Consider the following 57,671-nt stretch of genomic DNA (forward strand, 5'->3'; position numbering starts at 1 on the left):
CAAGCCACCTGAGTCTACTTGATAATTGGTAAGAAAGTTAACTTTTTTGTGTCCAAAATATTGACCTAGATCCATTAGAGTAAGTCCTGTTAAATCTTAACAGGACTTACTCTAATGTTTAATACTAGTTAAAGTTTAATTTCGCCTATTCAACTATTTGTTAAAAAATTAAATAGGCATTTAAATTGTGAGTTAATATTAGATATTCAGAATTATAAGTAAAGAGAGTATCACTTTACTATATATATATCCACGTAAGCTTGAAAAGGGGTATAAAATAAAAATCTATTTCCGAAAACGTGGAGGCAATTGGTCCTTCACTATCGACATCGGTAGTTCGGAGAAGACCTTTTCTTTTCTTGTTTAGTCCTTTTCACTTGTATGAACGAGTTTAAGCATCTTTTCTTTCAATTTTCCTTTTTGGATTTTCCCACTCGCTGTAACTGGAAACTCCTCCACAAACACCACTTTAGAAGGTACTTTGTACGTTGCAATAAATGTTTTGACGTATTCCTTTATTTCATCAGGAGTACAGCTTTCCCCTTTTTTCAGTTTAATAACGGCACAAACTAATTCACCTAATACTTCATTTGGATAACTAACAACAGCACATTCAAGTACTTTTGGATGTTTTGCTAATACCCCTTCAATTTCCTGTGGATAAATATTGTATCCACCACGGATAATCATTTCTTTTTTTCGTCCTACGAAACGAAGATAGCCTTTTTCATCTAAAGAGCCAAGGTCACCAGTATAGTACCATCCATCTTCATCAAATACTTTCTTCGTTTGTTCTTCCATTTTATAATATCCCTTCATCGTACCAAGACTTTTACAAGCAATTTCCCCAACTTCTCCTACTGGCAACATTTCTCGATGTTCATTCACGATTTTCAACTTAACCCCGTCAATGGCCTTGCCTACTGTTTCCAAATAATTGATCTCTTCCTCATCGTAATCAGTAATCGTTACTGTTCCCGTTTCAGAGATTCCAAATGAGATTAACAGATTCAGTCCCATCTTCTCCCGTATGGCTCTTATTGTATCAGGTGGACAAGGAGCTGCCCCTACCATTCCTGTTCGCAGTGTCGATAGATTATATTGATCAAAATCAGGTAGATTTAATTCCATAACAAACATCGTTGGAACGCCTTGATGAATTGTCACTTTCTCTTCTTCAATTAATTGTAGTGTTTGCTCTGGTTGGAATTTTTCTTGAAGGATAAGTTTTGATTGTGCTGCAACCGATGCCATTAAATTACATGCAATGCCAAAAATATGAAACAATGGTGCAGGTACAATAAATACATCATCTGTTGTACAACGTAAACTAGCAGCTAATGTATTACCAGATTGAACGATACTCCGATGTGGCAACATGACTCCTTTTGGAGCACCTGTTGTGCCGGATGTATAGAGAATACAAAAAATATCATTATCTATATCGATTTCAGGTAGAGTAATACTAGTATTGTTTCCGTTTGTTATGAGCAAGGAATTAAATGACATGGTACGTTCATGTTCAAAACGAACCGATATGATTCTTTCAACGCTTGACGCTAGTTTCTCTAACCTAACATTTTTCTTTACTTTTTCACAAACAAACAATAGTTTCGGTTTTGAATTCCCAATAATATAATCGATTTCGTTCTGACGGTAGTTTGGATTAAAAGGGACAACAATTCCACCAACTTTTGCAACTGCAAAGAAAATAATTGGTGTTTCATTCCAATTCGGTAAGCAAACACCCACTCTGTCTCCTTTTTTTACCCCAAGCTCTATCAACTTTCCAACAAGTTTCTCAACTCTTTCATGTAACTGTTTGTAAGTAATCCTTTCTTGTAAATCATAAAGAGCTTCACGATCAGGTTTTAATTCAACGGCTCGAGTTAACAGTTCTGATACGGACAATTTATTGTCTTTTACAATCATTCAAACCGTTCCTCCCTTTTACCATTCTTTTAACTGCTTAGTAAGTTCTACCATTAGTTCCATCTTATTAATTTTTCCACTTGCTGTTTTGGGGAGATCTTCAAGAAACACTAACTGGTCTGGGATTTTATAGTTTACTAGTTTTCCTTCCATATAACTTTTCAAACAATATTCATCTTCTACTCGATCTGGCTTTAACTTAATCACTGCACAGATCATTTCTCCTAATATAGAATCTTCCATCCCAATTACTGCTACCTCTAAAATACTTGGATGTTTGTATAAAACATTTTCTACTTCCTCTGGAGAAATATTGTAACCTCCACGAATAATCATCTCTTCTTGTCTACCAATGATCGTAATATAATCGTGATCATCCATCTTTGCTAAATCTCCAGTATATAGCCACCCCTCTTCATCAATTCTCATGATTGTTTCTGGTAAATGAAAGTATCCTTTCATAACCCCAAAACTTCTTACTGCCAACTCACCAGTTACACCTCTTGACACTTCATTTCTAAATAAATCAACTATTTTTACCTCCGTCCCAGGAAGTGGTTTTCCGACAGTAGCCGAACGCAAAAGATCATCATCATATAAACTCGTTGCTGTAACACCGGCTGATGTTTCAGTTAAACCATATGAAACGATAATATTGCACCCCATTAAGGTTCGAATTTTTCTAACAACCTCTTCTGGACATGGAGCTGCAGCTACAATCCCTGTTCGTAACGTTGATAAATCAAATGATCCGAGCATCGGATCATTTAATTCAAGGATGAACATCGTTGGCACTCCATGATGCACGGTAACCTGCTCCTGTTCAATTAGGTTAAGTGCCTCTCTCGCCTGAAACTTTTCTTGTAAAACCATTTTTGCTGAAATAATTGTTGCCGTTATCATACTTGGAATTAATCCGAATACATGAAACAGCGGGACCGATACAAGGAACACATCTTTGCTATTACACTCCATTGCTTCTGCTGTTACATTTGCTGTATAAATGGCATTTTTATGAGTGAGCATAACACCTTTTGGTTTATCAGTCGTTCCAGACGTATATAAAATAGTAAACAAATCTTTGTCTGGATCTATTTTCACGTTAAGAGTTTCTTTGGAGTCTTCTTTTTCTACTAACTCCTCAAATAAATAGAAGCTTTTGTTTTGACCACGAACCATGATTATCCGTTCAAGAGTGACGTAATTGTATTGTCCCTTAACATAATGTTTAAATAATTCTGTATGAGTAAAGCAATCGGAAAGAAAGACCGTACTAGCTTGACTATTTTCAAGGATATAAATAAATTCCTCACGACTAGAACGTGGGTTACATGGAACCAAAACTGCCCCAAGCATTGCTAAACTAAAATAAATGACAACCGTCTCGTTCCAATTTGGTAAGCAAACCATCACTCGATCGCCTTTTGTCACACCTAGCTGAGACAATGATGAAGCTAGTCGTAGACTCTCTTCATAGAGAGTCCGATATGACTTTCTTTCAAAGCCGTCAAATAATGCCTCCTTGTTAGGATGTTTATTTACGGCTTGCTCTAACACTTGATGTAAAGAAAGACTTCCATTCATAAATGTCCTCCTCGCTTATACTCTCTCCCAAATGGCTGCAATTCCTTGACCGCCACCAATACAAAGAGATGAAACTCCGTATTTTTTCCCACGACGCTTTAACTCTTTTAACAATGATAATGTAATTCTTGTTCCTGATGCGGCCAATGGGTGACCTAATGCAACAGCACCGCCATTTACATTTCCAATTTCCGGATCAAACCCTAACTCTTTTTGACAAGCAATGTATTGTGCAGAAAAAGCTTCATTAATTTCGATTAAATCAAGATCTTCTAATTTCATCCCAGCATTTTTCAATGCTTGTTGAATAGCCGGAACCGGTCCGATGCCCATAACTTTGGGATCAACTCCAACTACTGCATAAGAAACGAGGCGCGCTAAAGGCTTTAACCCTCTTTTCTCAGCGTAGTGACTAGACGTAAGTATGGCTGCTGCTGCACCATCATTTATACCGCTAGCATTTCCCGCCGTAACAACACCACTTTCGACGAATCTTGCATCTAATTTTGCTAATTCTTCTAGAGTTGTGTTCCTAGGGTGTTCGTCAGTGTCAACCGTTACATTTCCTTTTCTCTTCTTCACGGTAACAGGTACAATTTCTTCTTTGAAATATCCTTTTTCCATTGCAGCTAGTGCACGCCCATGACTTAGGCATGCATGTTGATCTACTTCTTCACGAGATAGCTCATATTGTTTTGCTAAATTCTCAGCAGTGACAGCCATCGTGCAATCTCCGTACGAATCATAAAAAGAATCCCATAGCCAATCTTCGGCGCCCGTTTGTCCTAAACCTAATCCCCATCTTGCACCACGAATGACATGTGGTACTTGACTTAAATTTTCCGCTCCTCCGGCTAACGCAACTTGTGATTCACCTATTTGAATCAACCTTGCAGCTTGCACTATAGACTCTAAACCAGATCCACACAAACGGTTGATCGTTAAGCATGGAGTTGGAATGGACACCCCAGCCTTTAGCCCGACGTGACGAGCTAATACATGTGCATCTGTACTAGATTGCATAACATTGCCGAAAAAGACTTGATCAACTTCATCTGCATTTATTTCCGAACGCTTTATTGCTTCTTTGGCTGTTAATGCTCCTAAATCTGTTGCCGTAATTTCTCTAAACGAACCACAAAATCTTGTAAAGGCGGTACGTGCCCCTTCAACTAGTACAACATCATTTTGTTTCATCTCATCATCTCCTGTTTTTAAATTTTATTAATCTGTGAACGGCGCCAATAATACTTCTTCAAACAATACACTCAACAAGCTCTTTTCTCACACATGATAACGCTTTTAATTAATAGACTAAGACTATCCGATTAATTGTTGACATAGTTATACAAACTGTTTATTTAATAGATTTACTGGTTGTTAGCTTTTTCCGATATGCTAATTATAAATTGTTAACTTTCAGAAAAATACCTTCATGATGTAGGAATTGACATTTCTTATTCCAACTTCTTGTAGGAGTAAAAAGCAAGGAGAAATCTTCCCCCTGCTTTTTAACTGCTGCTTAACATGATTTATTTACAAATTCGCATAATATAAATCATATAACTTATAGGCCATCATTAAATCGAATCGATGTTCTGCGAAGGCTAAAGAAACTTCTAGTAAGTTCTCAATTTTCTCTAATCGATATAACAAAGAACTTCGATGTATAAAAAGTTCCTCAGACGTATCTTTAATGCTGCCATTATTATTTAAAAAAACTCGCAAAGTATGAAACAAATCCATACTCTTTCCTTCCGAATATTTAAGCAATGGTTCTAAATGCTTTTTTATAAATAACATCGCAATTGATGAATCTTTTAAATGATGGAGGAGAGTGTACGAGCCTAAATCCTCAAACATTGCAAAACCAACATTTGAAAAATGATGAGAAACAACGCTCAATGCCTGAACTGCTTGTTGATACATCGTGAAGTAATCTTGGATGAATTCCGTTTTGCCACCTATTCCAACCAAGATCGTACTTTTATCTCCTTGTAGCAACAACCACTTCTTAAGTTCCTCATGCAATTTTGCCCAAAATACTTTAGGATTTTCCTTCTCTTTTTCAATGGGAACAATTAAGATCAAATCTCCATCTTTATTTGCCAACAATATATCTTGATCGTAAAACAAAATTCTTGTTTTTAACTGGTCCCAAAGCAGAGCTTTTTTTGCTTGCTGTTCTAGGATATTGTCGTTTGATACTTCATCCCCAAGGTCAAGTGATACTACAGCGACCCTATGCTTGTTAAACAAATTCCATTGAAATAAGTTTGCATATTGGATGATACTTTCCTTATCCTCCACCTTCTCTACAAGCAACTTATGAATAAAACTATCCTTTACTTGTTCCTTTGCATCCAATACAATCTTTTGTTTAATAAATTGAATCGATGCTATATTTCTTGCTAAATCTATACTTAATTTATAAAAATCATCAATTTCTTCCCCTGTAATATCAATGGCTAAATACCCTAGCAAATCTCCTCCTCCATCAACAGGCCAAACACCCATCTTCCGATCATCGTCTATAGAAAACCATAAATCTCGATTTTTCTTTTGATATACTTCAAACGTTGCTAATTCAGTAAGAGTATGTAAGTGATCATTTGTTAAGCCGTATAATTCATAGGCGACCGGCCTCATAAACCGGTCGAAAATCAAAACCGATTTTGAGAAAAGTTTACTGAGTGTTAAAACAATGCCATCAAAATTATCTTTCTCAACCGTTTCTTTAACAAGCGCTTGCTGATAATCCAATAAGTAATGAAGTCTTTGTTTATGATCTTTCTCATTATGGTAAAGACGTGCATTTTCTAACATCGCAGCAACATGGTTGGAAAGAAGCTCAAGAATTTCTAAATCTTCATTTGTAAATACATTGCTGCTATGTTCAACATGTATCACACCAATTGTTTTTAAATCAATGAGCAGAGGAACTGTAAGTTGGTTACCACCGAGTGTTTCTAAGTACGGAAAATATTCTTTTAAGACATAATTTTCTTCAATCTGAATAATATTCGCTCGGGTTTGACTTCCATAGGAAGGTGATTGCAATACAAAAGAATTTTCTTTTTCATTGAATAAATAAATACAAGCAAATTGAGCATTTGTGGATTTCCCTGCCCTTTCCACCAGTCTTTCAACAACTTGATCAATTTCGACATCTAATGTAAGGTTTTGACTCATCCACTCAATGTCACTAATTTTGCTTTTTTGGATTTCCTTTCTTCTAGATAGCGAAATAGCGACTGCTACATCTTTACCAAACTCAACAAATACTTTATCCATTTCATGTAAGAGTGGAACATATTTGTTGAAACCAAATACACAAAACCCATAATTATTAGGTTCATCTTTTAAAGGAACTGTAAACCAAGTTGCTACTTTTTCTTGTAATAATAGTCTTGTAAAATTACACTCAGTCTCCCTGTCTACCTTTTCAAATGTGATGCTCTTACTCAATAGTGTTGGCAAACACTGATTTACCCGTAATGGAAATGCATCTGAAATAGACGTGGTACATCCGCTCCAAACTTTTGATGTTAACCACTCTCCTTCTTTTAGAACAATTCCAACAAAATCACATTTAATTTCAGAACGAGAGGAGTCAATTAAATACTGCAACGTTTCTTCTTCCGTGTCGAATTTCACAAGTTGACGAGCTGTCATTCGTAAATGATTTTCTAACCGATTTAGTAACTTTTCACGTTTTGTCAGTATCATTATTAGCTCTCCTTTCTTTTAAATAGGCTCTTTTCGCATACTTTGTTGTTTTATGGGTTAGGCGTTCTTCACATGTTCTATCTTTTGCGCTCCAGGTACTCGCCCTTTAAATAAAACGCTTACATTTTTTGGTTACTCTTTTGCTGTTTATAGTTATCTCTATATAATATTCTTTGTTTTTCTACAAATTCCTTCTATTCCATAACAGCGAAAAGATAATTATAAATGAATAGAAAGCTTTCAAGTCCCTGGACAAAAAGACCAGGGACTTGAAAGCTTTCATTTTCTTTCTTGCCATTCTTTTAAACTTTTCTATGTTCATAGACACGATCGGTCATTCTGTTTCCTCTAATCCTATTTTTAGTGTTTCAACAACTCTTTTGCAATTACATCCCTTTGAATTTGGTTAGTCCCTTCGTAAATTTGCATAAAGATAAGTGGACTTATGCACGAGTAATCTCGACCCTTCAATGGTCATCGCAATGTCCCTTTATCCTATTGCATTTTCACGAAGTTTTGCAGGAACAGGGATCGCTTTTGGTTTCCCTTCAAAACTAGTCCACGCTCGAACTTCCTTGCCTATTGCAACGATCGTATCGACTCTTTTAAAGATATGTTCTAGAATTACAACCTTATTTCGAATCTCAGTAATAGTTGAATAGACTGTAACAATATCTTCAAACAACAATGGAGTCCTAAATTGACAATTCGCTTCTAATAAAGGCATACCAACCTTTTCCTCAGCAAATAGTTTTGAAGGTTTAAAACCAATTTGACCAAAATAATGATGAGATGCTTCATTCATCCATTTATAAAAATTAGGATAGAAAACGATCGCAGCTGCATCCGTATCTCCCCACTTCACTTCAAATGTATACTCTATTGTTTTCATCCAAATCCCCTCCGTTTTTTCTTTATCTTTGTTAACTGACTAGCGGCAGTTAACAAAAAAATTGACCGCAGTACATGATGTACTGCTGGTCAGGAACCAAGCAATTGACTACCCCACTTTGACAATGATAGCTGCACCATTGTCTCCTGCGGCACACCCTGTTGCTAATGCATATCCTCCACCTTTAAGTACAGTTTCCTCAATTGCTTCGATCAGCAGTCTTCCCACTGTCGGTGCTTGCGGATGACCAAAAACCAAAGAGCTTCCATAATTATTGATATTCATTGGGTCAATTCCTAGCTCTTGAGCAAGATATATATCATTCACAATAAATGGATTGTGATTTTTAATCGCTTTCATATCATGAATAGATAAACCTGCTCTCTCTAATGCCATTTTAACAGCTGGTACAGGTGCTGCCGGCATTGTGGCTTTCTCTGCTCTTGCATAGCCATAGGAAATGATTTGAATTGGAATTGCAGAATCGGTGCTTAAGTTGGCAGCATTTTCTTGAGAAGTGACAATTATTCCTGCATTTCCATCCGCTGGATGTGTTTGACTGCCAAACGTCAGGATGCCATCTTCGGTCGTTGGCTTTAGTTTATTTAAAGCTTCTTTCGATGTTTCATTAACACCTTCATCCGCTTCAAGAAGTATCGTTTTTCGCTTAGAAATCCTAACTTCAACTGGCTTCAAATATTTTTTTTGAAATGCCCGATCGTCTTTTAACGAATCGGCATACTGCTCGTAGCGACGAAAAGTTAGTTCATCCGCTTGTTCCTTAGTAAACCCATTTTCTTTCGCAACTCTCTCTGCTGTATAAATCATCCCTATTCCGGTTGATGGGTCACCAGCCATATTGTCCATATTCCAATTTTCCGAAATGACCTCACCACCAGGCCCTTGCGGATTTGGCCAAACGGTATGAGGCCCATTGGAGCAGCGGTCGACTAACATACAATACGCTGTATTTGCGTTTCCTAATTGAATTGCAGCAGCTGCATTATAGAGAGTGGTTGTCGATGTTGCGCAAGCATGCATTAACGTTTGTCCTGGAATATCCGGAGCTCCCATTAATGTGGAAGCCCAGGAAGCACCGTAAAATACACCTTTTTGTCCTATTGTAATCCCTAAATAAAGATAATCCAATTCTTCATTAGGATCTAAATTTCTTGACTCAAACCATGCTTTACTACTTTTGGCACCTAGTTCTATAGAATGTTCATTTTGCAAAGTGCCTTGCCATTTACTAAACGGTGTTGAGTAATAACCTCCATATGGAATAAAGGCCTTATCAAACATACTCATGAGTACTTATGCCCTCCCTACTAGTTTGGTTTTAAACACTGGATGCTTGCCTTTTGTTACAGCAATTAATCCAGTTAGAGCATCTTCCGTTTTAAAAATCGGTACTAAACCGTCTAGTTCAAGCTCAATCCCTTCATCAATTGAAAGATCTGCTTGTTTATTAATCAGTTCATTCATCGTCTCAAGTGCGATTAACCCTTTATTCGAAAGAACTTTTAACACTTTCTCTGCTAATTCATTCCTAACCCCCTCTGGTTTTTCACCATTTAACATACGCTCCACATTTTCATCAGAAAAAGCCTTTTTGAATTCTTCAAATGATGATGGAATTTCTCGCTCTCCATATTTATTAAACTTTCCATTCGCCACGATCTTTTCAATTGCTGCTTCAGTATCTTTCATATCTACTAACTCCGTAACAATCCCCAATTCTTTTAGCACTTTTGCTGGAATCGTCTTACCTGTAAAGGTATAATATTTCGTTAGCTCTTTCCCAATATGATGATTCGTTCGAAGCATTCCACCTAAACCAGGATAGATCCCTAATCCACTTTCAGGGAAGCCCATTGATCCTTGATGTGTTGCGACAATTGCTTGACATGCTAGCGCAAGTTCACTTCCTCCACCAAGAGATAGTCCGTCTAGTACAGCAATGGTTAGCTTCTCTGACATTTCGAATCTTCTAAATAACTCATGACCCTTTCTAGTAAACGCTACATTTTTCTCGATTTGATTCGTTTGAATGCATTCAATAAAATGCTTTATATCAGCACCTGCTACAAATGCTTTTCCAGCGCCTTGAATCGCAATTCCTTTTACTTTTGGATCTTTCTCCGCCTCTTCAAATGCTTTTTCAAGTTGATTTACAACTACTGGATTTAATGCATTCATAGCTTCAGGCCGGTTAATCGTAATATAGGCAATGTCATTTTTCACTTCTAAATCAACATATTTAAATTCAAATGGCAGCCCCTTTTCAGCCTGTTTTTTTAACACCTCAGGGAAGTGGAAGCCTGAACGTGATGTATATAGTTCTTTTACCATTTGACACGCTTCTTGAACACCAACTTTATTTATTAATTCAAACGGTCCTAAGCTCCATCTTAAACCTATTTTTGCCCCTCTATCCGTATCCTCAATTGAAGCTACACCTTCGTCAACCTGTGCACCTGCCACACCAAAAATGGTTGCGTATAGATGGCGATTAATGGTCTGAAATTTGGTTTCATCTATTTCACCACTAAGATCCCAATCTTGTTTTAACTCCACTTGTCTTCTAAGGATATCCGCTGGAGAATAAAATTCACTTACTTCCTGCCCCATATATTCTGAGACATGTAATGCAATTGGGATTCCTGTTACATTCATTAATTCAAAAGGACCCATTCCAATTTCAAAACCTTGGTTTGCTGCAGCATCAATCGTTGCCGTATTAGCTACCCCTTGATCCAATAAATAAATAGATTCTGTCAGAAACGTCGAAAAGTAGCGATTGACAGCAAAGCCTGGTGAGTCTTTTACGACAATACATGTTTTATTATGAAGTTTTCCTATAAAAAGCGTCGTCTCGATCGTCTCTTGAGATGTTCCTTCGTGCGGGATTACCTCTACCAATCTATTTTTTGCAGGATGATAGAAATAGTGCATGCCAATGAATTTCTCTGGTCGGTTTGTATATTTAGCTAGATCTCTTATATATATACCTGAAGTATTAGTCGCAAAAATCGTTTTCTCATCACATATTTTATCTAACTTGGCAAAAAGATCCCCTTTCACTTTTTCATCTTCAAAAACTGCCTCAACGATTAAGTCTGCATCTTTTAAAGCTTCATAGTCCGATGTTGCATGAACTCGAGCCAATGTGTCAGACACTTCCTTCTCACTAAATATCCCTCTTTCTATGCCCTCATTAAGCATTTTCTCTATAATGGAGATACCTCTTTGAACTTGCTCTTCTGTTACATCAACTAATGTTACATGCAAACCTTCTTGCGCCATTTTTTGCGCAATTCCAGATCCCATATTTCCTGCGCCAACTACCCCAACTTTTAATGAATTTGCCATTTTTATCTTCCTCTCCTATATTTTTTTCATTTCTATTATTATCGCAATTGTATATGTTCCATTAATTGATTCTGTAATTCTACCTTTCTAATTTTCCCTGATGGTGTCATCGGAAAATCTTGCACTATAATCAATTTATCTGGAACTTTATAATCAGCTACTTTCTCTTTAATAAACTGAAGCAACTCTTCCTCTGTTCCTTCAACACCAGTTTTCAGCTGAATGCAAGCACATGAGATTTCACCAAGAACTGTATCTGGCAATCCTATAATAGCGACATCATTAACCTTAGGATGGGTATAGAAATACTCCTCTACTTCCCGAGGGTAAATATTATAACCACCACGGATAATCATTTCTTTTTTACGACCGACAATGCGAATATAACCCTTTTCATCGATAGTGACTAAATCACCAGTATAATACCAGCCTTCTTCATCAATGACTTCATGAGTCTTTTCAGGCATATTATAGTAGCCTTTCATCAATCCAAAGCTTTTACATGCTAACTCTCCAACTTCCCCTGCAGGCAATTCATTTTTATCTTTATCTACTACCTTTACCTCTACACCAGGTAGTGCTTTCCCAACTGTTTCAGCTCGTAATTTATCATCATCATCAAAGCTAGTTAAAGATAACGTTGGCGATGTTTCCGTCATACCATACCCGATAAGTACATTACACCCCATCTGTTCTCTTATACGTCTAATGATTTCAACAGGCGCAGGAGCTCCCCCCATTTCTCCTGTTCGTAACGATGAAAGATCATATTTATCGAAATTCAGATGGTTCAATTCTAAAATAAACATCGTTGGAACACCTGGTTTGATCGTGACTTTTTCTTGTTCAATCAGTAATAGTGCTTTCTCTGGCTTAAAGACTTCCATCAGAACCATTCGACCAGCTGAGGCGACCGCACGTAACACAAACATAAGGCCCATCACATGAAATACTGGAGTTGGGAGTAAAAGTACATCTCGTGGTGAACATTTCATACATTCAGCACCAGCAACAGCTGTATGTACCAAATTTTTATGTGTAAGCATTGCTCCCTTTGGTCTACCCGTGGTCCCAGAAGTATAGAGAATCGCAAAAACGTCCTCAGCTGCGTCTATCTCTACAGCGGGTGCCTTTGTCAGTTTCCCGTTCCTTAGTAGGTTTTCATAGCTTAGTATGTCTTCACTTTCAAAGCGTACTGAAATTAGATACTCTAATTGTGGTACACGTTCTTTTATTTCTTGGTATTGTTGAAAATGATCTATTTTATCAAATTCCTTCGGGAAAAAGACAGCTTTCGCACCTGAATTATTTAAAATATTGGTGACTTCCTCCTTTCTAAAACGTGTATTAAACGGAATTAGTACGGCACCTAATTTAGCTAAGGCAAAGTTAATCACTATAAACTCATGCCAATTTGGTAAACTAACTGCGACACGATCCCCTTTACAAATTCCTAACTGATGTAACCCTGATGCTAAATCTCCGGCTTCCTGATCTAATTCTTTATAAGTGACTCTTCTTTTCCCATCGTATATTACTTCTTCATTTCGTTTTAGCGATAAGGCGGACTCCAATAGTTCAGGCAAAGACATATGATATCGCTCTGTAAACATACTTTTCATACCACTCCTTTAAATAGCTCATTATACGAAACCGCTTACAATAAACCATTCATCATAAACACTATTAACATTTTCACCTCTTCTAGTTTGTTGTTATGCTCTAAATTCTTCCTTCCTCATTTTTAACTTTAATATGTTTTTTTTTCTTGAACCACCTACATCGTGTAGGGAAAAACTTTTTTCTTTCATTCATTTTAACGATAACGTAAAAATAAGAGAAATCGTCAAAAAAAATAACAGGGGTTGATTATTTTTTTATCTCATACGATTCAATCACCCTAACTGTAACAATCAAAGCGGTATAAAAAAACTGCACCCCATTTGTTAGATCTAACAAATGGGGTGCAGTTCACATTTACCACCTTCATTTCAACATTAACTAAGTAAATTTGGTAAAAACGTAGCAATTTCTGGTACAGCCATCAATAAGGCTACGAGAACAATAATCATGATTAAAAACGGCCATATCCCCCGAAAGATTTCCTCAACGGATACGTCTTTGACGACTCCTTTAATAATATACACATTTACCCCAACTGGTGGTGTAATAACTCCCATGGCAGCAACCAGGACTATAATGACACCAAACCAAATAGGATCATAGCCTAGTGTATTTACAACCACCGGGTAAAATATAGGAATAGACAATAAGATTAAAGCCAAAGCATCCATGAAAAACCCTAATATTAAATAAATGAGTAAGATCAGAGCCATAATAATAAATGAAGGGAGCATCAGACTCTCAACCCATCCACCTATTTCAAACGGGATTCGACTCATAGTAATTAGTCGGCCAAACACAACCGCAGACGCAATCAGCAGCATAATCATAGCAGTAGTTCGTAGTGTGTCAAAAAGGGAATTCTTAAGGCCTTCCCAGCTTAACTGTTTTGTTAAAAGGGTTAGGACTAACACTCCCCCTGCCCCTATTGCACCTGCTTCTGTTGGTGTAAACCAACCAGCAAATAACCCTCCCATAGATAAAGCAAAAATAACAATGACTTCCCACAGACCACCTTTAAGAGATTGATACCTTTCACTCCAAGTCGATTTTTCCCCAGCTGGAGCAAGTGTAGGATTTCTCAAAGCAAGAATATAGACCATGACCATAAATAAAATCATTAATATTATTCCAGGTATAATTCCTGCTAAAAATAGTTTTCCAACCGATTGTTCTGAAGCAATTCCGTATATAATAAATAGCGTACTTGGTGGAATCAACACACCTAATATCCCGCCCGCAGCGACACTTGCGGTTGAAAGAGAGTTATTATAATGATGCTTTCTCATTTCTGGGACGGCAAGCGAACCAATTGTTGCCGCTGTAGCTGTGTTCGAACCTGATATCGCCCCAAAAAGACCAGCAGCTCCTTGCGCTGCAATTGCCAATCCACCAGGAAGATGACCTACTGTTCTATAAGCAAAATGAAACAATTTGGCCCCAATTCCGCCATATAAAGCTAGAAATCCCATCCAAACAAACATGGGGATTGCACTTAGAGTATAAGTTGAAAAAGAGGTATATATCTCCGTTGCAGCAACTTTTAATGCTACTGTAGGTGAATTTAAGAAGCTAATCCCTATAATTCCTGTAATTAACATCGTATAAGATACTGGCATACGCAACAATAAAAAAATAAAAAAGATAATGATAGAAATAAGACCTATTGTAACCGGTGTCATCGTTGTTCACCTTCTTCTGTGAATAAAGATAATACTTGCCCAAGCACTACCAAAGCTAGCGCTCCAAATCCAACAGCCAGTAATAAAATAAATGGGTAATGAGGCCATCGGAGAGTAAGTGATACATCCCCTGAAGAGTGAGAAGAAATTGCATATAATACAAGTTGCCTAGATACGAGGACAAGAAAAAGTGCAGAAATCGTACCAATAATGACATTGATTACTTTTTGTACCCCTTTAGGTAAACGATCAACAAAGATACTAATGGATATATGCCCACCTTCTACAGCACAGTATGCAATAGATAGAGCAATAAGAGCAGTAGTGAAAAATAGGACTAAATCTAGTGTACCAGTGATTGGCGTGTTGAAAACTCTTCTAGAGATTACATTAGCTATAACTAACATAGCTGAAAGAAACAGGATGACAGCAGCTATATTTTCCAGACCTTTGCTTGCTTTTTTTACGATGTCCATATATCCTTTGATCACCTTATCAACTCCCTCTTTAAGTAATATGAAGGGGAGCTGTCTCATAAAGATCTGACCCCCATTCCGAGATACAACTACTATGCACATTCAACCATGCGCACTATATTGTATTCTCAGGGTCAAAAACTTAGTTTTGAGATAGCCCCATAAAAGATAGACTACTAGTTATTTCCGAATTCTGCGTTATACTTCTCGGATAATTCTACTATTTTATTCATGATTTCTTGTCCGTTAAGACCTGAGCTGTTTAACTCTTCAACATGGCTTTCTACTAAAGGTTTTAGTGTTTCTTCCCAACGTTGCTCTTCTTCTTTTGACAAATGAATTTCTTCTCCCCCGTGCTCATCAATGGCATACTGTAAGCCACTCTCAACGACATCTGTAAATAATTGAGCAGCATCCTTAAATGTTTGCTCATTTACTTCTCGAATAGCTTCTTGAATATGAGTTGGAAGTGAATTCCATTTATCTTTGTTCATGGTCACAAAATGAACCGTGTTATACATTAAGTTTGAATGAGTCACATAATTTGTTACTTCAGCTAAATTAAAGCTCTTTAGGGTATCTGCTGGTAATAAGCTTCCATCTACAACTCCTCTTGATAAGGCTTCATACGTTTCAGTAACCGGCATTGCAACAGGAGTTGCACCCAACTTTTCTAAAGTAGCTACGTTTGTACCGCTTGCACGAATCTGTTTACCCCTTAAATCGTCCAATGATTCCACAGGTTCAGTTGTCATCAATACCCCAGGAGAAATCCCATAAATAAACATCAGTTCCGTATCTTGTAATTCCTCAGGCTGCAACTCTGCCACAAGATCACGAGCTACATAGCTAGATACTGCACTATTTTCATATTTGATCCCACCTAGATACAAAGCATTCAAAACAGGTAACCTACCCGGATATAATCCAGAAACATCATGCCCGATGTCTGCAATTCCATCAGCCACACCTGAATAAACATCTCCGCTTCCTAACAATGATCCGCCTGGGTAAAGTTCAATTTTAACTAAACCATCAGTAGCTTCTTCTATCGCTTGAACCCACTCTGGAAACAATTTAGCCTGTATTGGATGAGTTGCTGGAGCAAAATCTGCTAGTGATAGTGTAATTGGTTCCATCGTTTCTACTGCTTCATTTTCATTATTCGTGGAACTTTCATCGTTAGTAGTACTAGCGCTTTCGTTAGTCTGACCTCCACACCCTACAACTACAACTGCGCACATCATAGAAATTAATAACAAAACGAAATACTTTTTTTTCAATTTCATTTTTTGACCCTCCTATTTTTAGAATATTCGGTAAACAAATAAGAGCTTAGTATCAATCCTAACTATGACTAAAACTCATTACATTATTTCCCCCCCCCTTTTTTTAAGTGCTTACTTATCCTGCTTGTTTCCACACCTTGAAATACGCCATTTTAATAGGAAAAGAAGTTTCTTTTCCTATTAATCTCTTATCTTAGCTTTACTAACGAAAGTAGCAACTCCTTTCTATAAATTGACTGCGATATTTTTTTAAAACAGTTCATAACACTACAATTATGTTGCCTCTTCTCATCATAAAAAGTTCCACTTGTAACCGTTTTCAATAATTGGTATTTGAGTATTTCAATATTACGTTATGTTGAGATTATTATAAATTTTAAAATGGTGGAAATCTACCTACACCGCATATGAAAACTATTATTTTTTTTCGTTATTTTTGCGGAAGAATCTCCATAATCCCCCCTTTTTGATGTTGCCCACGTAGGAGGTACGTTAAAAGTATACTCGTACGATTGTCAGTAACATCCGAGAAAAAGTGGCTTTAACGAAACGAAAAATTACTACTTATCGGCCTTGATCTAGTTCCTTTGTTATAAGGGATCTCGAAATAGCAGACAAATAGATAAAGGAAGCCTAACTAAAATAGCTGGCTTCCTTGACTTGCTATTTATATTCAATTTTTCTCCATTTAAACATTGTTAGTAAGGCTACAACTGAAGAGATGAGTGCAACGATGGTGTTACGAAATACAAGGTCAAATTCTAAACCTAGATACGCTTCTATGGTCCATTGTAACATCACAACATTTACAGCTAATGCAATGAAGATAATGGTCCAACAAATCGTTTTAGCCATGTCGAATCTTCCTTCCCGCTGCATATACGATACCATTTTGAACTTCAATTTCAATCAATGGCAGCTCTCTTTGTGGAGGTCCAGCTATTGGATGACCATTATTTAAGTCAAAGTATCCTTGGTGGCAAGGGCAAAGCAATACTTCGCTTTCCTTTTCATAAAAAACAGGACACATTAAATGAGTACAAGCACTGTTATATGCCTTTAATTCACCTGCTTTTGTATGAACTAAAAGCGCAGGATCTTTTTCGGTTGGGTAATTAAAGGTAATGGATGAGCCTTTTGGTACGTCATCTAACTTGGCAATTTCAACAAGTTCTCGTTCCTCTTCAAAATCTCCCAAAAACGCTTTTACGGAAAAAGGCAGGGTTGAGAGACCTAGTGCTACCGTTGCTCCGACTGCAGTTTTCAAAAAGGCTCTTCGATTAAATTTTAAGTCATCATAACGACTAACATTATCCTTTAAATTAATCATATCGTCTTTACTTTGGTGTTTTTCTCTTTTACATTGTATTTTATCAGTCATTGTGGACCTCCTCTCTAGTCTGAATACACTCCGAAAAATTCAGGTACATATTTCCATTTGTCATTTTCACTCGGCTTCTTGCCTTCAATTAAATTCATTTGTGTACGACGTCTACGTAATGATTGCATCTCTTCAAAATCAATGAAACGAATCGCTTCACTCGGACAAACAGATGCGCACATTGGTGCAATGTCATATTTTGAGCGGTCGTAACACATATCGCACTTATACATTTTGTTTTCCTCAAAATCAAACTTAGGAATTCCGAATGGACAAGCAAATGTACAGTTACGACAACCAATACATTTCTCATCCATCGCAGAAAGGACCACACCCTCTTCTGTAATTTGGATCGCATTGGCTGGACACACTCTCGCACAAGCGGGATCTTTACATTGCATACACATCATTGGAAATGTTTGTCTGCTTTCAGTAAAGTCAATGTACTCTACATAATTCCGTTCTTTGGCATCGTGATCTCCACACTCTCGGCATGCCGCTTGACATGCGCGGCAGCCGATACATCGTTCAAATTCAAGGTACATAATTTTATTCATTGGAAGTTCCCCCAGTTAGCTTCTGATTTATACTTTTTCTAATTTTACTGCAGCTACTTTGAATTCTGGCATTCTAGAAACAGGGTCTAGGGCCGGATTCGTTAATTGGTTCGCAGCAAGTTCTTTCCCCCAGTGATAAGGAATGAATACTGTATCTTTGCGAATTGCCTTTGTAATTCTAGCTTCAACTGTCATTTTGGAACGTGGGCTTGTGATTAACACGTTATCCTTATTTGAAATGTTGTACTGACTAGCAAGTTCAGGGTGTATTTCAATATATGGCAACGGGCATTGTTCCATTAAAAAGTCAACACGTCTCGTTTGAGTTCCTGATAGGTAGTGAAAGACGACCCGACCCGTTGTTAAAATGTGTGGATACTCTTTCGTCGGTGTTTCACCAGGTTCTGCCCAATCAACAGCCGCTAAGTTTGCTTTTCCGTCTTCTGTTCCAAACTTTTCTTGAAACATCGTTGGTGTACCAGGATGATCTTCGGAAGGGCAAGGCCAAAACACTCCATCTTCTTTATCAATACGCTCCCATGTAATCCCATGGTAATCTGCCTTTCCACCTTTTGATGCAATCCGTAACTCTTCGAAAATTTGTCTAGGATTTTCATAATTAAAGAATTTTCCTTTTCCCATTCTCTTTGCGATATCACGCATAATTTCCCAATCGGTTTTTGCTTCACCTAAAGGCTCCGTAACTTTTCGTACACGAATAACACGGCCTTCTAAATTCGTCGTTGTTCCTTCGTCTTCTGCCCAAGTCGTCGTTGGCAAAATGACATCAGCAAATTCAGCTGTTTCTGATAAGAAGAAATCACTTACAACTAAAAACTCTAGCTTTTTTAAGCCACTCCAAATGTGCTCTAGATTTGGTGCAGATACAGCTGGATTACTGCACATAATATGCATCGCACGAATGTTTTCATTTTGGATTTCATCAAACATCTCGTAAGCAGACACACCCGCTTTTGGCATTTCTTCAGGTTTGATTCCCCATACGCCAGCTACATACTTGACATGTTCAGGGTTATCAATTTTTCTGTATCCAGGTAGTGCATCAGCTTTTTGTCCATGCTCCCGACCGCCTTGCCCATTTCCTTGACCTGTTATTGTTGCTACACCTGAAGCGAATTTCCCAATCTGTCCTCTGAGCAATGCCATAGATGTGTAAAGAGTAACGTTGTCTACTCCTTTATTTTGTTGCTCAATTCCTCGGCAAAACGTTACAATTGAGCGCGGAGATTTTCCGTATATACGAGCGGCTTTAATAATTTTATCTATCGCTACTCCAGTAATTGATTCTGTTAATTCAGGGGTGAACTTTTTCACCATCGCTTTTAATTCTTCATAGTTATTACATCTTTCGTTTACATACTCTTCGTCGACATATCCTTCTTCTATAAGCAAATGCATGATGCCGTTTGCTAGGGCCGAATCAGATCCTGGTTTTAAATCTAAGTGAACGTCAGCTACACGAGCTGTTGGTGTTTCCCTTGGGTCGGCTACAATTAACTTTGCACCTTTATCTTTTGCTTTCCATAACCACTGGATCATTGTCGGATGACATTCAGCTGTATTTGATCCAGCCATAAACAAACAATCTGTATGCTCGAATTCTGGTAACGGCAAGCTCGATCCCCGGTCAACACCTAAAGTTTTCATTAATCCACCAGCCGCTGAAGACATACAGAAGCGACCATTGTAATCTAAAAATCTTGTACCAAGCCCAACACGAGCATACTTTCCAACTAAATAGCATTTTTCGTTTGTCATTGATACTCCGCCGAACACTCCAACTGCATCTTTCCCGTGCTCAGCTTGAAGTCTTTGGAAATTCTTCTCAATTAAGTCATACGCTTCTTCCCAACTTGACTCAACAAACTGACCATTCTTTTTAATAAGTGGCTTTAAAATTCGCTCCTTGTGGTTAACCGTTTGATAAGCGGTTACCCCTTTTGGACACATTTTTCCAAGGGTTACCGGCCAATCATACCTTGGTTCTACCCCTACGACCTTCCCTGACTTTTCATTTACTCGGATATGCATTCCGCACTGCATTCCACAATAACAACAATGAGTTGTGACAAGTTTTTCGCCTGGCTTTTGTAAATTTTTCACACCGTCTTTGACAAGAAATTCACTCATTTATTCGTCCCCCGTTTTCTCATAATAAGAATCATCTCTCTTTTGACCAAACCCTGGAATATGAATGCCATTATTTGTTTGAATCGGTCCATTTGGAGAAGGTAAGTTTGAATTGATATTTAATTGCTTCATCACACGAATCCTTCTACGGCAGCTTGGGCAGTAATCAGCTAAATACGAACCATCAGCAAGCTGCAAGTCAAAACTTTGTACTCCAAGTATTTCTTTTACATCATTAATTTGATCATCATTACTATAAGGTGATTGACATGATTTACACTCTCTCGTATCAACACCTACTACTTCTTGATAGTTCATTGGGACAGCTGTTGCTAACGGTCTTACCGGAAGATGGAACAGCTTACCAAATGGGAAATATACTAAGAAAATCACAACTGTAATTTGGTGTATGAGAGCTAAATAGTTGTGCATCCATCCGCCTAAAAACTTATAAGAGACCGTTAGTATTAGCCCAGATACTGTAACCCATAGAAGGATATATAATGGAAATAAATCGAACTCAACACGTTGCGTCACTTTGACATCTTGATTTTTCGAACGTCTAATAAGCGCCATCGTCACACCAATTAATACCATCATCGCTGTAATGTTCAATCCGTTATACACTAGTTCAGCAAATAGTCCATTTGCAGCCATAGAAATAGTCGGAATTCCCATCACAACGATCTGATAAGTTTCTGGATCAATAAGTTTAAAGTGCATCCATCCAAACGTTAATCCAAATGTAATCGCAAACGATCCAATACAGCCCCATGCAATCAACCAGTGCATAATACCTCTATAAATTCCACGTTTGAAAATAAACTTTTGAAGAATAATGTTGTCAAAGGCTGTTTTTGCTATAGCCTTCCAATTCCTCTTCACTCTTTTTTTCTTCTTCATATTGCTGAAACTTCTTTTTAGAACTTGATGGGTAGCTGGCCTCACAGCCCATGCGCATAAACGAATGGTCATCCCAATAGCAAAAACAAAGGATGAAATTAAATAACCAAACAACATCATATCAACATGAGAAAATTGTCCGGTACCAACCCACATTAAGAAAATTAAGATCATAACTACGACAAATGAATACATACTCGCTTTTGAATAAAATGATTTTTCAATCTCGCTCATGTTGCCACTCCTTATTTGTAACACTTAATTTGATATGTTCATTGTAGATTTTCTGACTACAATTAACTGTGACGTTGATCACATTTCAAAAATTCAAGATGACAAACTTATGAACAACTAGTCAAAAAAAACAAAAAACGAGATACCTTTTTTGATCTCTCCAGGTCTCTCGCTTTCTATCATATTAAATTAATAAGCATGATATTTTCTCAACTGTAAAACCTTTTGATAGTCCTCACAATTTCGAATACGGAAAGAGTAAGACATATGATCTCTAATTGTTTGATCACTTAATCCATCTAGATTCATAACTTTAAATGAAACCTTCTCTAAGATCTTCATTAGCCCGACTTGATTATTCTCTACTAATTCTTTTGTAACATCCAAACACGATCGGTCATAAACTCCATGATACAATTGCAAATTTCCATTCCATTCCGGTGCGATCAATTGAACCCCACTGTTGTTTTTTAGTTCTACCATACTAGTTACAACATCTGACCTAAGAAATGGCATGTCTGATGTTACAAGCCACAAAGACTGATTCTTTGCCAGGGATAACGCAGCATGCATACCACTTAATGTACCAGCTCCTTTAAAGTAATCTGTGATAATCCTGATACTGTTTCCGAACATAGGCAAATATACGTATGGATTATTTGTGACAAGAATCACTTCATTACAAACCTTTTTCATTTCTTTTACTTGTCTCTCAATTAACGTTTCCTCACCCAACTTTAGTAAACTAATTAATTGATCATTATCTATTTTGTAACTTTCACTGTCTAATATGACACCAGTTAGCTCCATAGGGTTTCACCTCCTTGTACATTCACTATAAAACGAATTGAAGATTAAAACTGTTAAGTGTGTCACACTTTATTTTTTGAAAAATAAATGCCTAGTTTTGTTTAAGTGTGATTTTTATCACATTTTTCATTTTCGTTTTCTTCTATAATGAAGCTAACAGTTGTTAGGAGGGGTTTTTTTATGACAAAACTAACGTTAGATCGGACTATTAATCAAAATACATTTCATCTTTCAGATAAAACATTAACAGCACTTACCGAAATTATGTATGAACAACATATTGAAGCAGGTACGTATTTATTTTGGGAAGGTGACACAGCTGATAAGCTGTTTTATATAAAAAAAGGTAATGTAAAATTAACCAAAGCTACTTCAGATGGAAAAGAATATATATTAAATATGTTTGATAATGGTGACTTATTTGGTGAACTAAGTAGTTTCATGTCTATCAATTATAGCTATAATGCAATGGCATTAACGGATTGTGTCATAGGAGTGATCCAACAGAAAGACTTAGAAATCCTTTTATGGCAACATGGGGAAATTGCTGTTGAATTCTTAAAATGGACTTCTTTATTAAACCAGATTACTCAGTCAAAACTTCGTGATCTCACATTTCACGGCAAACTGGGCGCCCTTTGTTCAACATTAATCCGTATGGCCAATTCATATGGAGAATCTTTCAGTGGCGGAATTCGTATTACAAAGAAAGTAAAAAATGGTGAACTAGGCGAATACATTGGTGCAACAAGAGAAAGCGTTAATCGAATGCTTTCAGACTTACGAGGAAAAGAAATTCTTGCTCAAGAAAAAGGGTATCTTATCATTCGGGATCTCGATAAATTAAAAGATATTTGTCACTGCGAAAACTGCCCATTAGAAATTTGCAGAATGTAAGACGAAATGAGGTTGACAATATGTCAGTCTCATTTTTTTGTCTATAAATAATCATAAAAGTGATCATCATCACAGTTTTGTAACTGTATATTCGTTACTCTATTGCTAAAGGAGTGATTATATTGTTAAGCGGAAAAGTTATTGCGATTACAAGTGGAAAAGGTGGCGTAGGCAAATCAACCGTCGCCGTTAACCTTGCATTATCTTTAGCGAACCTTGGAAAAAAAGTAGCACTTATTGACTTAGATATTTATGGATATAGTGTACCTAAAATATTAAATATTGATTCGAAACCAAAGACAATGAATAATAAAATCATTCCAGTTGGACATGAAAATATTACCGTCATGTCGATGGGATTTTTATTAAAAGGCAATGACCCTGTCGTCTGGCGCGGTCCCATGCTTGGCAAAATGATTGATCATTTTTTTGACGATGTCATTTGGGGTAAACAAGATTACGTCATTTTAGATCTCCCTCCAGGTACAGGAGATGTAGCTCTAGACTTACATCATAAATTACCTAAGTGTCAAGAGATTATCGTAACGACTCCTCACCCAAATGCCGTTCATGTAGCTGAACGTGCTGGGATAATGGCTAAACAAACGAATCATACGATCATTGGCGTGATAGAAAATATGTCTTATTTTACGCCGCCTCATTCAAATGAAAAGTATCATTTATTTGGCAAAGGAGGCGGAAGCACTCTCGCCTCAAATTTAGATACGGAATTATTGGCATCTATTCCACTTGCGAATCCGCAGGCTGATGGTGAACCTTCTGTACTAATAACACAAGATCTTACTTTGACTGATGAATACCGCATATTAGCAGAAAGGCTAATTGATAAACTAACTTTAGAAGAAGTTATGAACTAAATTGCTGCCTGTTGAGAACAAACTCAGCAGGCTTTTTTCAAGTTTCTAAATGGATTCAGCAATTTCCATTAGGCCTTCCAAATCATAATCATTAGACTGCTTTATACTACCGGTAAGTATATACCCGCACCCCTTTTTCTTAAACACTAACGTATGAATGTGATCATTGTTTTGAAAATAAGCCTTCGTTCCGTCTTTTAGGGTTACGACCTTATCTTCCGAAGTTATGTGTTTTTCAATTTTACTCTCTGGTGCCAAAACTGAAATGATAAAATCTTGATGTGGTTTATTGAAGACACGTAAATAATGTAATCTTAAATCCCCTTCTATTGTCACCTGACCAAATTTATGAGTCGGGCGAAACGGTAACTTTTTCGGCAGACTTACTTCTTTTCCTTGCTCTTGTTCAAAACGATTAATGGCTTTCTTTGCTGGGAGATAATTATTTCCTTGAATGAATTCATCAATTTGTTTGTCATCTTGTGGTTTTGCTTCCATGGAAGCCTCATTACATATAATAAGAAAGCTTATTACTATAAGTGATAGGATTATTTTAGCTATGGTACGATACATCATTTGAACCTCCAATACGGACTTAATGGTAGTATGTGTTTTTACTTAAATGAGTATTTATCCATATAAGGTAAGTTAAAGATTCTCTTCTAATAGAAAAAAGTAGAAGCTATGCCCTCGTATAAAAGGCATAGCTTCTGCTTTTACATATTTATATTAGCGATAATTAATAAATTGCACATCAATTGATAAGTCTGCTCCTCTTATAGCAGCAATGATAGCTTGTAGGTCATCACGTTTTTTTCCAGTCACTCGGATTTGATCATCTTGTATTTGACTTTTTACTTTCACACCGCTATTTTTAATAATCGTATTAATTTTCTTTGCTTGTTCCTTATCAATTCCTTGAATTAACTTTGCTCGTTGACGTACGGTTCCACCTGATGCTCCCTCTATTTTCCCATAATCTAAATTTTTAATAGAGACATCACGCTTAATCAATTTACTAATCAATACATCTTTTAATTGCTCTAATTTGTATTCATCATCTGAAACTAAAACAAGTTCTTCATTTTCAAGAGCAATACTACTTTTACTACCTTTAAAATCATAACGATTTTGGATTTCTTTCGTTGCCATTGTAACAGCATTTGTTACCTCTGACATGTCAATTTTTGAAACAATATCGAATGAGCTTTCTTTTGACATCATTTACCTCCACATATGTATTTCCTCTATTATAAAGTAAAAGCGGTAAGCGCTTCAACTAAAAGGCAAGCTGACAGTAGGTTTGTTCCTAATCGCCTGTTTCAATTGGGTAATCTTTGTGAGTGATCCAATCACTCCAACTTCCGCTATAAAGCTTTACATTCGAAAATCCAGCTTTTTTTAAAGCTAATACATTCGGGCAAGCCGAAACTCCTGACCCACAATAAACGATGATTTCTTTTGACTTAGGGAGATCAGAAAAATGATTAACTAATTCCTCGCTTTCTTTCCACATTCCGTCATTCGATAAAACATCTTTCCAAAAATAATTTATAGCCCCAGGTATGTGTCCTGCAATAGGATCAATTGGCTCTTCGATACCTTTATACCTATTTAATTCTCTAGAATCTATTAAAATACGCTCTTTATCATTTAATTTTTCCAATATTTCACTAGAATCTACGAATGAAAACTCCTCGTTCAATTGTATATGAAATGCTTTTGGTTCTATTTCTGGGATGTTGGTTGTCACTTCATATCCTTCTTTTACCCAAGCTGAGAATCCTCCATCAAGAAGAGCCACTTCTTTGTGTCCAAGATGCTTCAACAACCACCAAAAGCGTGATGCAACCATTCCACCTTGATCATCGTATACAACGACTTTTGTATCTTTGTCGATTCCTATATTGCCTAATTTTAATACAAAATCCCCTACATTTGGTAACGGATGTCTTCCGCCGTGCTCGCTAATTGGAGATGATAAATCCTGTTCGAGATCTACATAGAAAGCTCCTGGTAAATGCCCTTTTTCATATGCTATTCTTCCTGCTTTTGAATCAGCTAACTGGAAACGAGTATCTACGATTACATAGTTTGCTTGGTTATTTCTCAATTCATTATGTAACCATTTCGCCTGAACGACATCTTCCATCTTGAACACCCTCCTTATTATCCTGTTGTTATATACTATCTCACACTCTTTCGTTCATGACTAGATAATAATGGTAAAAATAGAAAAATCCCTGATTTTCACCGAAGAAGTCGGTAGGATCAGGGATTTTTAAAAAGAAATTAGATCATAATCTTACACACATCATTTGTGAAATCAACAGGATCATTAATTGGTAAACCCTCAATAAGCAGGGCTTGGTTATACAAAAGGTTTGTATAAAGGTTTAGCTTTTCTTTGTCTGTTTCAAATGCTCTCTTTAGTGATTGGAAGACTTCATGATTCATATTAATTTCTAACACTTTGCTCGCTTTAATGTTTTGGTTGTCAGGCATAGCTTGAAGAACTTTTTCCATTTCGATCGATACTTCTCCCTCTGTTGCTAAACAAACAGGGTGGGTTTTCAATCGTTTGGACACTCTGACATCGGTTACTTTCCCAGATAAAATTTCTTTCATGGAATCAAATAGTTCTTTATGCTCATTTTCTTCTGATTTCGTTGTTTCTTGATTTTCATCTTCTTCGATTCCTAAGTCGCCACTTGATACTGATTTAAATTCTTTCTCTTTGTAGCTTGATAACATTCGAATAGCAAATTCATCGATATCCTCTGTAAAGTATAATACTTCATAACCTTTATCTGTAACGATCTCTAACTGTGGTAATTTTTCAATTCGTTCGTGGGTTTCACCAGCAGCATAGTAAATATACTTTTGATCCTCAGGCATTCTAGATACATATTCCTCTAATGTGACCATCTTCTTTTCTTTGGATGAGTAGAACATTAACAGATCCTGCAAAGCATCTTTGCTGCTGAAGTCCGTATATACACCGTATTTCAACTGTCTTCCAAAAGATTTGTAAAATTGCTCATACTTTTCTCGTTCCTCTTTTAACAGGCTTTGCAGTTGATTTTTAATTTTACTTTTAATGTTTTTCGCAATTAGTTTTAACTGACGGTCATGCTGCAGGATCTCACGAGAAATGTTGAGAGATAAATCTTCAGAATCAACCATTCCTTTTACAAAGCTAAAATGATCAGGGAGAAGGTCTGCGCACTTGTCCATAATTAACACGCCATTTGAATAGAGCTCTAATCCTTTTTCAAATTCTTTAGAATAGTAGTCAAATGGAATGTTTTCCGGAATATATAAAATAGCGTTGTATCTTACCGCACCATCTACACTAATATGAATGTGCTTTAACGGTTTATCAAAACCGTAATGTTTTTCTTGGTAAAAATTCTCGTAATCTTCTGTTGTGAGTTCGTTTTTATTTTTTCTCCAGATTGGCACCATGCTGTTAATCGTTTGCTCTTCTGTATACTCTTCCCACTCATCTTCTGTGCCTTCTTTACGATTCTTTTGAGTCACATCCATTTTAATTGGATAACGAATGAAATCAGAGTATTTTTTTATAATGGCTTTCAAACGATAGTCTTCTAGAAATTCATCATAACTTTCATCTTCTGTATTCTCTTTTATTTGAATCGTAATTTCTGTTCCGACTGAATCTTTCGTAGTTTCTTCAAGCGTGTATCCATCAGCTCCATCAGATTCCCACTTATAAGCCTTATCACTGCCAACTGCTTTACTTGTGACTGTTACAGTATCAGCTACCATAAAGGCTGAATAAAACCCAACTCCAAATTGACCAATGATATCATGACCATCTTTAATTTCATTTTCTTTTTTAAATGCAAGAGACCCACTTTTTGCAATTGTTCCTAAATTTGTTTCCAAATCATCCTTCGTCATACCAATCCCAGTGTCAGAAATAGTAAGTGTTCTATTCTCCTTGTCTGCGACCACTTTTATGTAATAATCGTCTTGATTAAAGGTAATTGTCTCATCTGTTAAAGCCTTGTAATACATTTTATCAATCGCATCGCTCGCATTAGAAATCAGTTCTCTTAGAAATATTTCTTTTTGCGTATAAATAGAGTTAATCATCATTTCTAATAATCGCTTTGATTCTGCTTTAAACTGCTTTTTTGCCATAATTCTTCTTTCTCCTTTCATGTACCTAAATATAAATCAATAGAGTGATTCAAGATATTAGCACTCTAACAGTCCGAGTGCTAACCTCTATTTTTATTTATCACACCAGAATTAAGATGTCAATCCATTTCAAAAAAAAAAAGGTTTGATTGAACAACAAAAAACACCTCACCATTATTTGATGAAATGTTAAAAGAGTAATTATGTAATGCCGCATGTGCCGCTTAGCATATTTCTACAGATTGTTCATCATTCATACATTTATTTAGCATGAACTCCCTAATCAAAGAAATATAGTAGCGTACAACGCAGCATAACGTATGTACAACACTCTGTGTTCTAACGTTCGATAAGCCATGTTTTGTACCTTTGTACTGCAAACGGTTTTACCCTCGTACTCCGGCGGTAATCATCTATCTACAGATAACAATTGCTATCTGTCTATCTCTCCGTTACAATTCCTTCGAGATAGTTCCCCTACCAAATTTGGGTTTCTCGCTCGTGGGGTTTACCGCGTTCCACCTCTTTCGTTTCCAAAAGAGCTTCGTCACTGTGGCACTTTCAGGGGTACTCGACCATGGCAATACTGCTGTAGGTGTTTTTCCCCGCCGTCAATCCAGTGTTTACCAAATTGCCCTAGCTTATTTATTCACTAGGCACGAACACTACGATCATTTCAGATCGTGCGAGCATGGACTTTCCTCTACATCAAATGATGCAGCGATTACCTGAACGTTATTTCAGATGTTGTATTTGTAGTATAGCATACCGATTAATTCCGCGCAACTATATTGAGTGATTACCAGGAAAAGGAACGACCTTCTATTATGCGAGCACTTACATCTTCATAAATGCTCGCTTATTTTATAATTCTTCCTGTAGAATTTCTACAATAATTTCCGATAAATAATCCGCCGCCCGTTTTACATCTTCCATAGAATTATCAATTCCACCTATTTCTAGAAGCACAGATTGTTCAAAAAGATCTTGATTGTATGTATTTTGATTAAATGTCTGATTTCCTTGTAACAGAACCCCTCTTGAAAGGTTTGGATATCTTTCATCTAACCGATCATGTAGTTTTTCCACAAAAGCTAAATTTTTTCGTACCCGGAATAGTCACTAACACAATAACCATATTTAGCTTTAAAAAAGTTTTCAGAAGACTTATCCAGCTCTCACTTTACATTTATTTACAAAAACAAACTATTCCCTGTAAAACCTTTGCCAAGAACTTACTATCCACCAAACTATCGATTTAGTTGAACTTTTGTTACTTTCCAGATTTCTTTTTATAAATGCGAATTTGCTTTCCATTTTTTTTAGAAGTGAGAGCTACAAATCCAATTATGAGGAGAAAACGTTCGGTTAAAATTAATGGCTGATTTTTGTTTCTATATATATGGGTAGAACTAAAAAACCCGCTCATTTTGGCAGCAGTTTTTTAGTTCTACAACATTACTCTGATATGTCCAAGGATGCCTGAACTTCCGGACTTATTTCCGTGTGAGGATAGTTAATTTGTTCTCCAAATTCTACCCAGTCAAGATTTGCCATCAGAAGTAGGTAGCGTTTACCGCTGGCCGGGTCACTAATGATGATATGGTCACGGCCAGCCGTTTCAACGCGCCCTTGGTAAACCATTGCGTTCCATCTGTTGTTCCCTTGGTAAGTAAAGTAGAATGTACCAACCTTACCTTTGTTGAAGCGCAGGATATTCTCGATAAACGATTCTTCCACCACTCCTGTCGGTAGCTGCTGCCCAGTCCCCATCGGAACCACAGGCACAGAATATGCGGGTCCAGAAGGCATACCCGCCGGGAAGCCGCTTGGTTGTTGTGCGGCATGGTTCTGCATCATAGTATCTGGATAAAAACCTGGGTAATTGTTCATTGGATAATATCTAGAGTTTCCACAAGTCATGAGAAGATCATCTCCTTATTATTTCATCTATAAAACTCTGGGCAGTAGCCCGGTACAGCGACATAGAAGCAATGATTTTTGTGCGCAAAATCGAACTGTGTCATAGGGGTTCTTGGCATCGTGGGGGTACAAGGATCTCGGTATGCTTGCCCCGGACTTGGATTAAAAAACCACAAATTCATTCTGGCTCGAGGATTCCGATGACCATTCAACAAATTCCTGGCCCTCTGAAGGTCTTCTTCCGTAGGACGCTGTGTATACAAGGATCCATTTAAAACAGGCTCGAAGTGAGGAATTCCAGTTCCTGGTATCTCTTGATAGATAGCATGACGGATATTACGTAAATTTTTGAAGTCCGGCTCACAGTCTGCCTCGACCCGATTGGCCACAACTGTTCCTACCAGATCCATCCCTTCGGCACCTTCACCAATCGCCTCCGCTAGCATGAGCCTTGCTAAAGAATTCACGTCACGTTCAGTATGTTTAATTCGCCTACCCATTTTCTCACTCCCTTCGGCTTATACAAGTAACTTATTACCTGAAGGTAGTTTTGGTAGCTTGCCTATGCGCCCAAACCTTGGAAATTACATCTTAAAAGTAAAGAGCCTTGTCTTTTTCCATAGATTTTCACTACATAAAAATGATTTATTATCTAAAAACGATTATGTTTATGATTCCGTTAGTATAAGTGAAGAGCTTCACAATAAAAATAGAAGAGCATGTGTTGAAAGATGAAGATCAAGCTTTCGAAATAGCGAATTTATTGTATCGTTGGTCTTCGATGTGGTAAATCATTGTTTCTACCTACCGTACAGATAATAAAAGCCTTTCGTAATCTATGTATGTTTACCTATACTAGAAACGGTATATGCCTAATTGACATCTAATAAGAAAATCACCCAGATAAATGGGAAAACGCCCTTTCACCAAAAAGTTTATTGCATAATTTATGGTTGAGTTTTATTTATAAAAAGGAGGAAAAGCATGTACCGGTATATACCCAGTGTTTATCAAAAATTTGGTGCCCCTCATTCCAATTATCGAACTTTTAATAGGTTTGGAATCAAGACATACCATCCACTCATTCAAGAAACAATTTAGAACCGATAAGTGATAATTATTTAACAAACTTTTTCTTTTTGCTGAACGTCAGTTTGTATCTAAGCTTTATATAAAGTGGATGAGAGAAATAATATAGCTAGTCTATTTAGAGAGTCTATTTAGAGAGTATATTTTAGCAGGTATAATTGTTGGTCAGGAATATCCCCCCTCAACAAGCAATGGAAATAATTGAAGAGTGGAAAAGAAGCGGAGAATTAAAATTGTTATAATCTAAAGTAAAAGTGCCTTTAAAATGGATTTCTTATTAAAGTAACTATAAATATATATCTGTCTTTATTATAATATTAGTACTGTTAATCAAGCTGCCCATGTTAAAAGACATCAATATCCACACCGTATTGCCGTGTTCTTTACTTACAAAAGATATTAAAGCAACAATAATATATTTCATACTAATTGTTACATTAAATGTTAAATTTCCAGCAATTGCTCCTAACATAATGGTAGCAATAAAATCATGGTATGTTATTTGAGAAATGGTTTGCTTTCCAAGTAAATGGGCAATAGATATAAGCATTACAAATGCTAATAAACATTGCAATATGATTTCAATTGTTTGTAACATGAAACCTGGCCCTAAATAAATTTTTCAAAATATGCAATTAAGACTTATTTTGAAACAAATCCCCTAAAAGTATCCACTATTGAAAATAATATCCTTTTTTGTTATTAGTTATCAAGGAATAATAAAAAAAATTAAATAATCGTTGAAACTATAAAATTAGTTAGGTTATTTCTTTTGGTTTTTATTGTTATGCGTATACTTGGTAAAACTCTGTTTTCTCAGTGGACAGCCTATGATCTTATAACAATCATTTTTTATCTAATGCAGCATTAGGTGCAGTAACCATTAACAGTTTTTTTCATGCTGTAATTTGTATAATTCTTATTGGCATCATTATTACTAGATAGAGCATGTGTGAATTTCTAACTCATTTAATTATTGGTGAACCCACCATTCTAATAAAGCATGGCAAAATTGTTCAAAAGAATTTAAAACAAATTCGCTATTCTTTAGCAGAACTTTTATCAACCGTTCGAGTATTTGGGTATCCAGATATCAAGATATTGAATATGCCATATTAGAACCAAATGGAATAATAAGTATCATTCCGAGGAAAGAATTACAGCCTTTAACTCTTGAACATTGCAATATTGAAATTGAAAATTCTGGTTTACCATTTGCATTTATTATTGAAGGCAAAATTCAAAAACGAAATATGGCCCTTATTAACAAAGATGAACAATGGCTAAAAAACATGTTAGAACAAAAGGGGATTGAAAATATTAATGATGTCTTCTATACATACATGCAAGATAGCGAGGAATCCTTTACAATTCTTACTTATCAGTACTGATAAAGTACCGTATGTAATAAAAAGTCTACACCAAATGCAGACCTTTTAATTTTTAGTAAAATATTAGTCTATAAACTAGTTCGACCACTATACTTATGTCTATGTGGAATTGCACCATCAACAGAAGTTACTCCACTAAATTCATGATAATGCCCTCCGCCTGGGAGAAATATTGCTGGGCCTGTTCCCCCACGAATAACATGTTTATGCCTATCGTCAACAGTAGTAAATGTAAAATAACGATGTGTATGTTGGATTCCACTAGAAGCTGGTTCTGTAATTCCCGCATAACGATGATCATGTCCTACATCAAATGATGTTACTCCTTTGAATTCATGGGTATGAACAGGTTGACCATCCCAAGTTGTTATATATAGATTATGCGAATGTTCAGAACCACCCTCATCAAAATCATACATAAATCCAGCAGGTTCTATGAAAAAATTGTTAATGGGAATGATTTTGTTAATTCCGCTAATCATGTTTGCTGGGTCAATAAGTACCTACGCAAAAAACCAGGAACAATGCATTAGCCAAACAGAGGTAAAGTTCGAAAATGAATTTAGGAGACTTTGGATTGATCATGTATTGTGGACAAGTAATTATATTACAAGCGCAACAACAGCAGGAGCAGAAGATCAAAAACAGGTGTTGTCAAGGTTGCTGAAAAATCAAGAAGATATTGGTAATGCTGTGAAGCCCATATACGGAGAGGAAGCTGGGAACAAACTTACAGATTTGCTTAAAGAGCATATCGTTATTGCGGGAAAGATTGTAGATGCGGCTAAAAGCGGAAATGAAACCTTGGTGAATCAGCTAAACAAAGAATGGTATAAAAATGCTGAGGAAATAGCCGCTTTCCTTAGTAGCGCGAACCCTTACTTGGAAAATGAAGATCTAAAAAAATTGCTGTTTATGCATTTGGAGTTGGTGGCAAATGATTTATCAGCAAGCTTAGTAAAAGATTGGGATGCAAGAATTGTTGCAATAGATGAAGGGGTTACCCATATAATCCTAATGTCAGATGCTATCTCTGCGGGGATTGTGAAGCAGTTTCCTGAGAAGTTTAATAAATAATCTCAATAAGCGCCAGCAGAATGCTGGAGCTTATTGAAAATTTCCTTAAGGGCATGTAGTTTCCCACGTTTATTTATTTGTTTTAGGAAAATATTAATATTAATAAAAACAGGAAACGGCTATTACTGTTTCCTGTTTTTCACTTAATCTCTCCGTTAGAATAAGCCAAATTAAACCTCTCTATCTTCGAACTGTTATTCAGTAGTTTCTCTTTTATTTGTCATTAACTGTAAAATTCCAATTAACAAATGCCTGTATTACTTCATATAATATTCGAAAAATGTGGAGTTGGTTTTTCATGGCAAAATGGATTGATGTATCTACATCAAAACATCAATTAAAACTTTTTGATGGAAACAGACTTTTCAAAACTTACCCAATTGCAGTTGGAAAAATATTGTCACCAACACCATCTGGCACATATACGATTATTAATAAACAACGTAATCCAGGCGGACCATTTGGAGTGCTTTGGATGGGATTATCAAGACCCCACTATGGTATACACGGAACAAACAATCCAGCTTCAATCGGTAAGAATGTCTCACATGGATGTATTAGGATGTTTAATCATGATGTCCTAGATTTATCTTATAAAGTTCCAATTGGTACTAGGGTTGTTATTCATAAATGACTTTGTTAATCTCCTATACTGCATAATAAGAGTCAACTACGTATAAATGACTCTGTTAAATCTCACCTCCTTTATACATAGTTGATTCAAAAGCAGCATAAAGGAGGCTCCTATTTTCAATGACCTTGATCACGTTCAGTACCTATGAAATCCTATACTATAAATATCCATTCTTGCATGATAAATAGTGCGTTACTCTTGCTTTACCTAGCTAAATAAACTCCCTCTTAACCATGCGCGTGAACGGTATGGTCCGACGGGAATTTGGATCAAGCTGGTTTTTCCTTTCGAATTGATCCTGTAAAGCTTATCACATTGGTTTGCATCGAATCCTAACAATGGATGCCCGCCCATCCCTAAAGCACACGACACCAAGAGCAGCCGTTGTACGAGAATGCCCGCTTCCATCTGTTGTATACGGTATCCTCTATACCCAAATATCTCTTTGAGGTGCTCCTTGTCTCCAACCACATGCATACAGAGTGGGACTTGATATAAATTCACATTGGGCATAGTTAATCCAGATTGTAAAAACTCCCGGTAATCCCCCTTGGCCATTCTCCGAAGTGCATGAGTGCCATTGTCATAAGAATAGGCACCATTATGAATTCCCTCTACATTATAAAAACTCCCATATAAAGAAACACGAGTCTCAATCTGTCCCTGTGTAGCGTCAATGTCATTTTGATACGAAAAAGAAAATGTCTCTTTTAATAAAGTAGCTAATTGTGCTTGGCTCCCTTTTCCTAACATAAAATCGATATCAGGAGAATACCGCTCCCTGCAAATAGATACGAGATCGAATGATAAGCAATCTGTAAATGGCAGCAAGACTATCTCCGTATCTAATGGGAGTTTCTCACAATTATTTTTCTTTATTTTGACAAATGACTTTTTTGTTTCAAACATCGATACTTCATTAAGTTTTCTCAGCAGCGGATAATCAATGACTCTCTTTGAACGATTAAAGGTAATATGATTCAATACTGGAACTTCCCGACACAATTCAGTTGCTGAAACCATTTCTTCTCTTTGTTGAACGTTGTCAACACAAGTAATTGATGGTTTCATACTTAATGGGATAACTGCATATACACTTTCCTCCTGTTCCGGTAGCCCAAGCAAATGATTAATAGACCGATCGAGAAATTGATAACATACCCGTGTAGAAAACCCCATTCGCTTGGCTACTTCTAATGATTGCCCAATTAACACACCTGCATCTAAGCCTTGGAGTCTGTAGGAAAAATTATTGTATTTATAAAAATTTTTCCAAAAAACGGTCGAGACAAAAGCGATGCAAAAACAATCCGAAATAGGAAGACCGTTTTCAAGACTTCTACTTAAGTAGAAATCGTAATTTCCTTTTCGTAACAAAATAAGACGATGATGCGCTACATCATAATGGTAAATTCCTTCGGGAGCGTTATCCAGTTTTAAATACACGTATAATTCGTTAGGGTACAACGCCCCCCCAGAGGGAACAAATCTCCGTAGAGACTGAGTAAATCTTGCATTTTTTTCCTTGCCTCCATTAATTAAAGTAGATTGAGAGTATTGAGTAAGCCCGTATACATTCCATAAAAAATGACCAACCTCTACAAGACTCGGATTTTGATCACCTTCTCTCTTCTTGAGTGATAAAGGTACTTCTGCAGAGAGAGGGATCCTTGGTAAATCGCGGTACAATTTATAGGGAAGTGGCGCATCCTCCCAATCTACCTCCCAATCTGGGGGGAAGATTTTATCCGTTTCAAAATGCAGTTGATGTAGAAAAGCTTCTAGCTCCAAATCGTTTACCCTCCTACTCTTCCATTACGGGAATGGATGGGGAAATGGATTAAGTTGTTCATACAATAACGGTTTCTTCTCATATCCTAGTTGCATGGGGACCGTTAGTACCCTCTCCAACCCTTTCACTCGGGTGAGGTGATGCCCAAATGTCATTGGTAACATACCTGGAATTAATACCTTTACACAGTGTAATCCATTCCGTTTAGTTATAGTTGTTGTTTGATCAACCACTATAACATCTAGGTTTAAACGGCGGAACTTCTGAAGGATATCCTGAAGATCATCTTTTAAATCAGTATTGGCCGGCGTCTCCTTAAATTCCTCAGCAAACGTACGTAAAGGACGGTGATCATCCAATAAAAAATTCAGTCGTTCTTCTGCTTCTTTGAGACCATATAACATACCATGGTCCTCCATGGTACGTACTGCAAACGGATCTTTAAGCATCTTTTTATATTTCTGTCGGTTTTTCTCCAACTTTTCATCATCCCTAAACATCATTCCTGCAAGCTCGTAAATCGAGCTTTTTACAGCACTAACAGGATCAGGGTTAGCACCTGCTGCACAAATAATGTTTACGCCCCTGGATCTTCTGTTTTTTGCGACTGCCCAAACACTTGGAATCTCATGTTCCATTGTTGAATTGTAAAAATAAAGGTCATAACCGGTAACCTCAGTAATACGGTCGACCATCAGCTGTAATTCTATATCGTTAGCTGAGAGAAGATCAAGCCGCGGGAGGGGGAGCCTTGCATACCAGGTTAACAAGAACGAATCTCGCTCGACAACCTCCATAATCGCATGGAAAATGGCTTCTTCTAATGTCCCTCCTATGGCGCATCCGTTTGATGTTTCATATACAAAGCCATTCCCACAGCTCAAACTATAGTAGGCAAGTAACTCTGGAACTAGAATAGGACGTTCTTCTAGTAACGAGTAACCCCAGACCCAACTCATTGGCTCATCAGGCTTAAAAGGTTTAAACGGAAAATCAGGCTTTTTATATTGAGCCGATTCATGTACACCAACACCTGTTGGGTTTAGTGCACTATCTTTTAATTGATGATAACTATCATGAACGACTGTCCTTTTTCCTCGAGGTTCGATTCCGCAATATCGTTCCAAGCCTTCCAATAGGGCAGTCAACTCACTCGCTTCATAAGAATTAGATCTCCCTGCTACTCCCTCGTCTCCTCCAAACAGCGGCATGTTTACTAAAACATCAGCAAAAGGAAGCCTGACATCCTGCATTTTTCCATTCATAAGCCCAGTACGATAATCGAGATAATCTTTGACTAACACTGTTTTTAATTCATCCATCGACCGACTGCGATAACCGCTATCATTGATTTTAGGACTGGATTCTAACCGAATTTGAGCTAATTCTGATGTATCATTGGGTAATGAACTGCACATCGGACAAGTTGGGTTAGGTAAGAAAATGTGCAGTGAATTCGATAACGTTTTCATGTTCGTAATGGACACTTTTTCTTCTAAGTTGCTGGATTCTCCTTGAAGAACCCTTCGCACAGCATTGCTGATCAAAGCTGCCATTTGCGACAGCCCAATTCGTGATGCCCAAGCATCTTGATGTATACCTTCTTCTGCTGGCAATCTCCTTTGAAACTCCCACATTTCTTGACGATCAGGTCCCGCTATAATACGTCGCATATCAGCACAACAAGAACATCCCGATGTATCCGGGCGTACGAATGGACCAATGATTCCCTCTCCAAACGAAATGAAACCTCGAAGCCATGGAATACCTGCCTCCCTGAATCTTTCTTCCGCTTTTTGATGAACAGATGGATGCCAGGAATCGTGGAGCACAAGAGCTAATTCTGTTTCATCTGGAAAGTCTTCTAATATACTTTGACGCTTTATGATATAGGTTTCGGACAATTGATGACAGACAAAATCTGCTAATAAACCTCTTCCATCCATTAGAATTAGGGCTGTCATTAGCATTCCTCCTCTCGAACCTGTACACCAAACACCCCTGCTATTTCATGCTTTAAAAAAGGTTCGAACGATAGGTCATAAATAACTAAACGTTTTCTGTATTGTTTTAAGACCTGAACGGAAGATTGTAATACCTCTAATTGAGTCATTCCATCACAAGAAGGAATTTTGAGTTGGGATTTCTTTTTATCAACAAAGTCGGCTGGCACCATTTCATGCCTTACCAGTGAATTGACCTGGTTTGGAGTATTTAACAGTGCTTGTTCTAACGCATGTCGTAATGCAAACGTTATATTTAAACCTACCCTATTGTACCATCGACCATTCGACCTTATCCGTATAACAGGGAAGCCCAGAATATCCTCTCTTAAATCGATGCTTGGTGGACCATTTAAGGTAGTCAACGCATTTAAATAGTATCTGCATTGCTGATCTTCTATTGATTCTAGCTGAAGTTCAAAGAGCAAGTTGGGTTGATCAACCTTTCTTTCTCTCAACTTTTCATCTAAATATTTTTGCAGTCCTCGACATATAGCCTCTTCTATTGTTTGCCCTGCACCGATGCCTATAAAACCTTCTGGTATAATCGAGTCAATCTGATCATTTTGATGTTTAAATCCCTTAACATTTGGATCGAACAATTGTGAAACATACATTTCAATGCCTGTCAGCCCGGCATGTCTTTTTGCCTCCTCATGTGTAAAACCAGCACAAACAACTTCTGAAAGAAGTGCTGCTGGGCCGTAACTTATTGGGTTAACTGCTTGAACATAACACTGAGCGAGAGGAAGCTGTGGCAAATTTCGTTCCTCCCATGAATGAAAAATTCCTACCTCTTCGGAAGTTAATCGACTAAAATATTCTAATAGTTTACTAGGTGAAGTATTTCTGTTTACTTCATGTTTAATCCTTACATCAAGGTCTTCAATCAGCCTGGGCGTTAAACTACTAGACGTAACCAACGGGTGTGTGAGGTATGATAACCAGTTCCCCTCCAATGTTTCAAGATCAAGTAGGTAAATTTGGTTACTTTGAGTTGAACCTGCAATTCCTACAGCCTTCTTGAAAAATTCAAATACAAGGACATTTGCCAAAATTGATCCAGCAGTTGAAGAGAAATTGGTAGGCTGATGATCATCTTGAACGGCAGATTGGTGAAGGCGACGCCATGCAGACTCCCAGCATCCATCTGATTCTTGATGAACGACTGGACCCGCTAGCCCTACTTGTTCTAAACATATTGCAGGTATAAATACCTTCCTTTCCTCTTTGCAAACGAAGTTAAGATTCCTTAGTTCATTTACATTTCCATCCTGCGAAACATACAGAACCCAATCGTAAGGCTGTACCGCTTGTTTCCAAACACTTCTATACTCCCCTTTTTCAAAAGGGACCTCCTTTATCTCTACCTCGGAATCATCTTTTTGGGCATTCTGCACCAGTTCATGAATCCGGGGCCGATTTATAGGCATTGATTGTGTTAACATAAAGTGGAATTTAGGAAGTCCCGACTCGAGTAGTGCACCTACCAATGAAACTAGCATAGGACCAGATCCTACAGCCAGAATTTTAGCCTGACGATATTCTTGAAAGTGGTACGCGCCAGAATCAACAAAATTTTCAATAAATTCAATTTGTGAAGAATATTTTTCAAGAATCATAAGATTTAATTGGTGTGGTCGATCCTGACTTATATCTCGTACAAAGCCATTCTGGTACAATGTTTCTCCAATCTCATATACTCTCTTCTTATACGGGGCCGTTAGTCCCTCGGTCAATTTTTCCAATGTTTGCTCTCCATTGAACAACGGCATCAGTGTTTCAATCCACTGATAGATAGTACTTCCTTTGAGACGGAAGGAGCTTTCGTTATTTCTAAAATACACACCACCTTCTTGATCTGGGATATAAAATGTATCTTTTTTTACCTTCAGACGTGTGAAAGCGTTAAGTTTTTTCATTCAGCTCCTCCTTAATAATCAATACAAATTAGGCACTACCATTTTATGTAGTTTTATTTGTCCATTATGATTAACTAAAAAAGTGTCCCTGCGATAAGTTATGCAGGGACCACTTTTTTCCATTAAATAACTAAATTTTTCAAAAAAACGTTTACCTTCCCCAACAGCGGAAACAGTTATGACATCTAAAACAGTTATGACATCTAAAACAGTTAAAGCAGTTAAAACAGCTAAAGCAGTTAAAACAATTAAAAAAGCAACTGAAACAACGAAAACCGCCACATCGGTGGAAGCCTCCGCCCCCAAACGTACCAAAACGTGTATTTTCACTATTAGCATCCATTGGAATTAACTCACCAACTTGGTACTGATCCATTTCCAAATTTTGCAGTTGATTTTGATAATTATGCATTTTTCTTCTCCTTTATTTTTATTTTTCAGGTTAATCCGACACCTGATAGGAGAGTTCAAGGAAGTTATAAATCAGTTATGGGCATTTAAAACCATCAGACATTCCGCGTACTCTCTTCAACAAAATATGATTCCTTTTAGGTGATTGTTACTGTTGTCAGTGCCCAAATCTCATTGAAGGTATCGTCTATTTGGCAATGTGGAAATTTATTTTTGATGAATATTCCAGTCTCTCTGGTTACATGTATCATTCAGGTGGATCAGATCCTTATCCTTATCATTCTCATAGCTTAGAGATGATGAACCTGTTGAGTGTTACTCCATATTATGTTAGGCATAACCATAAGTATATTGGGAAAACAACACCTGCAACAAGAACCATCTGCCTATAAAGCGAATTCAATTAAAGCCTACGATGCAGAAGGTGCTGACAATAACCGTATATAAGAATTCTTAAACGATTCAGCTGATCTTTAAAAACCATAGAAAATATAAATAAAGACACGGTTCAATCAAATGTGAAAATAAAAAAGCAGTTAGTGAATATTGAAACAGAGTTAAAAGAAGCCACTCCATGCAAGAAAAATAGGCACTTATTAGAAAAGTATGTACAAGCATTTCAACAATCTACAAGAGAAAAGTAAAAGCAACTCTTTCAACTTTTGCTAAATAAGATAACAATCAATCCAACGGTCGTTCGCGAACTATTGATAAGGTTGAACTTGAATTTGATTTTTCCGAAGTGAATTTTTCAAAGACCTCAGATGAAAATACTGATTCAAAAGATAAAATACCACCTTATCTTCAATGATGTTGGTTATTTATGATCGGTTTTTTAATGTACTACTGCTGTGGATTATATAATTAGGTTCATTTAATTCGTTAAACCTTATTCTTTTGTGAAATTTTAGAAATCACTACAAAGACAATTTAGAGCAAAAAGAAAAAGAATCTAACAGTCAATCTCTATACATACGGTTCGACAATCAATTTCAGTTTTAAAGGATGAAAAGGTTTTGAGGATTTTCCCTGAAGGAACAAGATGCAGAAACGGTAAATAAAAATTGAACCCAAGAAAGGAGTAGGATTTTTTGCAGAAAAATGTAAGGATCCCATCATCCCTATTGCACTAATAGGGATGGATAAAATAAAGGGATTAAGGTGTCCTATTACTGTAGTTATAGGAAAGGTAATTGATATTAAAGAAATAGATAGTTCAAATTATATAATAATCTCACAAAAAGTAATGGATGAAATATCAGCTATGACAAATTCTTTGAACTTGATCATAGTGAGCTAATATTTAGGAATGATTTCAATAGTTAATTAATGATTTGATCAGTACAATTGAAACAATACATACATAATAATGGCAAGCTTAAGGTTCTTATCTAATTTATTATGTAAATAATTACTAAACAACTCCCAAATAATTTACAACAAAATGTATCATTATATATTCGAAGTTAGCACTTCAACAACACTCAAACACCTAGGAGGAAATCAAAATGACAGTAGCAGTAAAAATGAAACAAACGTTGGCGGGCTTAAAAAGTGCTCAAGCAAGTTTAGAAACCTTTGCGCTTGAAACCGAAAACCAGGATGCAAAACAGCTTTTTCAACAAGCAGCTCAACAAGCTCAAGGAATTGTTGATGACATAGAGCCGCGCCTTCAACAAATCGAACAAGAAGAACCTCAATATAAACAACAGTAATACCTAAAGGGTGATGATAAAGGTCTGATCACTATGCTTACAGAGTATAGTTTACGGCTTGTAAACAATGGTCAGACTTTTTAGAATCACCAAAAAATGTCTCAAAAACCTTCATATTAATGTGGTCACCTTATTTTCTCGTTTTCCAGGAGGGAATAACATTGGAATACGTAATTGCATTCTTTAAAGCACTAGGAATGTTTCTAGTTGGGCTTACAGCCTTTCGTATAATGGGGAGTCAGGCTGTCGGTAGATTAACCGATTTCGATTTAGTCATTGTTATTGCAATTGGAGCTCTTATTGCCAAACCACTTGCAGACCCGGAATTAAACCCGTTAATTTCTATAGTTGCTATTAGCGCCCTTGTCATTGCGCAAATCGTTATTAGTTGGTTATCACTTAAAAGTATATTCTTTGAACGAATTGTTACAGGGAAAACGATTAAAGTAATTGAAAATGGTGCAATTATTATGAAAGTCTAACGAAAAGCTAGGCTTAGTAAAAATGAGTTAAACGAAGAACTATGTGTAAAAGGATATACATCTTCATCAGAGATTCAACAGGGGTTTATAGAACCGAATGGTAAAATTAGCTTGTTCGCAAAATCAAGTCACAAACAATCAAAGGATTAGTAATAAAACATTACTCTAGAGGGGGACATATAAGTGCCTAAGGAAGACAAAGTTTTAAAACATAAATTAAGATACAGTATATGGGAAACAAAAACAGATAAAAGACAGTTAAGAAATCTTAAAAATTCGCCAATTATCAAGGACGTACCTACAGATGACTTCAACCCCAATACACATTAAGTTATTACTGATTAATGCTACGGGTTTTGGACTACTTTTTTACTTTATTACGATGAGTAAATAAACGGCTAGAAGGTGTTTTGATTTAATAAACGATTAGAAATATGACATTTGATTTTGTCCTTTTTGTATAATTTTAACTGGTATGAGTAATCTTCCCACCTTCTCCTTGAAATAAGACTAAGCCGTTAGTAGAAGGCTTAACACCTTCTATTAATAGGTAAAAGCCTTCTACATTTATTTATTTTTTTCAATAATCTCTATATTTTTTATTGGTGTTACAACTGCATACGTATCGTAATTAAATTCATCAATAATCACTTCAACCTTCTTTACACCTTTACTAACATTAATAAACGAGTCCTTTGATACCTTCTTCACCTTTTTTCCTCATTTCTTGTTAAATTTCCTACAGGTTCATTTATATTGAACAATGTCATTTTTATTCCAATTTTTCAATGAATAGTATGTTATTTCCATTGTTGTATGATAACGTTGTTGTTTTAATTGAAATCACCTTTAATAATCCTACTCGTTAATTCTTTTCTTTTGGAAAACTCCTTAAAGAGGAACGCTAAAAAAGAAACCTCAGTCAAACGAAACTCGGAGAACTGTTGGGGGTCAGTCAAGCTTCTATTGCATCGTATGAGCGTGATGAAAAAATTCCTCGTCCCAATCGCCTCTAAGAAATCTCATCGCTGTTTAACCTCTCACCAAATGCGCTTTTAGGTCACCATTCTTCAGCTCCAGAAATCCTAAAGATTCATGGAGTGATACGTGTGCCAGTCATTGGAAGAATTTCCGTCGATAATCCGTTCGACGCAGATGAAAACATTATTGAATATACTTACATTCCAGATGACGGCAAATATCGAGAAGGCGATGTTTTCATTCTCGTAGTCAATGGAGACTCAATGGAAGGAAGAAGTCGAATATGTAAAGGCGACCGCGTACTCATTCAACGGCAGGATGATGTAGAGTCCGGGGAAATTGCTGTTGTCGCTATTCATGGAGAAGATGCCACCTTAAGGCGTGTCCAGAAAACAGAAACTGGAGAAGTTATTCTCTATCCAGACGACTCCAAGTACGAGCCAATGCTCGTGCGTAATGGAAATGCTAAGATTTATGGTAAGGTTGTGCAGGTTATTTTTGAACCATTGTAAAATAACCTGTTCATGAAAGGATATTTCCGAAAACGAGGTAACAAATGGTCCTACACCATAGACATTGGAGTAGAGCCAGCAACAGGTAAACGCAAACAAAAAACAGTTAGTGGATTTAAAACTAAGAAAGAAGTGCAGGCTGCTTGTTCAGAAATGCAGCAAGCCATCAATTCGCAAACCTTCGTTGACGAAAGTGCCATTCTTGTTAAAGACTTCGCAATGAAATGGTTGGAACATTATTCAGAGAACTCAAAAGTTAGCTCAGTGAGAATTCGAAAACAAGAATTAAACAGGCTCTTAAAATATCTTGCATATGCAAAATTAAAGGACATAACCGGCCTTACCTATCAAACTGTACTTAGCGATTTAAAGAAAAAAGGCTATTCTGATAACTCTATCCTAGGTACCCACACATCAGCTAGAATGATTTTTAAAAAGCAATGGAATACGAACTTATTAAAAAGAACCCTACGGAATTCGCAAAAATTCCTCGCAGCATAGATTCAGTTGAAGATATTGAAAACAAGAATCAAGAGATAAAATTCATGGAAAAACATGAACTCGTTCTCTTTCTAAATGCAGCAAAAAACAAAGGTTTATATCTAGACAACATATTCTTCCCCGTTCTAGCCTACAGTGGAATGCGGGTAGGAGAATTTTTAGCTCTGAAATGGAAAGATATTAATTTTCAAGAATCGACTATTAATATTACTAAAACACTATTTAATCCTAAAAACAGCTCAAAAAAGCTCAAAAAAGCTCAAAAAAGTTTCAACTCCTCTCCCCTAAAACAAAAGGTTCTATCAGAAAAGTTAAAATGGATGAGTGTATCATGAATCTCTTAAAGCAACATAAACAAGAACAGAACAAATTTAAAATGTAGGTTCGCGACCAATACGAAGATCAGGACTTTGTTCTGACCAAGCGAACTGGTTATCCTGAAATTCATCAAACAGCCCATGTTCGTATGAAACGACTTCTAAAAATAACCGGAACTAACCGACAGCTAGCTAGCTCGCCACTCTCTTAGACATACTCATACTTCTCTTCTTATTGAAGCTGGGGTTGGGTTAAAGGAAATCCAGCAACGCCTCGGCATACAAACATAAATACAACTATGGATATTTATGCTCATTTAACCGCTGATATGGAAGAAAAAGCTTCCCACCAGTTCAGCGAACTCATGAAAAACTTGTTCTAAACTAATTTCTAAAAATGTGGTCAAGCACCTTATCCGTAATAAAAAAAGCTATTTTCGAATACTAAAAATTGTTACTGACAAACAATAACCTCCCTCGAAAACGTTCCTTTTTTCGCAACGCATCGATCAACGATCTCAAAGCCAGCCTCTGTAATCGTTAAATCCATGGGCTCAATCGTAACGATAACCACTTTTTTTGAAAATGTCCGAGCGCTTTGGATCATTTCTAGTTTCTCTTCTGATGTTATTACTGAACAAAGGTTATAAGGCATATCAATAATCGCAACATCATAACTCTCTGTCACATCTTTTATGTCTCCAAGAGTTACTTCTGTATGAAAACCAAAATAAGCGATGTTTTCTCGAGTACCAGGCAGCACAAGTGGATTAATATCTCTTCCAACAATATGAATTCCCATTGAAAGGGCCTCTACTAGTACGGTTCCAACTCCACAGCAAGGATCAATAGCTTTTATCCCAGTTGAACTAGGGACAGCGATATTCACTACAGCTCTTGCGACACGAGTACTTAACGCTGTTGAATACTGATGAGGCTTATTTTGATGCTGTAACCACATAGCTTCACTTTTATAATACCTCCCAAAAATCCACTCTCCGTCTACTTTCATAATCCCAAATAACACAGTTGGATGAATAAGGTCCACTTCACCTTTTATTAAAAGACCGATTTTTCGCTCTATCTCCTTCCTCATTTCAAAGCGAACAGCCTCCTTATTTGGATGAGAAGGATTTTTCACAAAGATGACTTTGAATGACTCGTCTATTTTAAAACCATCTACTTGTTTTGCTAACTCTTCAACTGTTCTCCCTCTATAGATAATATCAAGTCGTTCCTTCATAAATGGACTTCTGCTTGGATCAATTTTCACTTTGCTTATCTTTACCGATTCATTTGTATCAGATCCGAAAAAAGACCTCATTTCCATGTTACATAAGTCCCTTTCATCTTCATGACATGAATAAGTATAAAGGTAGTTCATTGGTTCTATCGAATTCATTTTTCATCTTCATCCTTTACAACTTTACATCTCTATCTCGTACTTATTTATTATAAATGAAAAGACATCTCGTAGCGCGGATAATCCTAAAATAGGTTTTTATAAGACGAATGTACAACCGAGCTATATAGAAAAGGATATGAGATACAATAGACATTGATATAGAGTTTTTTATCTCGTTTAGTATATATGCAAAAGTGTTAATTCTTTTTTCGCGGTTCATTTATTTAATCCTACTGTGCTTTTTTTATATAAATTGTGCATGACTTTAAATCGCAATACATTTAGTTAGTTTTTATAGCAAAAATTAACCCCCTCTATAATAGCATTACGACAATTTGGGCATCTTAAAAGCCTAAACAAAAATTGTTTAGGCTTTTATCTCTATTTCTATTTCAGTGTCCTTATTTCCACTTCCTGTATGTATTTTTCGCAGACCCTGTAAATGGATTTGTTTCGTATGTTAGGTCTTTTCTAGCTTCTTTTTCTTCAAAATGAATACGCTTCCCTAATGATGCGAAAAGCCAAGCAAAACAACCAAAAATGACCAAGCTACCAAGAATGGTAACTGCAAATATTAAGTCATCCACACTAAAACCTCCACTTTTTAATATTTGGTTCATCTTACCATACTCAGAACTAAATTTGTAGAATTTTATGTAATTTATACAGATCAACTAAAATCTGATGTTAGATATATATGATTTCAATGTAAGATCCGAGTAATTGTTCTCTCTCTGGTTATATTACCATTGAAAGGGGTGATATCTTTGTATAAAGCTTTTTTCGTATTCTTAGTCATTATGTTAATAATTCCAATACACATTCTTGCTAAAGAAGACGATGTTGTAGAAGTTTATGACATTGAGCATGATAAAATTATACATACACTTCCAGTTAATACGTCCATTTTATCAATAACAGAAATGTACCTTGAAAATATAAACGATATTTATAAGAAGTTCAAACCTATGCCCCAAAAAGGGAAGTTAGTCCGAGTACCACTTGAACAATCTATATCACTAACAAATGATTGGGTACAAACTTCAGTCAGTGAAGTTATATTTATCATTCCATCTAATGATTCTCCACTTTTGTTGATTTTTGATAAAGATAATACACCGTATTTTTTCACTTTTGATAAAAGTATTGATCATTTATTAGAGGAATTAGATCAAGAAGGAAAAACTGCTGAATAATCCTTTCTAATAGTCAGGTGCCAAATGGTGTCCTGACTATTTAAGTTACTATACAGCCTGTTTCGCCGTAATATGATAATGGATTATATTACCAGAATAAGATTTCTAACTTACAAACATACTATCATTACAAAACAAGAAAGAGGTGTTTTAAACATGGCAAGTAATAATAACAGTTCAAATCAATTATTAGTACCAGGTGTCCAGCAAGCATTGGATCAAATGAAGTATGAGATTGCTTCTGAATTTGGTGTTCAATTAGGGCCAGACACAACTTCCCGCGCAAACGGTTCAGTTGGTGGCGAAATAACAAAACGCCTTGTTCAAATGGCCGAGCAACAATTAGGTGGCTCACGCTAAACACATTAACGCTTACACAATTGTGTAAGCGTTTCCTTTTTGTTAAATTTATCTAGGGAATGCAATGAATATGTAAAACTTATAAAAACAAACCATGTAACTGGAATCAATTGGTCCTTTTCTTTTTTACGATTCTTCCATATAATTTCCTGGTGGAGGGAGGGAAAATTACTATGGCGGAAATAAAACAATATATCTTCTTTGATTTTGAGATGCTCTGTTCTGATAAAGGTATGACATTTGAATCAATGGAAGCTATACGAATTGGCGCAGTTAAATATGATCTTAAAACTGAAAAGGTATCAACATTTGACCAGTATATTAAACCAAAATCAACGAAACCATTAAGTCTCTTTTGTAAAAATTTAACCGGAATAGAAGATAAGCAATTAGCTAAGGCAAATGATTTTAAAACTGTTTTTGAAGACTTTTTAACTTGGGTAGGTGGAATTAAAAAGTCACGGTTTTTCTCATGGTCGCCTAGTGATTTAAACCGTTTAAGAATAGATGCTGCTGAACATGCAATACCCAATTCAACGATTACAAAGATCGAAAAACGATACGTTGATTTCCAAGAAATTTTCACGAAGCGAGTTTCACGAACGAACGCTTCAGTTGAATCGGCACTACATCTATACGGATTACAGTTTATCGGCGAAAAGCATAACCCTATGTATGATTCGTACAATACACTTCGTATCTATATGAATTTCTTGCATGCTCCTGTCGAATCAGATTTACTAATGCTGAAGCACTTTATCTTTGAGGAAGAACCGTATTCGGTAGTTCGAATCAACCTACAACTTAAAGATAAACTAATCTGTGATCTTTCATCATTAATCGATCACCATGACATTTTTCAAATGAAAGATGCTCGTAAGTTACTTAAAAGAACGCGAAATTTAGTGAAGAAATACAATAATATACTAATCAATCGTTCAGGATTATTTGATAAAGAAAATGTGTTACTCGTTGAGAAATTAGTAGTGTTTTATCATGACTTCTTACAAATTTTTGAAGAACACGATACGTGTTCATCAAAAGTATTGATTTTAGATGATTATATAGTTAAGCCAGTCATGCAGTTACAATTGAAGCGAGGATGAGAATCTTCCTTCATACATAGAAATCGTTTTAAAATCTTACTTACTAATCAATAGTGACAAAAAAACGTGCAATGATATCATTACACGTTACATTTTTCATTACTGCGGTAAGACTTTAAAATCAATTTGTGCATTCATCTGAAACCCTTTTTTCTTTTGACCGTCCTCATCAGTTAAAAAGAAGTCAGCAAATCCGTTCACCACATAGTATCCATTTGGGAATTGATTCTCAGCAATTTTTTGCACAAAGTCTACATATACTTTATCATCTTCTGAACTGTAACCACCACTTCCCTTATATTCTTCTTTATAAGGCTCCCCTTTTTTTAGGACTGTATTTACTAATGGCTCATTCATAAAATAATCAACTTTAAAGTTACGTACCTTTTCAACCATTGGAAAGTGGAACGGTGAAGCCGCATGATAAATTGTAACCTCTTCCTTTTCACCTATATACTCTAATTCCGCATAGATCGTTACTCTATCTCCTTGATTATACTCACCTCTTACTGTAACTAGCCGATAAATAAAATTTCCTTCTTCCAATTCAGCATGAGTATTTGTAACTTCATATTCAGCTAACTCACTCTTTCGAACATCATTCTGGACACTACAAGCTGAAATGATCGTTACTAATAGAAGAAATACTAAAATCATTACTTTTCTCAACTTTATCACCCCTATGTACAACGAAATTACTAGGTAAAAAGTTACCGACCCTAAGAAGAAAAGTGAATACATCGCCATTAATATTAAATGGTTTGAAAATTTGCTCATTACATAAAAAAGACTATTTGCGCAAAAAATATATCTTGTATTATACACATATTAAAAAGAGGTGATGACCAAATGAGTAAGCGTTCAAAGTCTAAACGCAATATGATCAAAAGCAAAGATGCTGTACAACCAAGTACAGGAGAAGAGCGTATTACGATCTCAAAAGTAAATAGAGAATTAGAAGATCAAAAAGACTAACAGTAATAAGTCCCTCCTAGTGAGGGCTTTTAATATATCTGGCTGACTAAAAGTGAAAACTTTTTTTCCTTTTCCCATAAATATCCTCTTCGCTCCCTTAAACAAATAACCTTAACTCATTCCCATTAAAGATTAAACTATCTACTTTTAATATTACAAGCTTTATCCTTCATGTTTGATTTATTTATATTTTTCTTTACTCATTTGTGATTATTTTCACATACAGAGTTGCTTTAGTTTATTAAAATGAAATAGAAAGAATATCCGTTGATTAGCTGGATAAGCACACTGAATAAATGAGAGGAGTATTCAACTACTGAAATTGATCGACAAAAAATATCCGGCTATAAAAAGATCAAGTAGAAAGTGAGTGATCATCATTGGAGAAGGAAAAAAATAGATGGCTGATTGCCTTATCAGCTGTCGCAATTCATTTATCGATTGGATCTGCGTATGCCTATAGTGTTTATTCAAACCCAATAGGACAAACTGTCGGATGGAAAAGTACTCAAGTAACACTTGCCTTCACCTTAGCCATTGCCTTCCTAGGAATATCTGCCGCTACTCTTGGTCGCCTAGTTGAAAAAAAGGGTCCACGTACATCAGCGACAGTCGCAGCTATTTTATTTAGTTTAGGTCAGGTTGGGGCTGGATTTGCTGTTTCGATTCAATCATTGCCTTTGTTTCTTTTTATGTATGGTGTCGTTGGAGGAATCGGATTAGGTTTGGGCTACATTTCACCAGTATCGACTTTAGTAAAATGGTTCCCTGACCGAAGAGGATTGGCAACTGGTATAGCTGTATTTGGATTCGGTGCAGGCGCGCTCGTAACTAGCCCTATCGCAGCCAGATTAATTGAAAGTGTTGGTGTTTCAAATACTTTTTACATTTTAGGAACAACATACCTTCTTTTAATGTTAGCTGGTGCATCCTATATTGTTCGGCCACCTAAAGGGTGGGTGCCTAAAGGATCAAATGAAATCAAAGATAATGGCAGAAACGCATTAAAAGAAGATTTATCTCAACTTACTGCAAATGAAGCTGTGAAAACGAAGCGGTTCTGGATGCTTTGGACGATGATTTTCATTAACATTAGTTCAGGGATCATGATTATTTCTGTTGCATCACCACTATCACAAGAAATGGTCGGGTTAAGTGTTGCATCTGCTGCCTCTATGGTCGGCCTTATGGGAATTTTCAACGGTGGAGGAAGGATTGGATGGTCAAGTGTATCCGATTATATTGGACGACCTACTGTTTTTTCTATTTTTTTCGTAATCCAAATCATTGCTTTTTTAACTCTTCCTATCGTTTCAAATGTGATTCTGTTTCAGCTCTTAATTTTCCTTATTATGACAATGTATGGAGGAGGATTTGCTGCTCTTCCAGCTTTTATAGGAGATATATTTGGTACGAAGGAATTGGGAGCAATTCATGGATATATATTAACAGCCTGGTCTTTAGCTGGTGTGGTCGGTCCAATTGCTGTGTCCTATATTCATGAAGCTACAGGTAGCTACACTCCGGCATTCTTTCTCATTACCATCATGTTAATGGTTGCTTTAATCGTTTCTGTTATGATTAAGCTCGATATTAAGAGAATTAAAAAGAATCAAGCAAACAAACTTTTAAAAGCGGTCTAAGGATCAATCAATGAAACGTGCTAATTTGCAGCACGTTTCATTTCTATTTTATAAATAGTTGTATAACGAACATATATTCGTGTATTATATAAATAAAAATGGTGGAGATGGTAATGCATGTTCGATAAGGATGATGAACATTTAGCTAATCAATTTATTTATTTGCCATTAGTGAGAAAAGTACTTGAACGAGATCTACATTTTTTACGAGATTCAAAATTAAAATTCAATGAACCTTACATAGAATTCGTCGAACAAGTCATCATACAAATTGGCAAAGATTTAGGTCGGGTCAAAAAAGAAATGTTTCAGAGGAGACTCAGTGTTTATAACCAAGGAAAAGTTGGAGAGTTATCAGTATATTTATTTGTGTGTAAAGGTTATCGTCGGGAAGTTAGATTGTTTCCCCATTTAATGAAGCAATCAGTTGAAGAATATGTAAGGAAATATTTTAAAGTCATGAAGAAAAATGCGTGAGAGGAATGGGTTTCTCCTCTCACAGTAAAGTAAAGAACAACGCCATTGTCGGCTTAAGACAGCCTCATTATAATTTGGATTACTTAGATTCTCTTTTTAACATCTTCTCTAATTGATTCAATAAGGTTGTCAGATAAATTGGCTGGCAAAGAGGTTTCATCTTCAAAAACCCACGTATTAATGACTTCAAGGTCTGATTTATTAAAAGTAATACTATAGTCTTTATTATTTTGAGAAAATGCAGCTGTCACTGACTCCTCACCATCGAATCCGTCGTCAATAATCATGTCTTTAATTTCATATGCCATAGTGTACTATCTCCTTTTCAGCTTCAATTATGTGTATAGATTATACTTATCCCAATTCTTTATACACTATATTTCAGAAGACAGTATAAATGAGTAAACACTTACAAATCTTGTCCTAAACGAACCGGAATAATGATAATTTATTTGCTATCTGGATACCTTTCTTGCAGAAATGTTACAGATTGTTTTATTAACGCAACCAAAACATCTGTATTTATATCCGCAACTTTATTTATATAAACACACGCCTTACCGGTTGTGTGCTTTCCAAAATCAGATAGCAATGCCTCCCTTTTTTGATCGCCAGTTGCAAAATACAAGCTTATTTTAGCTTTTCGAGGAGAGAATCCTACTAATGGTGCATCGCCTTCATGGCCAGATTCGTACTTATAATGGTAGGAACCAAATCCAATAATACTCGGCCCCCACATCTTTGCTTCATATCCTGTAGCTTCAGTAAATAGTTCAAGTAATTGATAGGCATCTTTACGTTTTTTGACACTCTCGACTTTTTCAATAAATTCAATAACACTATTGTCAGTTTCTTTAGTCTTCTGTTCGTACATTAAATGACACCTACCTCCTTCTTATTTGGTGTTTTTTTCCTTTTTTTCATTTTACCATATTTGTCAATTAGTTAATAAGTAGTAGAAGAAACTCTTGTTAATCAATAGTAAAATAATTGGATAAAAGTTGTACAACAAGACAATCTAATGATAACAACAAATTTTGAGAGGTTGATTAGGATACTTTTTTTATATGTTTTCTCCCATTACTGCTCGGTATAGGTATATGGATTATTTTACAAAAGAAATTTGGTTCTGGCTCGGATCATTTTTTGGCTGCATTTTCTGGGCTAACTATCATAATTGGATTATATGCTCTACTCATTATCTTTGGGTACGACCTTCTTCATTTGTTTTATTAAATAAATATAAATAGACCGAACGGACGACTTATCGAGGTCATTAGTTAAAATTACATTTTCTTTGGAGTTTATATAAAAAAATCGAGTCTGAATATATTCAGACTCGACATTCAAACTCTATTCTAAATTCTCAGCCATTTCTAGAAACACTTCACTTGAAAGCTCATCGCCGCTACCAGCTAATTCAAACAACAAACCTTCTTGCTCCCAACTAAGACTAATAAAAAAGCCCATATCGTGAAGAGTTGCTTCGTTTCCTTTTACAGTCACTCCTTCTCCTTCAATGAATGACTGATCAAAAAATGGATCATTTTCTATTGGAATCACAGATAACATGAAGCTATTATCAAGATCCTTCTCATAGCTGATCATTACCATCTCCATTGCTTCATCGTATAAGCTATCCGTTAATTCATATCCTTCAGGTAGTCCTTGTACTTCTGGAATAGTATATTCTACGATCTCTTGCATTTCTGCAATACTTAATTCTTGATACTCTCCAAATAGCTCAAGCCCTTCTCTGTCAAAATCTAAAAATGCCGCATCTTCTTCTACAGCATTTTCCTTAACTTCTACAGGGATTTCGATTGGAGCAACACCATTCACATTGGACATTTTTACAGTGCCACTCATGCTTAATGGCATCGTAAAGCCGTCTTCTTCAATGATTAAATCAGCATTAAAGATTTGTGTTGTTTGCATGAACGTGTTTTTTTTAATATGAATTTCCATGCTAAAATCATTGACCTGGATAGCATTCATCATTTCTTCCATATTAGCATCGTCGTTGAATTCGCCCATACCTGATTTCAAATAATCCTCAATTAAAACGCTGTATTCGTCTCCCTCGCCAGAAAGGGTTAATACATACACATCGTTTTCTTCCGCCATTGTAAACTCTTCACTAAATTCTAATAATTTTCGCATTGCTTCTTCATTCAATTGATCAAAATCTTCTAAGCCCATCTCACTTGCATCGATCTTCATCCATTGCCCGAACATGCTCATGTAAACAGTCTCCTCGAGCGCATACGCCTCAAAGTCCATCGACATTCCAGGCATGCCCATATTCATGACTAAATACATCGCGTCTGGATTGTGTGTCACATCACCTGATAATGTCATGCTTGTTTCCATTTCCATCATGTTCATTGCCATATCCATTTCCACTGAATAACTCTCTAAATCTTGAACGGCTTCAATTGATTTTCCTAGAACATCAGTTTGACTAAACGTCTCCGTTCCACATGCCGTTAAAGCAAAAAACGAAAGAACAGTAAGTAAAATAGCAAGACTTCTCATAACATGACCCCTCCTCTCTAAATTGAGTTGCTACCAAAAATAACAACCAATTTATGATAACATAGATTACCATTTTTTTCTTGCATTGCATCTAAGTTACATCACAAAGTTATTAAACCTGTAACTATATCCCAAAAAGAGTTAAAACCAGGCTTCTTTTAAAAGTTGAATTCCTTGTTTGATTTCATTATCCATTAACCCAGCAAAACCTAGTAATACTTTAGGAGCTAGATCATGTATGTAGTTTTCGTAATAAATAGAAGTTGGATAAATCTTCACTTCTTTTTCCGCTGCTGCATTAATTAACTCTTGTTCTGACATCTCATTTCTAACATTCAATAAAATGTGAAGGCCTGAATCGTCGCCAATCATGATTACATTATTGCCAAAATACTCATCGATTAACTGAATCAATGTTTTCTGCTTTTTTCGATAGGTCGTCCTCATTTTATTTAAATGCCGATCCCAATGTCCATTCTTCATAAATTCGTATAACGTATATTGGTGCAAGCGGGAGACCGTTTGTTTATAGATAGTGAAATGGCTTTGGTAGCTTGCCAGTATCTCCTTTGGTAATACCATAAAACTAATTCGAAGTGATGGGATTAACGACTTGGAAAATGTTCCTAAATATATGACTCTTCCGTTAGGGTCTAACCCTTGTAAGGAAGGGATTGGTTTTCCTTTATATCGAAACTCTCCGTCATAGTCATCTTCTATGATGAAACCATTGCTTTCTGCAGCCCATTTAAGTAGGTCTAGCCTTCTTGCAATAGGCATTACTATTCCATTTGGAAATTGATGAGAAGGTGTTACGTACGTAACATTAGCCTTGCTATTTTTTAATTGTTCAAGGTTAATCCCCTCTTCATCAAGTGGGATTGCCTTTAATGTAACCCCTTGGTCTTTGAACGCTACTCTCGTTCGATGAAAACCTGGATCTTCCATCGAATAAATTGAATCTCTTCCTATTACCATCGTAAGTAAACCGATCAAATATTGTGTTCCTGCCCCAATAACTATCTGTTCAGCTGAACACCTAACACCTCTTGATTGGTATAAATATTTTGCAATTTCTCCCCTTAGTGTTAATTCACCTTGTCGATCACCATTAAAAAAAAGTTGGTCATCGTGCAAACCCTGAACAGTTAACTTTCTCCATACTGAATATGGGAAATTTTCGAGAGCTACTTTACCATGACTGAAATCAATTTTGTAGTGGTTGTTTTGAACTAAACTTTCCCTTTTAACAACTTTAGGAAGAGGAGTATTATTAGGAAAAATATCTTCATGTATTGAATTTACATACAATCCTTTTCTAGGTTTACTTTCAACATATCCTTCTGCAATTAATTGCTGATACGCTGTCTCAACTGTATGCTGACTTATTCTAAGGTGAATAGATAGCTTTCTTTTTGACGGTAACTTCATTCCCGGTTCTATTTTTCCATGTTGTATTTCCTTTTTAATATAACTATAAAGTTGCATATATAATGGTTCAGATGTTGAAGGATTCAAAAAAGGTGTTATTTCAATCATTTATGTATCCTCTCTTTTAGTACTGGCATGGAATATTATATCATATCTGACTATTTTGCTGATGCCAGTTAATTCATATAATCGATATTATAAAAAGAGAAGGAGGAATATTTTGTCATGAGTTGTATAAATGATGAAGAGGAAGAAGATGTAACATATAGTATAAAAAAGGCGGTAAACTCAGAGGATCTTGCACGTGTTTTTAAAACTTCCGGTATAAAGAGGCCTTCTGATGACCTGCCTCGTTTACAGCGCATGATAGACAATGCGGACATTATGGTTACAGCATGGGATGCTGCCCGTCTTATCGGAGTAGCAAGAGCAATCACAGATTTTAGCTACTGTTGTTACCTTTCCGACTTAGCGGTTGATAAAGCGTATCAAGGTACTGGAATTGGTAAGGAGTTAGTGAGGTTACTACAGGAACAAATCAGTGAAGAAGTTATGCTGTTGCTGTTATCTGCTCCGTCCGCTATGGAATATTATCCTCGAATAGGCTTTGATGCAATTGGTAATGGGTTTAAGATAGCTAGAAAACGATGATAGTGAAAATTATTTGAACAGAGTAGAAAAATTAAGGTTTTCTGTTACTTAAATTACCTTGCCCAATTCTTTATCTAACATAATTTACTTTTCATATTCTACATGATTTAATAATAACTACTCCATAACTTGGAAATTGTCTCATCTCTTAATAAAATATTGTGTGGTAATTTTAATTTTAAACCTAAACAAAAGAGGGTGTCCTTGCGACAGCCTCTTTACATAGTAAAATAAATTTTAAATTATTGTTGTTGATTTTGCTGTTGTTGTGCTTGCTGAAGCTGTTGTGTTGCTTGTTGTAATTGTTGTTGCGCTTGTTGTATCGCTTGAGGATTCGCCTGTTGTGTCGCTTGTTGAATTGCTTGCTGTGCTTGTTGAATTGCTTGTTGAGCTTGTTGTGCAGCTTGTTGTGCTTGTTGGTTTTGTTGCATAAAAAAACTCCCCTTTAAAAATATATTTGTTGTTACTCGTATATGATGCGTAACCTAGCTCTTTAACATACATTTTCTTATTACTTTCCACCTGTTTTTTATCCTTTTGGAATAATTTGATTTCACTAATTATGCACCACTTGAGTCT

At 36.3% G+C, this 57,671-nt stretch carries 55 protein-coding genes, 1 other RNA gene and 4 pseudogenes (1 of these 60 running past the window's edge); 19 read left to right on the forward strand and 41 right to left on the reverse strand.

Translation table 11 applies throughout. The annotated features are described in order from the left end of the window. Nucleotides 1–363: 363 nt before the first annotated feature. The 17 genes from SAY88_RS13575 to mobA form a co-directional block, all read right to left on the reverse strand. Nucleotides 364–1,932: a class I adenylate-forming enzyme family protein gene (locus tag SAY88_RS13575; protein ID WP_332632357.1), complete on the reverse strand. Its 1,569-nt coding sequence runs from the start codon at nt 1,930–1,932 to the stop codon at nt 364–366. Nucleotides 1,933–1,950: 18 nt separating this feature from the next. Then, nucleotides 1,951–3,516 (reverse strand): class I adenylate-forming enzyme family protein, encoded by a 1,566-nt coding sequence (locus SAY88_RS13580; protein ID WP_332632358.1) that lies wholly within the window; start codon nt 3,514–3,516, stop codon nt 1,951–1,953. Nucleotides 3,517–3,531: 15 nt separating this feature from the next. Then, nucleotides 3,532–4,713, reverse strand: a complete 1,182-nt coding sequence (locus tag SAY88_RS13585; RefSeq protein ID WP_332632359.1) for an acetyl-CoA C-acetyltransferase — start codon at nt 4,711–4,713, stop codon at nt 3,532–3,534. 339 nt (nt 4,714–5,052) lie between these two features. Beyond that, complete coding sequence (locus SAY88_RS13590; RefSeq protein ID WP_332632360.1) at nt 5,053–7,245, reverse strand: helix-turn-helix domain-containing protein; 2,193 nt, start codon at nt 7,243–7,245, stop codon at nt 5,053–5,055. Between the two features lie 490 nt (nt 7,246–7,735). After that, a complete protein-coding gene (locus SAY88_RS13595) occupies nt 7,736–8,137 on the reverse strand; it encodes an acyl-CoA thioesterase (RefSeq protein WP_332632361.1) in 402 nt (133 codons plus the stop codon). A 108-nt stretch (nt 8,138–8,245) separates the two neighbouring features. Then, the gene (locus SAY88_RS13600; protein WP_332632362.1) at nt 8,246–9,445 is read right to left on the reverse strand and encodes a thiolase family protein; all 1,200 of its coding nucleotides are present in this window, start codon (nt 9,443–9,445) and stop codon (nt 8,246–8,248) included. Between the two features lie 6 nt (nt 9,446–9,451). Further along, entirely contained in the window at nt 9,452–11,509 is a 2,058-nt protein-coding gene (locus SAY88_RS13605) for a 3-hydroxyacyl-CoA dehydrogenase/enoyl-CoA hydratase family protein (RefSeq protein ID WP_332632363.1), read from the reverse strand. A gap of 38 nt (nt 11,510–11,547) precedes the next feature. Beyond that, entirely contained in the window at nt 11,548–13,131 is a 1,584-nt protein-coding gene (locus SAY88_RS13610) for a long-chain-fatty-acid--CoA ligase (protein ID WP_332632364.1), read from the reverse strand. A 375-nt stretch (nt 13,132–13,506) separates the two neighbouring features. Then, nucleotides 13,507–14,814, reverse strand: a complete 1,308-nt coding sequence (locus SAY88_RS13615) for a TRAP transporter large permease (protein ID WP_332632365.1) — start codon at nt 14,812–14,814, stop codon at nt 13,507–13,509. After that, entirely contained in the window at nt 14,811–15,305 is a 495-nt protein-coding gene (locus tag SAY88_RS13620) for a TRAP transporter small permease (RefSeq protein WP_332632366.1), read from the reverse strand. The genes SAY88_RS13615 and SAY88_RS13620 overlap by 4 nt, the downstream gene beginning before the upstream one ends. 161 nt (nt 15,306–15,466) lie before the next feature. Beyond that, the gene (locus SAY88_RS13625) at nt 15,467–16,579 is read right to left on the reverse strand and encodes a TRAP transporter substrate-binding protein (RefSeq protein WP_332632367.1); all 1,113 of its coding nucleotides are present in this window, start codon (nt 16,577–16,579) and stop codon (nt 15,467–15,469) included. A 663-nt stretch (nt 16,580–17,242) separates the two neighbouring features. Further along, on the reverse strand, nt 17,243–17,434 hold the full coding sequence (locus tag SAY88_RS13630; RefSeq protein ID WP_250097596.1) for a hypothetical protein: 192 nt from the start codon (nt 17,432–17,434) through the stop codon (nt 17,243–17,245). Continuing rightward, a complete protein-coding gene (locus tag SAY88_RS13635) occupies nt 17,427–17,960 on the reverse strand; it encodes a QcrA and Rieske domain-containing protein (RefSeq protein ID WP_332632368.1) in 534 nt (177 codons plus the stop codon). Before SAY88_RS13635 ends, SAY88_RS13630 begins: the two co-directional genes overlap by 8 nt. A 14-nt stretch (nt 17,961–17,974) precedes the next feature. Further along, on the reverse strand, nt 17,975–18,517 hold the full coding sequence (locus SAY88_RS13640; protein ID WP_034633364.1) for a 4Fe-4S dicluster domain-containing protein: 543 nt from the start codon (nt 18,515–18,517) through the stop codon (nt 17,975–17,977). 27 nt (nt 18,518–18,544) lie between these two features. Next, the gene (gene fdhF, locus SAY88_RS13645; protein ID WP_332632369.1) at nt 18,545–20,668 is read right to left on the reverse strand and encodes a formate dehydrogenase subunit alpha; all 2,124 of its coding nucleotides are present in this window, start codon (nt 20,666–20,668) and stop codon (nt 18,545–18,547) included. Then, complete coding sequence (locus SAY88_RS13650) at nt 20,669–21,805, reverse strand: MFS transporter (RefSeq protein WP_332632370.1); 1,137 nt, start codon at nt 21,803–21,805, stop codon at nt 20,669–20,671. 189 nt (nt 21,806–21,994) lie between these two features. Next, a complete protein-coding gene (mobA, locus tag SAY88_RS13655; RefSeq protein ID WP_332632371.1) occupies nt 21,995–22,615 on the reverse strand; it encodes a molybdenum cofactor guanylyltransferase in 621 nt (206 codons plus the stop codon). Nucleotides 22,616–22,795: 180 nt separating this feature from the next. Between mobA and SAY88_RS13660 the strand changes: the two genes are divergently transcribed. Together SAY88_RS13660 and SAY88_RS13665 are read left to right on the forward strand one after the other, a co-directional pair. Beyond that, nucleotides 22,796–23,512 carry a Crp/Fnr family transcriptional regulator gene (locus tag SAY88_RS13660; RefSeq protein WP_332632372.1) on the forward strand — a complete coding sequence of 239 codons (717 nt, stop codon included), beginning with the start codon at nt 22,796–22,798 and terminating at the stop codon, nt 23,510–23,512. A 122-nt stretch (nt 23,513–23,634) separates the two neighbouring features. After that, entirely contained in the window at nt 23,635–24,390 is a 756-nt protein-coding gene (locus SAY88_RS13665) for an Mrp/NBP35 family ATP-binding protein (protein WP_332632373.1), read from the forward strand. A gap of 45 nt (nt 24,391–24,435) precedes the next feature. Here SAY88_RS13665 and SAY88_RS13670 read toward each other — a convergent pair whose 3' ends face one another. The 9 genes and pseudogenes from SAY88_RS13670 to SAY88_RS13710 all read right to left on the reverse strand — a co-directional run bounded on the left by SAY88_RS13670 (nt 24,436) and on the right by SAY88_RS13710 (nt 32,170). Further along, nucleotides 24,436–24,888, reverse strand: coding sequence for an autoinducer (locus SAY88_RS13670; RefSeq protein WP_332632374.1), 453 nt, complete (start codon nt 24,886–24,888; stop codon nt 24,436–24,438). Between the two features lie 231 nt (nt 24,889–25,119). Beyond that, nucleotides 25,120–25,611 carry a YajQ family cyclic di-GMP-binding protein gene (locus SAY88_RS13675; RefSeq protein ID WP_250097587.1) on the reverse strand — a complete coding sequence of 164 codons (492 nt, stop codon included), beginning with the start codon at nt 25,609–25,611 and terminating at the stop codon, nt 25,120–25,122. Between the two features lie 88 nt (nt 25,612–25,699). Then, on the reverse strand, nt 25,700–26,542 hold the full coding sequence (locus tag SAY88_RS13680) for a sulfurtransferase (protein WP_332632375.1): 843 nt from the start codon (nt 26,540–26,542) through the stop codon (nt 25,700–25,702). Nucleotides 26,543–26,682: 140 nt separating this feature from the next. Then, nucleotides 26,683–28,560 carry a molecular chaperone HtpG gene (gene htpG / locus SAY88_RS13685; protein ID WP_332632376.1) on the reverse strand — a complete coding sequence of 626 codons (1,878 nt, stop codon included), beginning with the start codon at nt 28,558–28,560 and terminating at the stop codon, nt 26,683–26,685. Nucleotides 28,561–28,905: 345 nt separating this feature from the next. Further along, an RNA gene (rnpB, locus tag SAY88_RS13690) (RNase P RNA component class B) lies at nt 28,906–29,296 on the reverse strand. Between the two features lie 128 nt (nt 29,297–29,424). Further along, a pseudogene (locus SAY88_RS13695) lies at nt 29,425–29,658 on the reverse strand (stage II sporulation protein P); the annotation flags it as partial. Nucleotides 29,659–30,018: 360 nt separating this feature from the next. Next, nucleotides 30,019–30,483, reverse strand: a complete 465-nt coding sequence (gerQ, locus tag SAY88_RS13700; RefSeq protein WP_332632377.1) for a spore coat protein GerQ — start codon at nt 30,481–30,483, stop codon at nt 30,019–30,021. A 23-nt stretch (nt 30,484–30,506) separates the two neighbouring features. Continuing rightward, nucleotides 30,507–30,983 (reverse strand): cell wall hydrolase, encoded by a 477-nt coding sequence (locus tag SAY88_RS13705; RefSeq protein ID WP_332632378.1) that lies wholly within the window; start codon nt 30,981–30,983, stop codon nt 30,507–30,509. Nucleotides 30,984–31,858: 875 nt separating this feature from the next. Next, the gene (locus SAY88_RS13710; RefSeq protein WP_332632379.1) at nt 31,859–32,170 is read right to left on the reverse strand and encodes a DUF421 domain-containing protein; all 312 of its coding nucleotides are present in this window, start codon (nt 32,168–32,170) and stop codon (nt 31,859–31,861) included. Nucleotides 32,171–32,520: 350 nt separating this feature from the next. Here SAY88_RS13710 and SAY88_RS13715 point away from each other — a divergent pair. Beyond that, nucleotides 32,521–32,963, forward strand: a pseudogene (locus SAY88_RS13715) (DUF421 domain-containing protein). 68 nt (nt 32,964–33,031) lie between these two features. On the opposite strand, the gene SAY88_RS13720 reads toward SAY88_RS13715, so the two are convergent. Beyond that, entirely contained in the window at nt 33,032–33,382 is a 351-nt protein-coding gene (locus tag SAY88_RS13720; RefSeq protein WP_332632380.1) for a YmaF family protein, read from the reverse strand. A 16-nt stretch (nt 33,383–33,398) separates the two neighbouring features. On the opposite strand from SAY88_RS13720, the gene SAY88_RS13725 reads away from it, so the two are divergent. Both SAY88_RS13725 and SAY88_RS13730 read left to right on the forward strand, forming a co-directional pair. Then, nucleotides 33,399–34,040 (forward strand): glycosyltransferase, encoded by a 642-nt coding sequence (locus SAY88_RS13725; protein ID WP_332632381.1) that lies wholly within the window; start codon nt 33,399–33,401, stop codon nt 34,038–34,040. A gap of 298 nt (nt 34,041–34,338) precedes the next feature. Then, nucleotides 34,339–34,674 carry a L,D-transpeptidase gene (locus SAY88_RS13730; RefSeq protein ID WP_332632382.1) on the forward strand — a complete coding sequence of 112 codons (336 nt, stop codon included), beginning with the start codon at nt 34,339–34,341 and terminating at the stop codon, nt 34,672–34,674. A 207-nt stretch (nt 34,675–34,881) separates the two neighbouring features. Here SAY88_RS13730 and SAY88_RS13735 read toward each other — a convergent pair whose 3' ends face one another. From SAY88_RS13735 to SAY88_RS26015, 4 genes are all read right to left on the reverse strand, one after another. Further along, nucleotides 34,882–36,465, reverse strand: a complete 1,584-nt coding sequence (locus tag SAY88_RS13735; protein ID WP_332632383.1) for a SagB family peptide dehydrogenase — start codon at nt 36,463–36,465, stop codon at nt 34,882–34,884. Between the two features lie 24 nt (nt 36,466–36,489). Next, nucleotides 36,490–38,430: a TOMM precursor leader peptide-binding protein gene (locus SAY88_RS13740; protein WP_332632384.1), complete on the reverse strand. Its 1,941-nt coding sequence runs from the start codon at nt 38,428–38,430 to the stop codon at nt 36,490–36,492. Further along, the gene (locus tag SAY88_RS13745) at nt 38,430–40,391 is read right to left on the reverse strand and encodes a putative thiazole-containing bacteriocin maturation protein (protein ID WP_332632385.1); all 1,962 of its coding nucleotides are present in this window, start codon (nt 40,389–40,391) and stop codon (nt 38,430–38,432) included. Before SAY88_RS13745 ends, SAY88_RS13740 begins: the two co-directional genes overlap by 1 nt. Before the next feature lie 151 nt (nt 40,392–40,542). Beyond that, on the reverse strand, nt 40,543–40,803 hold the full coding sequence (locus tag SAY88_RS26015) for a heterocycloanthracin/sonorensin family bacteriocin (protein ID WP_431308874.1): 261 nt from the start codon (nt 40,801–40,803) through the stop codon (nt 40,543–40,545). A 1,507-nt stretch (nt 40,804–42,310) separates the two neighbouring features. Here SAY88_RS26015 and SAY88_RS13755 point away from each other — a divergent pair. The 3 genes and pseudogenes from SAY88_RS13755 to SAY88_RS26020 form a co-directional block, all read left to right on the forward strand. Further along, entirely contained in the window at nt 42,311–42,517 is a 207-nt protein-coding gene (locus SAY88_RS13755) for a DUF1657 domain-containing protein (protein WP_332632387.1), read from the forward strand. A 161-nt stretch (nt 42,518–42,678) separates the two neighbouring features. Then, nucleotides 42,679–42,999 carry a DUF421 domain-containing protein gene (locus SAY88_RS13760; protein ID WP_332632388.1) on the forward strand — a complete coding sequence of 107 codons (321 nt, stop codon included), beginning with the start codon at nt 42,679–42,681 and terminating at the stop codon, nt 42,997–42,999. 12 nt (nt 43,000–43,011) lie between these two features. Beyond that, a pseudogene (locus SAY88_RS26020) lies at nt 43,012–43,149 on the forward strand (hypothetical protein); the annotation flags it as partial. 417 nt (nt 43,150–43,566) lie between these two features. Here the strand turns inward: SAY88_RS26020 and SAY88_RS13765 are convergent. After that, complete coding sequence (locus tag SAY88_RS13765; protein WP_332632389.1) at nt 43,567–43,710, reverse strand: hypothetical protein; 144 nt, start codon at nt 43,708–43,710, stop codon at nt 43,567–43,569. Between the two features lie 209 nt (nt 43,711–43,919). On the opposite strand from SAY88_RS13765, the pseudogene SAY88_RS26025 reads away from it, so the two are divergent. The 4 genes and pseudogenes from SAY88_RS26025 to SAY88_RS13780 all read left to right on the forward strand — a co-directional run. Then, nucleotides 43,920–44,015: pseudogene (locus SAY88_RS26025) on the forward strand (helix-turn-helix domain-containing protein); the annotation flags it as partial. Nucleotides 44,016–44,099: 84 nt separating this feature from the next. Beyond that, nucleotides 44,100–44,492 (forward strand): LexA family protein, encoded by a 393-nt coding sequence (locus SAY88_RS13770; protein WP_332632390.1) that lies wholly within the window; start codon nt 44,100–44,102, stop codon nt 44,490–44,492. 12 nt (nt 44,493–44,504) lie between these two features. Then, the gene (locus tag SAY88_RS13775; protein WP_332632391.1) at nt 44,505–44,993 is read left to right on the forward strand and encodes a site-specific integrase family protein; all 489 of its coding nucleotides are present in this window, start codon (nt 44,505–44,507) and stop codon (nt 44,991–44,993) included. A 44-nt stretch (nt 44,994–45,037) separates the two neighbouring features. Beyond that, the gene (locus SAY88_RS13780; protein WP_332632392.1) at nt 45,038–45,328 is read left to right on the forward strand and encodes a tyrosine-type recombinase/integrase; all 291 of its coding nucleotides are present in this window, start codon (nt 45,038–45,040) and stop codon (nt 45,326–45,328) included. Between the two features lie 436 nt (nt 45,329–45,764). Here the strand turns inward: SAY88_RS13780 and SAY88_RS13785 are convergent, their stop codons facing one another. Beyond that, nucleotides 45,765–46,712 (reverse strand): TRM11 family SAM-dependent methyltransferase, encoded by a 948-nt coding sequence (locus SAY88_RS13785; protein WP_332632393.1) that lies wholly within the window; start codon nt 46,710–46,712, stop codon nt 45,765–45,767. 404 nt (nt 46,713–47,116) lie between these two features. Beyond that, nucleotides 47,117–47,302, reverse strand: a complete 186-nt coding sequence (locus SAY88_RS13790) for a hypothetical protein (protein WP_332632394.1) — start codon at nt 47,300–47,302, stop codon at nt 47,117–47,119. Between the two features lie 180 nt (nt 47,303–47,482). Here SAY88_RS13790 and SAY88_RS13795 point away from each other — a divergent pair, with 180 nt between their 5' ends. The 3 genes from SAY88_RS13795 (at nt 47,483) to SAY88_RS13805 (ending at nt 49,377) form a co-directional block, all read left to right on the forward strand. Next, entirely contained in the window at nt 47,483–47,911 is a 429-nt protein-coding gene (locus SAY88_RS13795; protein ID WP_332632395.1) for a hypothetical protein, read from the forward strand. Nucleotides 47,912–48,067: 156 nt separating this feature from the next. After that, on the forward strand, nt 48,068–48,271 hold the full coding sequence (locus SAY88_RS13800; RefSeq protein ID WP_250097574.1) for an alpha/beta-type small acid-soluble spore protein: 204 nt from the start codon (nt 48,068–48,070) through the stop codon (nt 48,269–48,271). A gap of 173 nt (nt 48,272–48,444) precedes the next feature. After that, nucleotides 48,445–49,377, forward strand: coding sequence for a 3'-5' exonuclease (locus SAY88_RS13805; protein WP_332632396.1), 933 nt, complete (start codon nt 48,445–48,447; stop codon nt 49,375–49,377). A 99-nt stretch (nt 49,378–49,476) separates the two neighbouring features. Here the strand turns inward: SAY88_RS13805 and SAY88_RS13810 are convergent, their stop codons facing one another. Beyond that, on the reverse strand, nt 49,477–50,046 hold the full coding sequence (locus tag SAY88_RS13810; RefSeq protein WP_332632397.1) for a hypothetical protein: 570 nt from the start codon (nt 50,044–50,046) through the stop codon (nt 49,477–49,479). A gap of 180 nt (nt 50,047–50,226) precedes the next feature. On the opposite strand from SAY88_RS13810, the gene SAY88_RS13815 reads away from it, so the two are divergent. The 3 genes from SAY88_RS13815 (at nt 50,227) to SAY88_RS13825 (ending at nt 52,472) form a co-directional block, all read left to right on the forward strand. Beyond that, entirely contained in the window at nt 50,227–50,352 is a 126-nt protein-coding gene (locus SAY88_RS13815) for a hypothetical protein (RefSeq protein WP_332632398.1), read from the forward strand. A 380-nt stretch (nt 50,353–50,732) separates the two neighbouring features. After that, nucleotides 50,733–51,995, forward strand: coding sequence for an L-lactate MFS transporter (locus SAY88_RS13820; RefSeq protein WP_332632399.1), 1,263 nt, complete (start codon nt 50,733–50,735; stop codon nt 51,993–51,995). Between the two features lie 117 nt (nt 51,996–52,112). After that, nucleotides 52,113–52,472, forward strand: coding sequence for a YhjD family protein (locus SAY88_RS13825; RefSeq protein ID WP_332632400.1), 360 nt, complete (start codon nt 52,113–52,115; stop codon nt 52,470–52,472). An 83-nt stretch (nt 52,473–52,555) separates the two neighbouring features. Here the strand turns inward: SAY88_RS13825 and SAY88_RS13830 are convergent, their stop codons facing one another. The 4 genes from SAY88_RS13830 to pdxR all read right to left on the reverse strand — a co-directional run bounded on the left by SAY88_RS13830 (nt 52,556) and on the right by pdxR (nt 56,549). Next, on the reverse strand, nt 52,556–52,780 hold the full coding sequence (locus tag SAY88_RS13830; RefSeq protein WP_250097569.1) for a hypothetical protein: 225 nt from the start codon (nt 52,778–52,780) through the stop codon (nt 52,556–52,558). Between the two features lie 140 nt (nt 52,781–52,920). Further along, entirely contained in the window at nt 52,921–53,346 is a 426-nt protein-coding gene (locus SAY88_RS13835) for a DUF1801 domain-containing protein (RefSeq protein WP_332632401.1), read from the reverse strand. Nucleotides 53,347–53,825: 479 nt separating this feature from the next. Beyond that, the gene (locus tag SAY88_RS13840; RefSeq protein WP_332632402.1) at nt 53,826–55,010 is read right to left on the reverse strand and encodes a DUF4367 domain-containing protein; all 1,185 of its coding nucleotides are present in this window, start codon (nt 55,008–55,010) and stop codon (nt 53,826–53,828) included. 141 nt (nt 55,011–55,151) lie between these two features. Then, nucleotides 55,152–56,549: a MocR-like pyridoxine biosynthesis transcription factor PdxR gene (gene pdxR, locus SAY88_RS13845; RefSeq protein WP_332632403.1), complete on the reverse strand. Its 1,398-nt coding sequence runs from the start codon at nt 56,547–56,549 to the stop codon at nt 55,152–55,154. 117 nt (nt 56,550–56,666) lie between these two features. Between pdxR and SAY88_RS13850 the strand changes: the two genes are divergently transcribed. Next, the gene (locus SAY88_RS13850) at nt 56,667–57,092 is read left to right on the forward strand and encodes a GNAT family N-acetyltransferase (protein WP_332632404.1); all 426 of its coding nucleotides are present in this window, start codon (nt 56,667–56,669) and stop codon (nt 57,090–57,092) included. Nucleotides 57,093–57,334: 242 nt separating this feature from the next. On the opposite strand, the gene SAY88_RS13855 is transcribed toward SAY88_RS13850, so the two are convergent. Further along, the gene (locus SAY88_RS13855; RefSeq protein ID WP_332632405.1) at nt 57,335–57,523 is read right to left on the reverse strand and encodes a hypothetical protein; all 189 of its coding nucleotides are present in this window, start codon (nt 57,521–57,523) and stop codon (nt 57,335–57,337) included. A gap of 129 nt (nt 57,524–57,652) precedes the next feature. Beyond that, on the reverse strand, nt 57,653–57,671 hold the final stretch of the coding sequence (locus SAY88_RS13860; RefSeq protein ID WP_332632406.1) for a (2Fe-2S)-binding protein. Its footprint extends 449 nt past the window's final position; the window shows 19 of its 468 coding nt (coding positions 450–468); its start codon lies off the right edge, out of view; the stop codon is at nt 57,653–57,655.

The organism is Halalkalibacter flavus (assembly GCF_036663575.1).
GTDB classification, from domain to species: Bacteria; Bacillota; Bacilli; order Bacillales; family Bacillaceae_D; genus Halalkalibacter; species Halalkalibacter flavus.

Bases quoted from the DNA above. Each gene is read 5' to 3' on its own strand.
- SAY88_RS13575 (WP_332632357.1), bottom strand. From the start codon at position 1,932: ATGATTGTAAAAGACAATAAATTGTCCGTATCAGAACTGTTAACTCGA.
- SAY88_RS13580 (WP_332632358.1), bottom strand. From the start codon at position 3,516: ATGAATGGAAGTCTTTCTTTACATCAAGTGTTAGAGCAAGCCGTAAAT.
- SAY88_RS13585 (WP_332632359.1), bottom strand. From the start codon at position 4,713: ATGAAACAAAATGATGTTGTACTAGTTGAAGGGGCACGTACCGCCTTT.
- SAY88_RS13590 (WP_332632360.1), bottom strand. From the start codon at position 7,245: ATGATACTGACAAAACGTGAAAAGTTACTAAATCGGTTAGAAAATCAT.
- SAY88_RS13595 (WP_332632361.1), bottom strand. From the start codon at position 8,137: ATGAAAACAATAGAGTATACATTTGAAGTGAAGTGGGGAGATACGGAT.
- SAY88_RS13600 (WP_332632362.1), bottom strand. From the start codon at position 9,445: ATGAGTATGTTTGATAAGGCCTTTATTCCATATGGAGGTTATTACTCA.
- SAY88_RS13605 (WP_332632363.1), bottom strand. From the start codon at position 11,509: ATGGCAAATTCATTAAAAGTTGGGGTAGTTGGCGCAGGAAATATGGGA.
- SAY88_RS13610 (WP_332632364.1), bottom strand. From the start codon at position 13,131: ATGAAAAGTATGTTTACAGAGCGATATCATATGTCTTTGCCTGAACTA.
- SAY88_RS13615 (WP_332632365.1), bottom strand. From the start codon at position 14,814: ATGACACCGGTTACAATAGGTCTTATTTCTATCATTATCTTTTTTATT.
- SAY88_RS13625 (WP_332632367.1), bottom strand. From the start codon at position 16,579: ATGAAATTGAAAAAAAAGTATTTCGTTTTGTTATTAATTTCTATGATG.
- SAY88_RS13630 (WP_250097596.1), bottom strand. From the start codon at position 17,434: ATGGCTAAAACGATTTGTTGGACCATTATCTTCATTGCATTAGCTGTA.
- SAY88_RS13635 (WP_332632368.1), bottom strand. From the start codon at position 17,960: ATGACTGATAAAATACAATGTAAAAGAGAAAAACACCAAAGTAAAGAC.
- SAY88_RS13640 (WP_034633364.1), bottom strand. From the start codon at position 18,517: ATGAATAAAATTATGTACCTTGAATTTGAACGATGTATCGGCTGCCGC.
- fdhF (WP_332632369.1), bottom strand. From the start codon at position 20,668: ATGAGTGAATTTCTTGTCAAAGACGGTGTGAAAAATTTACAAAAGCCA.
- SAY88_RS13650 (WP_332632370.1), bottom strand. From the start codon at position 21,805: ATGAGCGAGATTGAAAAATCATTTTATTCAAAAGCGAGTATGTATTCA.
- mobA (WP_332632371.1), bottom strand. From the start codon at position 22,615: ATGGAGCTAACTGGTGTCATATTAGACAGTGAAAGTTACAAAATAGAT.
- SAY88_RS13660 (WP_332632372.1), top strand. From the start codon at position 22,796: ATGACAAAACTAACGTTAGATCGGACTATTAATCAAAATACATTTCAT.
- SAY88_RS13670 (WP_332632374.1), bottom strand. From the start codon at position 24,888: ATGGAAGCAAAACCACAAGATGACAAACAAATTGATGAATTCATTCAA.
- SAY88_RS13675 (WP_250097587.1), bottom strand. From the start codon at position 25,611: ATGTCAAAAGAAAGCTCATTCGATATTGTTTCAAAAATTGACATGTCA.
- SAY88_RS13680 (WP_332632375.1), bottom strand. From the start codon at position 26,542: ATGGAAGATGTCGTTCAGGCGAAATGGTTACATAATGAATTGAGAAAT.
- htpG (WP_332632376.1), bottom strand. From the start codon at position 28,560: ATGGCAAAAAAGCAGTTTAAAGCAGAATCAAAGCGATTATTAGAAATG.
- gerQ (WP_332632377.1), bottom strand. From the start codon at position 30,483: ATGACTTGTGGAAACTCTAGATATTATCCAATGAACAATTACCCAGGT.
- SAY88_RS13705 (WP_332632378.1), bottom strand. From the start codon at position 30,983: ATGGGTAGGCGAATTAAACATACTGAACGTGACGTGAATTCTTTAGCA.
- SAY88_RS13710 (WP_332632379.1), bottom strand. From the start codon at position 32,170: ATGTTACAAACAATTGAAATCATATTGCAATGTTTATTAGCATTTGTA.
- SAY88_RS13720 (WP_332632380.1), bottom strand. From the start codon at position 33,382: ATGTATGATTTTGATGAGGGTGGTTCTGAACATTCGCATAATCTATAT.
- SAY88_RS13725 (WP_332632381.1), top strand. From the start codon at position 33,399: ATGAAAAAATTGTTAATGGGAATGATTTTGTTAATTCCGCTAATCATG.
- SAY88_RS13730 (WP_332632382.1), top strand. From the start codon at position 34,339: ATGGCAAAATGGATTGATGTATCTACATCAAAACATCAATTAAAACTT.
- SAY88_RS13740 (WP_332632384.1), bottom strand. From the start codon at position 38,430: ATGACAGCCCTAATTCTAATGGATGGAAGAGGTTTATTAGCAGATTTT.
- SAY88_RS13745 (WP_332632385.1), bottom strand. From the start codon at position 40,391: ATGAAAAAACTTAACGCTTTCACACGTCTGAAGGTAAAAAAAGATACA.
- SAY88_RS26015 (WP_431308874.1), bottom strand. From the start codon at position 40,803: ATGCATAATTATCAAAATCAACTGCAAAATTTGGAAATGGATCAGTAC.
- SAY88_RS13755 (WP_332632387.1), top strand. From the start codon at position 42,311: ATGACAGTAGCAGTAAAAATGAAACAAACGTTGGCGGGCTTAAAAAGT.
- SAY88_RS13775 (WP_332632391.1), top strand. From the start codon at position 44,505: ATGAAAGGATATTTCCGAAAACGAGGTAACAAATGGTCCTACACCATA.
- SAY88_RS13780 (WP_332632392.1), top strand. From the start codon at position 45,038: ATGGAAAAACATGAACTCGTTCTCTTTCTAAATGCAGCAAAAAACAAA.
- SAY88_RS13785 (WP_332632393.1), bottom strand. From the start codon at position 46,712: ATGAATTCGATAGAACCAATGAACTACCTTTATACTTATTCATGTCAT.
- SAY88_RS13800 (WP_250097574.1), top strand. From the start codon at position 48,068: ATGGCAAGTAATAATAACAGTTCAAATCAATTATTAGTACCAGGTGTC.
- SAY88_RS13805 (WP_332632396.1), top strand. From the start codon at position 48,445: ATGGCGGAAATAAAACAATATATCTTCTTTGATTTTGAGATGCTCTGT.
- SAY88_RS13815 (WP_332632398.1), top strand. From the start codon at position 50,227: ATGAGTAAGCGTTCAAAGTCTAAACGCAATATGATCAAAAGCAAAGAT.
- SAY88_RS13825 (WP_332632400.1), top strand. From the start codon at position 52,113: ATGTTCGATAAGGATGATGAACATTTAGCTAATCAATTTATTTATTTG.
- SAY88_RS13830 (WP_250097569.1), bottom strand. From the start codon at position 52,780: ATGGCATATGAAATTAAAGACATGATTATTGACGACGGATTCGATGGT.
- SAY88_RS13835 (WP_332632401.1), bottom strand. From the start codon at position 53,346: ATGTACGAACAGAAGACTAAAGAAACTGACAATAGTGTTATTGAATTT.
- SAY88_RS13840 (WP_332632402.1), bottom strand. From the start codon at position 55,010: ATGAGAAGTCTTGCTATTTTACTTACTGTTCTTTCGTTTTTTGCTTTA.
- pdxR (WP_332632403.1), bottom strand. From the start codon at position 56,549: ATGATTGAAATAACACCTTTTTTGAATCCTTCAACATCTGAACCATTA.
- SAY88_RS13850 (WP_332632404.1), top strand. From the start codon at position 56,667: ATGAGTTGTATAAATGATGAAGAGGAAGAAGATGTAACATATAGTATA.
- SAY88_RS13855 (WP_332632405.1), bottom strand. From the start codon at position 57,523: ATGCAACAAAACCAACAAGCACAACAAGCTGCACAACAAGCTCAACAA.